This is a genomic window from Acidisoma sp. C75, from assembly GCF_054665095.1.
In genome coordinates this window covers 1-56,254 of the sequence record NZ_BAAFHD010000014.1, presented here as the reverse complement: position 1 = coordinate 56,254, position 56,254 = coordinate 1, and the positions used below count along the sequence as shown (strand labels likewise).

The 56,254-nt window shown below is 66.0% G+C and carries 50 protein-coding genes (1 of these 50 cut by a window edge); 16 read left to right on the top strand and 34 right to left on the bottom strand.

Annotated features, from left to right (window positions below; all coding sequences use genetic code 11):
- The 5 genes from ACYQ7X_RS16630 to ACYQ7X_RS16610 all read right to left on the bottom strand — a co-directional run.
- Positions 1-343 carry the start of an SDR family NAD(P)-dependent oxidoreductase gene (locus tag ACYQ7X_RS16630; RefSeq protein ID WP_459698196.1) on the bottom strand. Its footprint begins 428 nt before the window's first position, so the window shows 343 of its 771 coding nt (coding positions 1-343); it begins with the start codon at positions 341-343; the stop codon falls past the left edge of the window.
- Between the two features lie 11 nt (positions 344-354).
- The gene (locus tag ACYQ7X_RS16625) at positions 355-1,344 is read right to left on the bottom strand and encodes an ABC transporter permease (protein ID WP_459698195.1); all 990 of its coding nucleotides are present in this window, start codon (positions 1,342-1,344) and stop codon (positions 355-357) included.
- Between the two features lie 27 nt (positions 1,345-1,371).
- Positions 1,372-2,859, bottom strand: coding sequence for a sugar ABC transporter ATP-binding protein (locus ACYQ7X_RS16620; RefSeq protein ID WP_459698194.1), 1,488 nt, complete (start codon positions 2,857-2,859; stop codon positions 1,372-1,374).
- Positions 2,860-2,900: 41 nt separating this feature from the next.
- Entirely contained in the window at positions 2,901-3,917 is a 1,017-nt protein-coding gene (locus ACYQ7X_RS16615) for a sugar ABC transporter substrate-binding protein (protein WP_459698193.1), read from the bottom strand.
- A 73-nt stretch (positions 3,918-3,990) separates the two neighbouring features.
- On the bottom strand, positions 3,991-4,995 hold the full coding sequence (locus ACYQ7X_RS16610; RefSeq protein WP_459698192.1) for an SMP-30/gluconolactonase/LRE family protein: 1,005 nt from the start codon (positions 4,993-4,995) through the stop codon (positions 3,991-3,993).
- 287 nt (positions 4,996-5,282) lie between these two features.
- On the opposite strand from ACYQ7X_RS16610, the gene ACYQ7X_RS16605 reads away from it, so the two are divergent.
- The gene (locus ACYQ7X_RS16605; protein WP_459698191.1) at positions 5,283-6,056 is read left to right on the top strand and encodes a FadR/GntR family transcriptional regulator; all 774 of its coding nucleotides are present in this window, start codon (positions 5,283-5,285) and stop codon (positions 6,054-6,056) included.
- A 37-nt stretch (positions 6,057-6,093) separates the two neighbouring features.
- On the opposite strand, the gene ACYQ7X_RS16600 is transcribed toward ACYQ7X_RS16605, so the two are convergent.
- On the bottom strand, positions 6,094-6,930 hold the full coding sequence (locus ACYQ7X_RS16600; RefSeq protein WP_459698190.1) for a helix-turn-helix transcriptional regulator: 837 nt from the start codon (positions 6,928-6,930) through the stop codon (positions 6,094-6,096).
- Between the two features lie 145 nt (positions 6,931-7,075).
- Here ACYQ7X_RS16600 and ACYQ7X_RS16595 point away from each other — a divergent pair, with 145 nt between their 5' ends.
- Both ACYQ7X_RS16595 and ACYQ7X_RS16590 read left to right on the top strand, forming a co-directional pair.
- On the top strand, positions 7,076-7,963 hold the full coding sequence (locus ACYQ7X_RS16595) for an SDR family oxidoreductase (protein WP_459698189.1): 888 nt from the start codon (positions 7,076-7,078) through the stop codon (positions 7,961-7,963).
- Between the two features lie 650 nt (positions 7,964-8,613).
- Positions 8,614-10,698, top strand: coding sequence for a Hint domain-containing protein (locus ACYQ7X_RS16590; protein ID WP_459698188.1), 2,085 nt, complete (start codon positions 8,614-8,616; stop codon positions 10,696-10,698).
- 240 nt (positions 10,699-10,938) lie between these two features.
- On the opposite strand, the gene ACYQ7X_RS16585 is transcribed toward ACYQ7X_RS16590, so the two are convergent.
- On the bottom strand, positions 10,939-11,328 hold the full coding sequence (locus tag ACYQ7X_RS16585) for a YybH family protein (protein ID WP_459698187.1): 390 nt from the start codon (positions 11,326-11,328) through the stop codon (positions 10,939-10,941).
- 190 nt (positions 11,329-11,518) lie between these two features.
- On the opposite strand from ACYQ7X_RS16585, the gene ACYQ7X_RS16580 reads away from it, so the two are divergent.
- The gene (locus tag ACYQ7X_RS16580) at positions 11,519-12,127 is read left to right on the top strand and encodes a hypothetical protein (RefSeq protein WP_459698186.1); all 609 of its coding nucleotides are present in this window, start codon (positions 11,519-11,521) and stop codon (positions 12,125-12,127) included.
- Between the two features lie 38 nt (positions 12,128-12,165).
- Here ACYQ7X_RS16580 and ACYQ7X_RS16575 read toward each other — a convergent pair whose 3' ends face one another.
- Positions 12,166-12,981 carry a hypothetical protein gene (locus tag ACYQ7X_RS16575; RefSeq protein WP_459698185.1) on the bottom strand — a complete coding sequence of 272 codons (816 nt, stop codon included), beginning with the start codon at positions 12,979-12,981 and terminating at the stop codon, positions 12,166-12,168.
- A complete protein-coding gene (locus ACYQ7X_RS16570; RefSeq protein ID WP_459698184.1) occupies positions 12,978-14,090 on the bottom strand; it encodes a LysM peptidoglycan-binding domain-containing protein in 1,113 nt (370 codons plus the stop codon). Before ACYQ7X_RS16570 ends, ACYQ7X_RS16575 begins: the two co-directional genes overlap by 4 nt.
- 116 nt (positions 14,091-14,206) lie before the next feature.
- Here ACYQ7X_RS16570 and ACYQ7X_RS16565 point away from each other — a divergent pair, with 116 nt between their 5' ends.
- Positions 14,207-14,581 (top strand): hypothetical protein, encoded by a 375-nt coding sequence (locus tag ACYQ7X_RS16565; RefSeq protein WP_459698183.1) that lies wholly within the window; start codon positions 14,207-14,209, stop codon positions 14,579-14,581.
- 13 nt (positions 14,582-14,594) lie between these two features.
- On the opposite strand, the gene ACYQ7X_RS16560 is transcribed toward ACYQ7X_RS16565, so the two are convergent.
- The 17 genes from ACYQ7X_RS16560 to tssA all read right to left on the bottom strand — a co-directional run bounded on the left by ACYQ7X_RS16560 (position 14,595) and on the right by tssA (position 36,521).
- Entirely contained in the window at positions 14,595-15,311 is a 717-nt protein-coding gene (locus ACYQ7X_RS16560; RefSeq protein WP_459698182.1) for a PP2C family protein-serine/threonine phosphatase, read from the bottom strand.
- Positions 15,308-15,883: a type VI secretion system-associated protein TagF gene (tagF, locus tag ACYQ7X_RS16555; RefSeq protein ID WP_459698181.1), complete on the bottom strand. Its 576-nt coding sequence runs from the start codon at positions 15,881-15,883 to the stop codon at positions 15,308-15,310. The genes ACYQ7X_RS16560 and tagF overlap by 4 nt, the downstream gene beginning before the upstream one ends.
- A complete protein-coding gene (tssM, locus tag ACYQ7X_RS16550) occupies positions 15,865-19,416 on the bottom strand; it encodes a type VI secretion system membrane subunit TssM (RefSeq protein WP_459698180.1) in 3,552 nt (1,183 codons plus the stop codon). The genes tagF and tssM overlap by 19 nt, the downstream gene beginning before the upstream one ends.
- Positions 19,413-20,867, bottom strand: coding sequence for a type VI secretion system protein TssL, long form (gene tssL, locus ACYQ7X_RS16545; RefSeq protein ID WP_459698179.1), 1,455 nt, complete (start codon positions 20,865-20,867; stop codon positions 19,413-19,415). The genes tssM and tssL overlap by 4 nt, the downstream gene beginning before the upstream one ends.
- A gap of 2 nt (positions 20,868-20,869) precedes the next feature.
- Entirely contained in the window at positions 20,870-22,198 is a 1,329-nt protein-coding gene (tssK, locus tag ACYQ7X_RS16540; RefSeq protein WP_459698178.1) for a type VI secretion system baseplate subunit TssK, read from the bottom strand.
- Between the two features lie 27 nt (positions 22,199-22,225).
- Positions 22,226-23,530, bottom strand: coding sequence for a type VI secretion system-associated FHA domain protein TagH (gene tagH, locus ACYQ7X_RS16535; protein WP_459698177.1), 1,305 nt, complete (start codon positions 23,528-23,530; stop codon positions 22,226-22,228).
- Positions 23,524-24,087 carry a DUF6931 family protein gene (locus tag ACYQ7X_RS16530; RefSeq protein WP_459698176.1) on the bottom strand — a complete coding sequence of 188 codons (564 nt, stop codon included), beginning with the start codon at positions 24,085-24,087 and terminating at the stop codon, positions 23,524-23,526. Before ACYQ7X_RS16530 ends, tagH begins: the two co-directional genes overlap by 7 nt.
- Positions 24,088-24,155: 68 nt before the next feature.
- Complete coding sequence (locus ACYQ7X_RS16525; RefSeq protein WP_459698175.1) at positions 24,156-26,105, bottom strand: type VI secretion system Vgr family protein; 1,950 nt, start codon at positions 26,103-26,105, stop codon at positions 24,156-24,158.
- Between the two features lie 2 nt (positions 26,106-26,107).
- A complete protein-coding gene (locus tag ACYQ7X_RS16520) occupies positions 26,108-27,271 on the bottom strand; it encodes a serine/threonine-protein kinase (RefSeq protein WP_459698174.1) in 1,164 nt (387 codons plus the stop codon).
- Position 27,272: 1 nt separating this feature from the next.
- On the bottom strand, positions 27,273-28,430 hold the full coding sequence (gene tssG, locus ACYQ7X_RS16515) for a type VI secretion system baseplate subunit TssG (RefSeq protein WP_459698173.1): 1,158 nt from the start codon (positions 28,428-28,430) through the stop codon (positions 27,273-27,275).
- Between the two features lie 11 nt (positions 28,431-28,441).
- Positions 28,442-30,277, bottom strand: a complete 1,836-nt coding sequence (tssF, locus tag ACYQ7X_RS16510; protein ID WP_459698172.1) for a type VI secretion system baseplate subunit TssF — start codon at positions 30,275-30,277, stop codon at positions 28,442-28,444.
- Positions 30,274-30,789 (bottom strand): type VI secretion system baseplate subunit TssE, encoded by a 516-nt coding sequence (tssE, locus tag ACYQ7X_RS16505; RefSeq protein WP_459698171.1) that lies wholly within the window; start codon positions 30,787-30,789, stop codon positions 30,274-30,276. Before tssE ends, tssF begins: the two co-directional genes overlap by 4 nt.
- On the bottom strand, positions 30,786-31,613 hold the full coding sequence (locus tag ACYQ7X_RS16500; protein ID WP_459698170.1) for a type VI secretion system accessory protein TagJ: 828 nt from the start codon (positions 31,611-31,613) through the stop codon (positions 30,786-30,788). Before ACYQ7X_RS16500 ends, tssE begins: the two co-directional genes overlap by 4 nt.
- A gap of 19 nt (positions 31,614-31,632) precedes the next feature.
- Positions 31,633-33,081: a type VI secretion system contractile sheath large subunit gene (gene tssC, locus ACYQ7X_RS16495; RefSeq protein ID WP_459698169.1), complete on the bottom strand. Its 1,449-nt coding sequence runs from the start codon at positions 33,079-33,081 to the stop codon at positions 31,633-31,635.
- A 93-nt stretch (positions 33,082-33,174) separates the two neighbouring features.
- Positions 33,175-34,662 (bottom strand): type VI secretion system contractile sheath large subunit, encoded by a 1,488-nt coding sequence (gene tssC, locus ACYQ7X_RS16490; protein ID WP_459698168.1) that lies wholly within the window; start codon positions 34,660-34,662, stop codon positions 33,175-33,177.
- A 3-nt stretch (positions 34,663-34,665) separates the two neighbouring features.
- A complete protein-coding gene (gene tssB / locus ACYQ7X_RS16485) occupies positions 34,666-35,172 on the bottom strand; it encodes a type VI secretion system contractile sheath small subunit (RefSeq protein WP_459698167.1) in 507 nt (168 codons plus the stop codon).
- A 242-nt stretch (positions 35,173-35,414) separates the two neighbouring features.
- Entirely contained in the window at positions 35,415-36,521 is a 1,107-nt protein-coding gene (gene tssA, locus ACYQ7X_RS16480; protein WP_459698166.1) for a type VI secretion system protein TssA, read from the bottom strand.
- Between the two features lie 322 nt (positions 36,522-36,843).
- On the opposite strand from tssA, the gene ACYQ7X_RS16475 reads away from it, so the two are divergent.
- The 3 genes from ACYQ7X_RS16475 (at position 36,844) to ACYQ7X_RS16465 (ending at position 40,008) form a co-directional block, all read left to right on the top strand.
- Entirely contained in the window at positions 36,844-37,320 is a 477-nt protein-coding gene (locus tag ACYQ7X_RS16475; RefSeq protein ID WP_459698165.1) for an Hcp family type VI secretion system effector, read from the top strand.
- Positions 37,321-37,499: 179 nt separating this feature from the next.
- The gene (locus tag ACYQ7X_RS16470) at positions 37,500-38,633 is read left to right on the top strand and encodes a hypothetical protein (protein WP_459698164.1); all 1,134 of its coding nucleotides are present in this window, start codon (positions 37,500-37,502) and stop codon (positions 38,631-38,633) included.
- A 223-nt stretch (positions 38,634-38,856) separates the two neighbouring features.
- Positions 38,857-40,008, top strand: coding sequence for a GGDEF domain-containing protein (locus ACYQ7X_RS16465; protein WP_459698163.1), 1,152 nt, complete (start codon positions 38,857-38,859; stop codon positions 40,006-40,008).
- Between the two features lie 200 nt (positions 40,009-40,208).
- Here ACYQ7X_RS16465 and ACYQ7X_RS16460 read toward each other — a convergent pair whose 3' ends face one another.
- The 4 genes from ACYQ7X_RS16460 to ACYQ7X_RS16445 form a co-directional block, all read right to left on the bottom strand.
- Entirely contained in the window at positions 40,209-42,722 is a 2,514-nt protein-coding gene (locus ACYQ7X_RS16460) for a tetratricopeptide repeat protein (protein ID WP_459698162.1), read from the bottom strand.
- Between the two features lie 252 nt (positions 42,723-42,974).
- A complete protein-coding gene (cysD, locus tag ACYQ7X_RS16455; RefSeq protein ID WP_459698161.1) occupies positions 42,975-43,985 on the bottom strand; it encodes a sulfate adenylyltransferase subunit CysD in 1,011 nt (336 codons plus the stop codon).
- Positions 43,928-46,348, bottom strand: a complete 2,421-nt coding sequence (locus ACYQ7X_RS16450; protein WP_459698160.1) for a YbcC family protein — start codon at positions 46,346-46,348, stop codon at positions 43,928-43,930. The genes cysD and ACYQ7X_RS16450 overlap by 58 nt, the downstream gene beginning before the upstream one ends.
- 19 nt (positions 46,349-46,367) lie before the next feature.
- On the bottom strand, positions 46,368-47,927 hold the full coding sequence (locus tag ACYQ7X_RS16445; protein ID WP_459698159.1) for a proton-conducting transporter transmembrane domain-containing protein: 1,560 nt from the start codon (positions 47,925-47,927) through the stop codon (positions 46,368-46,370).
- Between the two features lie 108 nt (positions 47,928-48,035).
- Between ACYQ7X_RS16445 and ACYQ7X_RS16440 the strand changes: the two genes are divergently transcribed.
- Complete coding sequence (locus tag ACYQ7X_RS16440; RefSeq protein ID WP_459698158.1) at positions 48,036-49,001, top strand: LysR family transcriptional regulator; 966 nt, start codon at positions 48,036-48,038, stop codon at positions 48,999-49,001.
- A gap of 181 nt (positions 49,002-49,182) precedes the next feature.
- On the opposite strand, the gene ACYQ7X_RS16435 is transcribed toward ACYQ7X_RS16440, so the two are convergent.
- Positions 49,183-49,854, bottom strand: a complete 672-nt coding sequence (locus ACYQ7X_RS16435) for a DsbA family protein (protein WP_459698157.1) — start codon at positions 49,852-49,854, stop codon at positions 49,183-49,185.
- A gap of 91 nt (positions 49,855-49,945) precedes the next feature.
- Here ACYQ7X_RS16435 and ACYQ7X_RS16430 point away from each other — a divergent pair, with 91 nt between their 5' ends.
- Genes ACYQ7X_RS16430 through ACYQ7X_RS16410 form a run of 5 tightly spaced genes read left to right on the top strand, consistent with a single transcriptional unit; the run spans position 49,946 to position 52,709 of the window.
- Entirely contained in the window at positions 49,946-50,563 is a 618-nt protein-coding gene (locus ACYQ7X_RS16430; protein WP_459698156.1) for a TetR/AcrR family transcriptional regulator, read from the top strand.
- Positions 50,560-51,267, top strand: a complete 708-nt coding sequence (locus ACYQ7X_RS16425; protein ID WP_459698155.1) for a glutathione S-transferase N-terminal domain-containing protein — start codon at positions 50,560-50,562, stop codon at positions 51,265-51,267. The genes ACYQ7X_RS16430 and ACYQ7X_RS16425 overlap by 4 nt, the downstream gene beginning before the upstream one ends.
- On the top strand, positions 51,264-51,470 hold the full coding sequence (locus ACYQ7X_RS16420) for a glutathione S-transferase family protein (protein WP_459698154.1): 207 nt from the start codon (positions 51,264-51,266) through the stop codon (positions 51,468-51,470). Before ACYQ7X_RS16425 ends, ACYQ7X_RS16420 begins: the two co-directional genes overlap by 4 nt.
- A 34-nt stretch (positions 51,471-51,504) precedes the next feature.
- Entirely contained in the window at positions 51,505-52,026 is a 522-nt protein-coding gene (locus ACYQ7X_RS16415; protein WP_459698153.1) for a redoxin domain-containing protein, read from the top strand.
- Positions 52,023-52,709, top strand: a complete 687-nt coding sequence (locus ACYQ7X_RS16410) for a haloacid dehalogenase type II (protein ID WP_459698152.1) — start codon at positions 52,023-52,025, stop codon at positions 52,707-52,709. Before ACYQ7X_RS16415 ends, ACYQ7X_RS16410 begins: the two co-directional genes overlap by 4 nt.
- Positions 52,710-52,778: 69 nt before the next feature.
- On the opposite strand, the gene ACYQ7X_RS16405 is transcribed toward ACYQ7X_RS16410, so the two are convergent.
- The 3 genes from ACYQ7X_RS16405 to ACYQ7X_RS16395 all read right to left on the bottom strand — a co-directional run bounded on the left by ACYQ7X_RS16405 (position 52,779) and on the right by ACYQ7X_RS16395 (position 54,753).
- Positions 52,779-53,165, bottom strand: a complete 387-nt coding sequence (locus ACYQ7X_RS16405) for a nuclear transport factor 2 family protein (protein ID WP_459698151.1) — start codon at positions 53,163-53,165, stop codon at positions 52,779-52,781.
- Positions 53,166-53,256: 91 nt separating this feature from the next.
- Positions 53,257-54,117 (bottom strand): alpha/beta fold hydrolase, encoded by an 861-nt coding sequence (locus ACYQ7X_RS16400; protein ID WP_459698150.1) that lies wholly within the window; start codon positions 54,115-54,117, stop codon positions 53,257-53,259.
- 87 nt (positions 54,118-54,204) lie between these two features.
- Positions 54,205-54,753 carry a carboxymuconolactone decarboxylase family protein gene (locus ACYQ7X_RS16395; protein ID WP_459698149.1) on the bottom strand — a complete coding sequence of 183 codons (549 nt, stop codon included), beginning with the start codon at positions 54,751-54,753 and terminating at the stop codon, positions 54,205-54,207.
- 116 nt (positions 54,754-54,869) lie between these two features.
- On the opposite strand from ACYQ7X_RS16395, the gene ACYQ7X_RS16390 reads away from it, so the two are divergent.
- Entirely contained in the window at positions 54,870-55,820 is a 951-nt protein-coding gene (locus tag ACYQ7X_RS16390; protein ID WP_459698148.1) for a LysR substrate-binding domain-containing protein, read from the top strand.
- A gap of 217 nt (positions 55,821-56,037) precedes the next feature.
- Positions 56,038-56,254 (top strand): helix-turn-helix domain-containing protein (locus ACYQ7X_RS16385; protein ID WP_459698147.1); only part of this gene is annotated, 217 nt, incomplete at its 3' end.

Genomic DNA, 56,254 nt, shown 5'->3' with positions numbered 1-56,254 from the left:
AATCCTCGGCGGTCGCGCTCATCAGATCCTTCTCGGGGATGATGCCGGCATTGGCGACGGCGACATCGATGCGGCCATAGGCGGAGACGGCCGCCATCACCATCGCTTCGGAATCCGCAGCCTTGGCGACATCGCCCGCTGCGACCACCACCTCGCCCCCGGCCTTGCGGATGATGCCGGCGAGGCTCTCCAGCGGCTCGGCCGTGATATCGTTGATGACGAGGCGCGCCCCTTCGCCCGCGAAGAGCAGCGCGGTCGCGCGGCCAATGCCGCTCGCGGCCCCCGTGATGAGGACGGACTTGCCCTTCATGCGGCCGAGGCCGGGTTCGATCGTCTCGCTCATGGCATGCTTCCTTATCCGGTCTTGCGGCGTTTTTGGTTGAGGCTGTCGATCAGCACGGCGCCGAAGATCACCGCGCCCTGGATGAACTGCACCCAGAAGGGCTGCACGTTCTTCAGCGTCAACCCGTTATTGATGAGGCCGATGATGAGCACGCCGAGCAGCGTGCCGAGCATGCTGCCCTTGCCGCCGAAGAGCGAGGCGCCGCCGATGACGACGGCGGCGATGGCGTTGAGTTCGAGCCCGACGGCGGCGATCGGCTGCGCGCTATCGAGCCGGCCGGCGAGGATGACGCCGCCGAGGCCCGCGAGCGCGCCTGAGATGACATAGACGATGGCGAGCGTGCGGTTGACGGGAATGCCGGCGAGCCTTGCCGCTTCCCGGTTGCCGCCGACGGCATAGACCTCCGCCCCGAAGACGGTGCGCGAGAGCACGAGGCCGGCGACGAGGAAGACCAGCAGCGTAATCAGCGCCGCCACCGGAAAGGGCCCGAGATTGCCGCCGCCGATATTGTCGAAGGCATCGGGGAAGGAGAAGAGGGTATTGCCGTTCGTCACGATGAAGGCGAGGCCGCGTGCCATGGCGAGCACGGCGAGGCTGACGATGAAGGGGCTCATATTGAGCATGGTGACGGCGAAGGCGATGAAGCCGCCGGAGAGCGCGCCGATGCCGATGCCCATGACGATGCCGGCGCCTGTGCCCCAATGGGCGTTCAGCACGAGGCCCGCCATGACCCCGGTGAAGGCGACGACGGAGCCCACCGAAAGATCGATCCCGCCGGTCACGATGACGAAGGTCTCCCCCACCGCGACGATGCCGATGAGCGAGCTTGCCAGCAGGATGGAGAGCAGATTGGCCGAGGTGAGGAAAGTGGGTGTGGTAATGGCGAGGTAGAGCGAGATGAGCACGAAACCCACGATGATGGTGAGTTCGTTCAGCGCGCGGCCGATGGAGGCGAGGCCGAAGCTGCGGCGTGGAGGGGTGGAGGATTGGGCGGAGGACATCGGGAGCCTTCTTCTCTGCGGGCAGCGTCAGCCGAGTGCCGCGAGCTGCATGATGCGTTCCTGGCTGAACTCGGCGCGCGGCACGGCGCCTGCGAGGCGGCCGGCGCGCATGACGAGAATACGGTCGCAGAGGCCGAGCAGCTCGATCATGTCGGAGGAGACGACGAGCACGGCGCTGCCGGCCTCGGCCAGCTGGTTGATGAGGCGATAGACCTCCACCTTGGCGCCGACATCGATGCCGCGCGTCGGCTCATCGAGCAGGAAGATGCGGGGATGGGTGGTGAGCGCCCGGCCGAGCACGACCTTCTGCTGGTTGCCGCCCGAGAGGGAGCGGACGGTCTGGCGGATATGCGGCGTGCGGATGCGCAGCTCCCGCACGGTATGATCCGCCAGCCGATCCATCCGCCGGGGGGCCAGGATGGTGCCGAGCCAGGAGAGCTTGCCGAGGGTGGAGAGCGCCAGATTGGTGCGGACGGGGAAGGCGAGGATGAGCCCCTCGCCCTTGCGATCCTCCGGCACGAGCGCGAGACCGGCGGCGATCGCCTGGCGCGGGGCACGGATCGCCGCCTCCCGCCCTGCGATCCGCACTCGCCCGGCGGAGCGGTGCAGCGCGCCGTAGAGGGTTTTCAGCACCTCCGTGCGGCCGGCGCCGATGAGCCCGCCAAGGCCCACCACCTCGCCCGCGCGGACGGAGAAGGAGACATCGCGGAAAGCGCCAGGGGAGGCGAGATTTTCGACCTCGAGCAGAACCTCGCCCAAGCCCGCCTGGCGCGGCGGGAACAGCGCATCGATCGGGCGGTTGACCATGGCCTGGATGAGGCTTTCTTCCGTCCAATCGGCGACCGCGCGGGTTTCGATCGCCGCCCCATCGCGCAGCACCGTCACCCGGTCGCAGATCTCGAACACCTCTTCGAGATGATGGCTGATGAAGACGAGACCGACGCCGGCGGCGCGCAGATTGCGCATGGTGGCGAAGAGGATCTGCTGCTCGGTCGTCGTGAGCGTCGCGGTCGGCTCGTCGAGCACGATGACGCGGGCGGCGCGGGAGAGGGCACGCGCGATTTCGACCAGCTGCTGCTGCGCGATGCCGAGATCGCGCACACGCCGCTGGGGCGGCACGGCCAGGCCGACGCGGGCGAGCAGCTCCCGCGCGCGGCGGTTCAGCTCCGCCCGGCGGACGCGGCCGAAGAGCCCGCGCGGCAGATTGCCGAGGAAGATATTCTCGGCGATCGTCCGCTCCGGCACCAGGCTCAGCTCCTGATGGATGACGATGATGCCGGCATCGAGGGAATCGCGCGGGCTTTGCGGCGCGAAACGCTGCCCGCCAAGGGTGAGCGTGCCGCTATCGGGCGGGAAGACGCCGGCGAGCACCTTCATGAGCGTCGATTTTCCGGCGCCGTTCTCGCCCACGATGCCGAGCACCTCGCCTCCATCGAGCGCGATGCTGACATCGGCGAGCGCCTTCACGCCGGGAAATCCTTTGGAGATAGACTGCATCTCCAAGAGCCGCGCCATAGATCACTCCTGCGCCGAAGGCCGCTCGCTCGCGGTGGGTGCTACTTGCTGACCTCATCGCCCCAGAGGCCATAGGCTTTCACTTGGGGGCTGTCGATATTGGCCTTGGTGATGAGGATATGCGGCCAGTATTCATGCGCGGGCACGAGGTTTTTCTTGCCGGTGAGATAATCCTCGACATAGGCGACCGATTGCTTCGCCATCGTCAGCGGGTTCTGGGAAAGCGTCGCATCCATCTGGCCTTTGCGGATGGCGGCCAAGCCCTGCTCCGTTCCGTCGATGCCGATGATGATGATGTGCTTCGGATTGCCGATCGGGTAGAAGCGGTCCGCCTGGCGGATGGCGCGCATCGCGCCCACGGCGTTGTCATCATTGGCGTTGAAGATCGCGTCGATATTCTTGTGCGCGGCGAGCAGCTGGGTGGTGATGTTGAAGCCCTTCGAGGCATCGAAATCGGCAGCCTGGCGCGCGATCAGCTTGAGGCCCGGGTTGCTCTTCTGCAGGGCCGAAAACTCCTGGCTGAAGCCCTGCTCGCGCTCATCCCCCGCCGTGGTGCCGAGAAGTCCCTCAAGGTCGATGACATTGCCGCGGATGGTGCCGTAGCGCGCCTTGAGCTGGGAGGCGATGAAATCCGCCGCCTCCTTGCCGAGCTCGACATTATTCGTCTCGAGGAAGTTGACCTGGCAGCTGCCGCAGGCGGCGCCACGATCGAGCGTGAAGACCGGGATGCCCTTCTTGTTCGCTTCCTTCACCACCGGCACGATGGAGTTGGCGTTGATCGGGTTGAGGATCAGCGCCGAGACATGCTGGTTGATGAGATCGGTGACCTGATTGGTCTGGGTATTCGCATCGCCATTGGCGCTGGTATTGATGAGCTTGAGGTTGGGATGCGCGGCGATGCCTTCCTGCACCCCCTTCGTCATGCCCTGGAAGAAGGGATTGGCAAGCGTCGCGACGCTCAGCCCGACGACGTATTGCGCGGCATGGCCGGGCACCGCGGCCAGCGCAATGGCACCCGCGGCAAGGCCCGCCGCCAGCGTCTTCTTCAGTGTCTTCACGAGATTTCCTCCGATTGTTGTTATTATCGGCAAGGCGCGCGGGCGCGCCCGGCAGGGGAGAGGGGCGCGTCTCCTATCGCCAGGCGGCTCCCACGGTATTGAGATAGAGCGCATAGACAGAGGTGCTGGCGGCCATGAAGAGGCGATGGCCCTTCTTGCCGCCGAAGCAGAGATTGGCGCAGGTTTCCGGCAGATGGATCTTACCGATGAGATCGCCGTCGGCTGCATAGCAGCGCACGCCGTCCTCCGCCGGATCGGCCCAGCCCATGCTGCACCAGATATTGCCCTCCGCATCCACGCGCAGGCCATCGGTGAAGCCCGGCGCGAAATCTTCGGCAAAGACGCGGCCGTGCGAAAGCTTGCCCTGGGCGACATCGAAAACGCGGATATGCGCCGGGCCGCCATGGGTGATGCCGCTATCGACGATGTAGAGCTTCGTCTCGTCCGGCGAGAAGGCGAGGCCGTTCGGGCGCACGAAATCATCGGCGACGATGCGCGCCGCGCCGCTCTGCGGGTCGAGGCGATAGACCCGTGCGGGCAACTCCGCCGCGGCCTTGTGGCCCTCGTAAGGCCCGTCGATGCCGTAGCCCGGATCGGTGAGCCAGATGGCGCCATCCGAGGCGACGACGAGATCGTTCGGCGCGTTGAGCGGCTTGCCCTCGAAGCGGTCGATCAGCACGGTGATGCGACCGTCGAACTCCGTCCGCGTCACGCGGCGGCTATCATGCTCGCAACTGACCAGCCGGCCCTCGCGATCGACCGTATTGCCATTGGCGAAATTGCTGCCCTCGCGAAAGACGCTGACATGGCCATCATCTTCGAGCCAGCGCATCATGCGGTTGTTCGGGATGTCGCTCCAGACGAGATAGCCGCCGGCAGGAAAATAGGCCGGGCCTTCCGCCCAGCGAAAGCCGGTGGCGATCCGCTCGATCCCGGCATTGCCCTGGCGTGCGGTGAAGCGCTTGTCGAGCGGCTCGACGCGCGGATCAGGGTAGCGGGTGTTTTCGAGCGGGCCGAGCGGCAGGCGCCGATAGGCGCCGAAGCCCTGACCCTCGGCCGATCCGGGCTGCCCTAGCATGCGCGGCGGCCCCGCGCGCTGGCGGAGCAGATGAGATTGCAACCGAACAAGACGCCTGCCCCTCCCCCGGCTTTTGACGATCCGTGCTTGATCTTGCCCCGCTCTGCGTCGGGTAAAACCTGTATGACAGCTTTGCGCGCTTCCCACCGCGACGCAAGCCCCAATTTGCGGCGCATCGCACGGGCGATCGCGCCGCTGCCGGGGCGGAGTTTGCTATGGTGCTTTGCGGCTCAATGGCCGAGACTTTGGCCCAAGGCGCCCGCACCGACGAGGACCGAGCACACGCCATGGCTGCCGAGACCCGGACCGACCAATTGACCGAGGCGCTGCGCGCGCGCATCAGCCGCGGCATCTTTCCCGTGGGCTCGAAATTACCGTCCGAACAGGCGCTCGCCCTGAAATTCCAGGTCAGCCGCACCGTGGTGCGCGAAGCGGTGACGCGGCTGAAGGCCGATGGTCTGGTAGAGACGCGCAAGGGCGCCGCCGCCCGCGTGCGTGCCCCGGCGGCGGAGCCGGAGGGGCGGCTCATCATGCCCGGCTCGATCGAGGCGCTGCTCGGCTTCCTCGAAGTGCGTCGGGCGATCGAGGCGGAAGTGGCGGCGCTGGCGGCGGAGCGGCGGACCGCCGCGCAATGCGTCGAGATCGAACAGGCTCTCTGCGCCATCGAGGAGGCGCAGGCGCGATCGCTGACCGGCGTTGCCGAGGACCTGGCCTTTCATCTGGCGATCGGGCGTGCCACCGCCAATGCCTATTGGAGCCAGTTCATCGGTCTTTTCGCCGAGCCGATGCGCGCCGCCATCCGGCTGACGCGGGCGAACGAGGCCCGCCGGCAGGATTTCACCCTCGCCGTGCAGGAGGAGCATCGCCTGATCTACCGCGCGATTGCCGAACAGGATGCCGAGGCCGCGCGCATGGCTGCGCACCGGCATGTGGAAAACGCGGCGACCCGCGTGCTGCTGGCCGACCGTGCCTTCTGGCAGCAGGAAGGTTCGACCCTGGCGCAAGGCTGGGCGCAATCGGCCTTCCGCCATCGGGAGAATGGCGGCGCGCCACGCGGCTGAAGAAGCCTGCCTCGGCCGATTGCGGCTGGCGGCGCGCCTACCCCCCGGCGGGCGGCGAATGCCCGATCTTCTCGGCATCCTCAGGTGTCGCCGGATTGTAGATCACCATCGTCAGATCCGTCAGGCCATCCACCGCGAAGGCGGAATATTCGAAGGCGATCGGCCCGAGCTGCGGATGACGCATATACTTGACCCCTTCATGGGCACTCGGTTGCGGCGCGTTTTCATGCCAGATGGCGCGAAACTCCGGGCTTTGCGCGCAGAGCTCATCGACGAGCGGGGCGATCGCCGCAGCCGCGCCGGCGCGCGCGGCCTCGGCGCGAAAGGTGCCGAGGACGAACCGCGCCACGCTTGGCCAATCATACTGGGCGGCGCGGGCACGCGGATCGAGAAAGAGAAAGCGGAGGATGTTGCGCTGCTCAGGCGCGAGGGCCGCGTAATCCAGCAGCATGATGGTCGCGGCCTTGTTCCAGGCGACGACGTCCCACAGCGCGGTTCTGATGATCGCCGGCACCGGATCGAGCGAATCAAGCACGCGCTGCAGGCGCGGGGTGATGGCCTCGCGCAAGCGGAAGCGCACCTCGGGCAGGCGGCCGAGTGCGAGCAGGTAGAGGTGCTCGCGCTCCGTCTCGCTCAGCAGCAGGGCGCGGGCGATCCGATCCAGCACATCGGCCGAGGGCGCGCCACCGCGCCCCTGTTCCAGCCAGGTGTACCAGGTGGGGCTGATATTGGCGCGCTGCGCCACCTCCTCGCGACGCAGGCCGGGGGTGCGGCGCCGGCCGGGCGCGAAGCCGAGCGCCACCGGGTCGAGCTTCATGCGCCGATCGCGCAGATAGGTGGCGAGCCCTTGGCTCGTGCGCAGCGGGGCGTTCATCCTGTTACCGCCTATACCATGATATCCTCACTACTTTACCATCATAGGCGATCGCACCAAGCTTGTCTGCGACGAGGATGGGTGGGCAGAGGGCCCTGAGGCTCCGCGCAGCGCCCACCCCCTCTCTTAACAGGAGACCAGCCAGATGCGGATTTTTGTAACCGGGGCGACCGGCAATATCGGCTCCTATCTCGTGCCCGAACTGATTGCCGCGGGCCATCAGGTGATCGGGCTTTATCGCTCGGAAGAGAAGGCGCGCGCGCTCGCGGCGGCGGGCGCCGAGCCCTATCGCGGCTCGATCGCCGAGCCCGAGAGCCTGCGCGCGGGTGCCGCGCGGTCCGACGGGGTGATCCATCTCGCCTTCAACCATGATTTTACCCGCTACCTGCAAAGCTGCGACGAGGACCGGCGCGTGATCGCGATGCTGGCGGAGGTGCTCGCCGGCACCGACCGTCCGCTCCTCGTGACCTCGGGCACCGGCATCGCCCAGATGTCTCCCGGGGAGCCGGCGCGGGAGGACAACCCAGCGCTCAGCGCCGATCTGCATCCGCGCGCCGCATCCGAGGAAGCCGCGCGGGAGGCGGCGGCGCGGGGCGTGAATGTTTCCATCATGCGCTTGCCGCAAGTGCATGACAGGCGCAGCCAAGGCCTGGTCTCCTACGCCATCCCGCTGTTTCGCGAGAAGGGGGTGTGCGCCTATCTCGACCAGGGGAACCAGCGCTGGGCCGCGGGCCATATGCGCGATGTCGCGCGCCTCTATCGCCTGGCGGTGGAGCGGGCGGAGCCCGGTGCGCATTATCATGCCGTCGGCGAAGAGGGCGTGCCGATACGCGCCATCGCCGAGGCGATCGGCCAGCGCCTCGGCCTGCCCGTGCAATCCATCCCGGCGGCGGAAGCGGAATCGTTCTTCGGTTGGCTCGCCATGTTCGCGGCGCTCGACATGCCGGCATCGAGTGCGCAGACGCGGGCGAAGCTCGGCTGGGAGCCGACTGGCCCGACGCTGCTCGACGATCTCGCGCAGTTGGAACTCTGAGCGGAGATGCGGCGGGGCGGTCCGCAGCGTTTCGTTTCCATGACCGTTCGCAGAAGGATGGCGCGGGCGGGTGTTGCCTGGATGGGATCGGCGCCGCGCCGCGCCGAGGCCAGGCGCGGGCTTACCTCCTCGACCTCTTGTTATTTGCGCGCGCATCTTCTCCTGCCGGACGCGCCATCCGACTGGGGGGGCTGCCCGAGCCGGGGCGGCCTTCTCGCCCGGTTCGGGCCGGCACGTGACGCTGCCCGCATCCTCCCCGGATCAACATAGCCTCATCAATCATCGGTGCGTCTCGTTGTGTCACAAACGGTTGACACATCTCTTAACGAATCGCTAATGTGTGGCCAACGCGAGAGACCGCGGTCGCTGCCATGTTCGTAACTATCTGGATAATAATCCGAATCGACGTTGCGCTGGGTCTGGTGGCGGCTGCTTGACGTGTGCGTCCGTCAGCGCCCCGAATGCCGGGTGACTGAGCTTATATAGTGTCTTGTCATCCGGTGGCCGGAAAAGCGTGGCTTGGTCCGGCGTCCGGGGATCGTTCCGGTATGCGTAACGACGTGCCCATCCTGCGAGTTTCTGCGGTGAGATCCCCGGCCATCCGGTGGTGGATGCGCCCTGTTCATGTTGATCTTCGGGAGGCGTGAGTTATGAGTGAAACCGTCGTTGGCAGTGGCCAGACATCGAGCGGATTGGTCGTCACCTCCGGCAACGTGGTGGTGGTATCCGGCGGCACCACGATCAATGCGACCGTGACCAGCGGCGGGCAGGAGTTCGTCTATTCCGGCGGCACGGCGATCGGCACCAACGATGGCGGCTATCAGGATGTCGAATCGGGCGGCCTGGTCAGCGCGACGACCATCCAGGCGGATGCCGTGCTGATCGGCGGCGGGGGCAGCGCCACCGGAACGGTGGTGGAGAGTGCCGGGCTGATGCAGATCGGCGGCACCGGGGTGATCGACGGCGCGACGGTTTCGAGCGGCGGCGTCGCCTGGGTCTATAACAGCGCAACGATCAGCGGGGCGACGATCAGCGGCGTCGAGATCCTGGGCGGGACGACCTCTTCGACGCAGTTCGGCACCCAGGCGGTTTCCGGCGGGCGGGCGGTGAACAATGTCGTCGGCTCGGCGGGAGCCGAATATGTCGGCACCGGCGCGACGACGACGGGCACGATCCTGAACAGCGGCGGCACCCAGCAAGTCGGCGGTTCGACGAGCTGGATCTATCACTACGACACTGCCTCCGGGTTCACGATGTCCACAAATCTCAGTGGTGGCATCGCTTCCAACACGCTCGTCAATAGCGGCGGTGACCAGATCGTATCCTCCGGCGGCACCGCGACCGGGACGACCGTCTATGGTGAGCAGCAGGTCGTGCTGGGTGGTGTTGCCTCCGCCACCACGATCGAAGCGGGTGGGGCGCTCCTCGCCGGCAGCAGCACCGTCAGCGGCACGGTGGTGATGGGCCGGGGCCTGGAACAGCTGGGCGTGGCGGCTGTGGATAGCGGCGCCACCGTCTCCGCTGGCGGCACCCAATGGGTCTATAATACCGCCGCGACGACGGGGACCACGCTGAACGGTGGCATCCAGGTTATCGGCGGTGTCACCTCATCGCCGAACTTCGGCACTCAGGCGACGAGCGGCGGGACGGCGACGGCCACCATCGTCAACTCCGGCGGCGCCGAATATGTCGGCACCGATGGCACGGCGAGCGATACGCTCGTCACCAGCGGCGGCACGCAGCAGGTCGGCGGTTCGGTCGAGTGGAACTATTATTACCAGGTCTCGGCCGGCGTCTCCGGCTCGACGATGTCCACCAATCTCAGCGGCGGCGTCGTCTCCGGCACCATCCTGGCTAGCGGTGGCACCGAGATCGTCTCCTCCGGCGGCACGGCGAGCGGCACGACGGTCAGTAGCGGTGGCTTGCTGGAAGTGGCTTCAGGGGGCGCCATTATCGACACCCACCTGCTGAGCGGCGGCACGATCAATCTCGGCTATGCCACCTATTCAGCGGGCGCGAGCGCGGCGCTGAATTCGGCGACCGATGTCCTCACCGTCACAGATGGCGGCAAGACCTACACGCTTCAGATGGCCGGCAGCTACACGGGCGGGTTTGAGGTGACAAGCGCCAGCAACGGCACCGCGGACATCATCCTCTGTTTCTATCCCGGGACGAGGCTTGCCGGCGCGGAGGGTGAGATCGCGGTTGAGGATATCGCGGCCGGGACGTTGCTCAAGACGCTCTCGGGCTGCCTGCTGCCGGTGCGTTGGCTTGGCAAGTCCGAGGTTTCCACGCGCTTCGGCGATCCCTTGCGCAAGTTGCCGATCCGCATCAAGGCGGGGGCGCTCGCGGCCGGCGTGCCGGCGCGCGATCTGCTGGTCTCGCCGGACCATGCGGTCTTCGTGGAGGGGGTGCTGGTGCAGGCGGCGGCGCTCGTCAATCACACGACCATCCTGCGCGAACGCGACGTCCCCGAATGCTTCACCTATTACCACGTCGAGCTTGCGACCCACGAACTGCTGCTGGCGGAAAACTGCCCGGCCGAAAGCTTCGTCGATAACGTCGGCCGGATGCATTTTTCGAACTGGGCGGAGCGCGAGGCGCTCGGGGATGCGGCGCCGATCGAGGAGATGGCCTATCCGCGCGTCAAATCCGCCCGCCAGCTGCCGGCCTTCCTCCGCCGCCGGCTGGAGGAGCGGGCGGCGGGGCTGCGCGGCGCGGCTGCAGCGGCCTGAATGCCCCGCCCGGCTGCCTCCTCGGCAGGAGGCCGTCGGGCTACGCCGGTCTTTTCGCAGGCGCGTCGCAAGGCCCCGCCGATACGCGCGCTTTCACGCGGAAGTGAAGCGGGCTTCGCCCGATGATCGGCCAAGGGCAGACCCCCGCGAGCGGGTGGCGCCTCGTGCATCTGGATATCACGGGGCAGATTGGCAGGAGGATGAGGTAGGCGGGCAGTTCTCCGGGGCTGACCGCGCGGCCTATTCCGGCCCGAGCACGAGCGGGCCAAGCGAATTGTCGATGATCGCCTTCCAGCCACCCGTCGGTTGCTTGCGAAAGACGGTGGTGGCAACGAAGTGCCGCGGGGAGGGGGCGCGCCCTCCTGGCTTGGCCGCCAGGGTCCAGCGGGAGAGAAACAGCGCCACCCCATCCGCCTCGATCACATGATGTTTGACTTGTCGTGCGGATGCGCCCGCGGCGATGACCTCGGTGAAGAACCGCCTCAATTCCTCGTGCCCGCGGGCGAGTTCGCCGGGAGCCATGACAACGACGGCAGGCGCCTCGTAGAATTCCAGAACCGCCTCGATATTGCCCTCGTTGAAGGCACGGTCTATGAGTTCGACTGCGTGCTCCGGGCTTGTGGCGATCATCTCACTTTCCTGAGTTGAGGTGCGCCACTGTAGAGTGGGATCGGAGAAGCGGTAAAGTGGGCGGTATCGTTTCAGCCGCGTGACAGGCGCGCTATTTTTCCATCGGCCGTAGCGCCTTCTGGTGATGACGCAGCGGCCCAGGCACAAGCTTCGCCCAGGTGAAGCGCGTGCGAGGGAGAGTATCGAGAGAATGACCACGCCAGCTACGCTGCGCCTGCTGCGCTTCAACGACGCCGGACACCCGGCCCTCATCAGCCGTCATCTGCTGGCGGGCGCAGTGAGGCCAGAGGACTGCCCCTGGGTGAAGGTCGGCCGCCTGTTCCTCTCCGTCACCATTACCGGGCAGACCTCCTGGCTGCCGCTGATCAGCCGGCTCTACCCCGAGGGTATGCGCCGCTATACCGTCTTTACCGGCCGGCACGGCAATATCCCCAATTTCGTCGATCATTCCGGCCGCGCCGTGGGCATTTTCGACGCGCAGCACCTGGCGGAGGACGAGGAGGTGCGCGCGCAGGCGCTTGCCGAATTCTCCGATATCACGATCGATCTGGTCGATTCGGCGAGCGCGCCGCGCTTGCAGACGCAATGGCTGCGCCGCGAGACGACGGAGGCCATCCGCCGCGGCCATGCCGTGATCTACGCCTGGTGCTACGGGCTGTTCACGATGTGCGAGGCGCCCGGCGATCTCGAAAGGCCGCGCTTCCGGCACGCGATGCAGAGTCATCAATCATACCTCACCGATAGGACGGTTGCCGAACTGGTGCAGGACTACTGGTCCTGGGTGCCGCGTCCGATCTAGGTCCGATCCGGCTGAGGTGGCGTGATCTGGGGGCGGTGCTACGGGGCTTGCCCCGCCGCGGCCAGGAGCTCGGAGGACCGGAGCCGATCGCCAAGCGCGGGCGAGAGGCGGCGGTAGAGCGCCATGACCATCGCAGCCTTGCCGCGCATGGCGGGATAGGCCTGCAAGAGCTGCGCGAAGCCGGCCGGATGGCCGAAGATCCGCTCCGCATAGGCCTGGAAATCATTGTCGATGCCGGTCATGCCGAGCGCCGAGACGAAGCCTTTCGCGTGCAGCGCCGCATTGCCGGCGCGGCTGTGAGGATGCCGCAACTCGGCATGATAGCTTGCGGTATCGCCGTAGGTGAAACCCTGCGGATTGAAGGCGTCCCAGGCGGCACGGTCCAGCGGCATCTTGATCAGCACGAGGGCGGCGATCTCATCATGGATCGAATCCACGTCGAAAGCCTCGTTCGCATCGGCCTGGACGCAGTTGAGGGCGATGAGCCCAGGCGTGTGGAAGGCGCCGCCGCGGATGTTCCAGGCGCTCAGATCGTCTGCCAGGGCGAGCCTGCCGACGAGGGATGAGACGAAGGCGGCGGGATAGGCGACGAAGGCCGTCTTCACCGCCTGAAGGCAGGCGGTTTCATTCTCCGGTGAGAGATCCCGCATCTTGACCGGCCGATCAGGCGTGGCGACGAGCGGCACGATGCGTTGGGTGAGATCGTGCTCGATCACCCTCACATGGTAGCGCGCCAGGATCTCGGCACGCAGCGCGGCGGCCGAGCGCCCGGACTCCGCCGCCCAGGCTGCCGCGGGGGCGATAAGGGCCAGGGTCAGGGCGAGGGTGAAACGCGAGAGACGCATCGCCGTCATTGCGCCATCGCGCGGCGAACCATCTCGCCCGCCAGGCCAAGGCTTGCCGGATCGACCTCGCTATCCGCCCCCCAGGTGACGACATTGCTCGCCAGCGTGGCGGCGGTGAGGATGGCGGCACCGGCCAGGAGAATGCTCGGCCGATCCCACCAGGGATGGGAGGAGCCGGCATCGGGCGCGCTGATCGTGCCATGCGCAGGCGCGCCGGAACTGGCGAGCGCCGGCCTGCTGCGCAAGGGCGGCGCGATCGTCTCGAAGTTGTTGGCGGGCGCGGTATCCGGCCCGCGCGGCCGGGGCAACTTCGGCCTGATATCCAGCGTGACGGTGATGTTTTCGGCAAGATAGAGGAAGGTCGGCCGCAGGCGGCCCTCGATCTTGGGTGAGGTGAACTTGGCGCGGATGGTCGGCATCGGGTTCGTCGGATCAAGCACATAGCCGATCGCCGTCATGCTGGGCGGCATGCCGACGGCGTTCACGGTCATCAAATTCTCGTATGTCACGCGGTTGGTCGCCCGATCCCAGCTGACCTTGCCACTGTTGACGAGTTGACCGAGCGCCGTATCCGTCTGGTGCTTGGCGGCAAGTTCCGCGCCCTTGCTGGTGAGGGCCAGGATATCGATCTGCCGATCCTGCCAGATATAGAGGGATCCCTTGTATTTTACCTCGAATTCGAGTTCCGGCGTCTCGCCTTTGATGGTCGGCAGCAGGTCGAGATCGTATCTGAAGGCGAAGCTGTTGACATGCGTGCGCCCCCGCGCGCGCGGGGTGACAAGGGAGGCAGAAGGCCGCTTGGCAGGCTCGGCGGCATGCGCGATCGCCGATGCAGCAGGCGCGGTCTCGGGGCTGATGGCAGGATGCGTCACCTGTGCCGGATGGCGGTAGCCGCGTGGTTTGCGCTGATGCGGCCGATGATGAGAACCGCGCGGCGGCAGATAGATGCGCTGGCCGATGCGCAGCCGGTTTGGATCGCTCAACGCAGGCGGCTTGCCGAAGCGCGGCCGCGTATTATAGGCGAAGAGCGCGGGCCAGAGCGCGGCGTGACCGTAATGCCGGCGCGCGATGGCGGAGAGCGTATCGCCTGGCTTGACGGTATAGGTCTCTATGCCCATTGACAGTGCCCTCCGGGGAAAGATGATGCTGGGCTCTGGGAGCATCGTCGCATGACGCAGAGGCTATAACGCGTCATGCAATGCGGCTCGCTCACATCTTGGCGAGGCGCCTGCAGATGATCACCCAAACGGGCCTGTTCTGCGCGGCCGCCGCGTTGATCGCGGCGCTTTACAGCCATGCGACGATGCGTCTCGCGGTGTGGCTGAAACGAAAGTTTCATCTGCCGAGGATGGGGCTTGCCATGCTGCCGATCGCCGGGCTGACGATCGGCCTGCTGTACCTCGCATTCCTGCTGCTGCAATCCTTCTACGCGCGTGCTGTTGGCAGCATCGGCAGCGCCACGTTTCTCGGCCTCATCATCGGGCGCTTCGTGCCGGCTCCCGGCTTGCGCGGTTCGGGCCTGGGCTTCGGCGGCGATAGCAGCTTCGCCGATGAGAGTGGGGAGGCGGGCGACGAGGGCAGCGACGACGATGGTGATGGCGGGCATTGAGCGTTTTCCTCCCTCACTCGGTGAGGACGACGATCGCGGTCACATTATCCCGCGCGCGATGGCGCAGCGCTTCGTCGATCAGCCGTTGCGCGGCGTTGCCGCCCTGTTCTAGGCAGCGGCGGATGAGAGCGTCATCCAAGGCACGCGTCAGCCCATCGCTACAGAGCAGAAAGCGGTCATAGGGCAGGAGCTGGCCGATCCGCTTGTCGAGCCTCAACCGCAGGGTGCCGGCGCCGATCGCCCGGGTCACCATCTGCATGCTGCGGTGGCGCTCAGCGTCGGGCGGATCGAGAAGGCCGGCGTCGATCATTTCCTGGCCGACGCTGTGATCCTGCGTCAAGCGCCGCAGAATGCCGTCGCGCAGCAGATAGAGCCGCGAATCCCCGGCCCAGAGGCAGGCGAAATAGCGCCGGTCGAGCAAGAGCGCCACGACGGTTGCGGCCTGGCTGCGCCCGTCGGCTTCGCGTTCCATATCCGCCAGCAGGCGATCGTGCAGATCACTGAGATGACGGCGCAGGAGGGCCAAGCGTTCACCCGCATCGGCGCCGCGCGTGAGCGTTGCGGCGCTGGCGACGACGCGGGCCGCCGCGATGGCGCCGTTGCGGTGGCCGCCAGCGCCATCCGCGACGAGGTAGAGGCCGATCTCCGGCCGGCAGAGCACGGCATCCTCATTCTCCCGCCGCAGGGTGCCGGCATGGGATGCGGCGAAGTGGCGGCTCATGCCGCTCATGCGCCGACCATCCGCAGGAAATGCGCTTCGTCCGGCAGGGTGTCGCTGTCGAAGCTGCGGCTTGGAGCGGGCGGGCAGGGCAGGCTCCACCAGCGGCCCGCCCTCACCATCGCTGCCGGCGGCAGCGCCCCGCGCCGAAGTTCGGCGGCGAGCCGGTCGGGCGGCCAGCCATCGCCGATCGCGGCACGGCAGAGGTCTTCGAGATGCGCATGCAGCGCCGCGGCCTGATCCGGCGCATCGCCTGGCGGGTCAACCAGGCCCTCCACCGCAAGCACGAGTGGAAAACGCCGCCCGACGCGATCATGGCTCGGCCCAAGCACGCCGTGCAGCTGAAGCGGCCCGCAGGCTCCCGCCGGCAAGGCGAAATGCCAGGCCGGCATCACAGCCCAGGCCTCTGCCCAGCCCTCCCCGAACTGCGCTTGGGCTCCGACCATCAACCGGCAGATCCACTGATCGAGTGTCGCGACCGTTGCCGCCGAGAGGCCGCGGCCGACGAAATCGCCCCGCGCGGGGAGTTTGCCGTAGAAGCCCGGCTGCGCTGCGGCCTGCGCCTTCATTGCACCGAGGGGCATTTGAAGCTTTGCAAGACATGCCAGTAGAGCGGCGTATAGGCGGAATCGGTGGTGATGGCGAAGGTCGCCTGCCGCTTGGCGCCGCCATGGAAGATGGCGAAATATTTGTTCGGTCCGTTGCCGCGCTCCATCTCCGCCATCGCCATGAGCCGAAAGAGCGCCCAGGCACCGGCTGTACTCGGGATCGGCCGTGCCGGCGGGGGCGTGAAGGTGATGCTGTCATGGTCGAGACTGTCTTGTGGCCAGGTGATGTCTGTCGCCTCGCTCCCCGTCGGCGTCCAGGAGATCGCGTTGGTGCCGAGTGAGAGGACAACCTGCTTCGATGTCGGGTCGATCGAGACCGGGGTGATGCTGAAATGCATCTGCAACACATCGCCGCCCGAGGGGAAGAACAGCCGGCGGATAACCGCCGCCTGCTGGAAGGGCAGGAGCTGAGCATCAGTGACCGGCGGGGCGACGCCGCCGACGGGCCGCACGTGCCAGGTGGCGCCGGAACTGTCCACATAGGAGGCAAGCTGCGTCTTGAAATAGCTGTCGAACACGCCGCCCGGTGCGAAGAGCCGGGCGAAGCTTGAAAGCGGCGTGTCCGAGCGGGCACGCGGATCGAAGGGATAATGCCCGTCCACCACCTCGTGGCAGAGCTTGGCCGGCCCATCCATGCTGGTGAAGGCGCTGGCTGCCGCCTGATGCGCGTCATCGGTGAGCGTCGCTTCCCCGAAGGCGGCGATCTGCTGAAGCCAATGCGCCACGGGCTGCGGTTGGCGCGCGGCTTCGGCCTGCAGAAGCTGGGCCGGGTCCTGGCTGTTCTGAAGAACGGCGGGCGCGCTGCTGGCATTGGGCAGTGTCGCAAGCTCGGCTTGCAACTGGTTCAGCAGATGGAAGACGGCGGTGATCGGCGCGGCATTGCCGTCCGGCCCGGTGAACTCCACCAAGGGCCGATAATAGGCGTCGATCTCGGCACCGGGCAGCGACGTCGCCGCTTGCGCGGCGGGAAGGAAGATGCCGCTCAGCTGTCGGGCGGTCGCGTCCGCCTTGGCATGCGCGCCCTCGCTGCGTGCCGCGGCCTGTGCCGCTGCCTCGGCCGGCATCAACTGATGCACGATCGAGACCAGCAGGTTGCGCATGGGCGATTGCGGCGAGGCCAGAACATAGAGTTTCTGGATGGCATCAACCTGGTTCTGGAAGGGCGAGAGGCCGAGATCGTTCAGCATCGCATCCCAGCGCCGCTCGTAATCCTTGGCGTAGAGGGCGATGACCTGCTGTTCGATGGCGGCGGGGCTTTCCGTCTGCGCGGGCTCGGCTGGGTTGCTCGCTGCCGGGCCGAGCACCCAGCTTTCATCGGCGATCTGCCGGGCGGTGGGCGCGAGCGCCGGGAGCAGGATCTCCCTGAAGCCCCGCGCGGTGAAGAAGCCGGCAATGCTTTGGGTGAGCGGCGCGCCGGAGGTTCGCCGGAAGAGCCCAGCCCCTGCCGCGCCGCCGAGGGCGGTGGCCGGGCTCCAGGGTGAGACATCGGGCGGCGCCGCGCTTGGGCGGATGCGGCTATAGGCCCGCTCGGCCGGGGACATGCGGCTGAAGGCGCTGCGCGCCAGCGCGACCAGCGTGCCATCGAGCGGCACGCTCGGCAGCGGGCTTGCAAGCAGGGCGGCCAGGTGGCGCGCCAGCGCATCCCGCACCGGCGCCATATCCGCGCCCGGATAGCGGGTGGACCAATCAAGCTGCATCCAATCCGCCACCAGCTTGGGATCGAGCGGCCCGGCATTGCCGAGCATCAGATAGATGCGGGTTGCCTCGTAGAGAAAGACCGGCTGGTTGAGGTGGCTGCGCATCTGCGCCTCGAGGCGGCGCAGCAGGCGCGGCAGGAAGACCTCGTCGAGCGCATGCTGATAGGCGAGGCGGCCGGTCTCCACCGCTTTGGCGCCCTGGCCAAGGCCGAAGAAGCCGGCAAACGCGCCCCCGCGCGGGACGCCGAGTTGCTGCAAGCGCGCGGCGGCATCCAGCACCGGCAGGATGCCCGGCAGATCGTCATCCTTAACGGGATCGAGCGGCACGCGCGCCAGCGTATCGCGATAGGTGGCGAGCGCCACCTCGTCCCGCGTGATTGCCGCGCTGTTCGCGGCCTCGGCCCGCCAGAGCAGCAGCAGCGCCGCGAGGGTCGCCGCGCCGATGGCGGAGAAGCCGCCCCAGCGGCGGAGGCGACGGCGGCGCGCGGCGGCGGGATCGGAGGAGACCAGCATCGCCTCGCCGAGGATCACCTCGCGCAGCGTGCGGGCGAGGAAATAGGCGCGCCCCGCGACGGGCCGCAGATCCGGCGCGCGCTTCTGATCGACCTCGAAGGTGCGCGCGAGCAGGCCGGTCAAGCGATCGATCGGGGTGCCTTCCTGCGTGCCGGAGGTGAAATAGACCCCGCGCAGCAGCGGCGCCGGATCGAGCCGCGTATCGGCGAAGGCGGCCAGGAGAAACGCCGCGAGCGGCGCTTCCAGGCTCGCCATCTGGAGGGGGAAGCTCGCGATCGCGACCCGCCGATCCGGGCTGCGTTCGGCTTGCAGCCGCTCGAACAGGCGTGACTCCAGCCGCTTGACGAGGAGCCGGAACTCCGCCTGGAAGGCTTCGACGCCGCGGGCAAGAGCGAAGGTCGTGCCCCATACCTGCTGCCGCGCCTGCTGGTCGAGATCATCGAAGAACTCGGTAAAGCCGGCGATGCGATCCGCCTTGCTGAAGATCGCATAGACTGGCAGGCGCATGCGCAGCCGGTCCGACACCTCCTTGATCCGGCTGCGGATGGCAAGCGCATGGCTCAGCCTTTCGCCGGCCGGCAAGGTGCCGACATCGGCGAGGGAGATGACGACGAGGATGCCGTTGAGCGGCTGCCGCGGGCGGGTGCGGCGGAGCAGATCGAGAAAGGCGAGCCAGCCCGCGCGATCGACCGCGCGATCGGAATCCTGCGTCGTGTAGCGGCCGGCCGTGTCGATCAGCACCGCCTCGTCGGCGAACCACCAGTCGCACAGGCGGGTGCCGCCGACGCCGGCGAGCGCGGCCGGGGCCATGCCGCCTTGCCCATCCGGCTGCGCGAGGGGGAAATGCAGGCCGCAATGGCTGAGCGCGGTGGTTTTGCCTGCCCCGGGCGGCCCGATCATCAGGAACCAGGGCTGTTCGTAGAGATAGCCGCGCCGGCGGCGGGCCTTGCGCAGAAGGGCAAGCGAACTGCGCAGCCGCTCGCGCAGCCGGGCCGCTTCCTCGCTCGCCTCCGCCCGCGCGGCGCGCCGCGAGCCGTGGCCTGGCCCCTCCGGATCGGTCTCGGTGGCGCCGGCGGCGAGCGCCCGGTCCCGCCGGCGGCGGCGCCAGGTCAGGGCGCCATTCACGCCCGCCCAGAGCAGGAGGAAGAGCAGGATCAGCCCGGCGCGCGGCAGCGGTTCGCGCAGCACCGGGCTCAGCGGCCCGAGATACCAGACGAGCGCACTCGCGATAGCGATGCCGGTGAGGCTGGTGCCCCAGCGGCCGATGAGCAGGGGGAGAAGATCGGCGAGCACGTTCATGGCACTGCCCCCGGCCCGTGCAGAACGACTTCGATGCGGCGGTTCTCCGCCCGCCCCGCCGGTGTGTCGTTCGAGGCGATCGGATCGGCATCCGCCCGGCCCTCGGCCGAGACCGGCACATGCGGGCCGGCGGCGGCGGCGATGATGCGCGCCGCCGCTTCCGCCCGTGCGGCCGAAAGCTCGAAGTTGGAGGGGAAGCGGATGGTGTGGATGGGCTGATTATCGGTGTAGCCGAGCACTTGCGCCGAGCCCGCGCGGGTGGCGAGCGCGGCGCCGATCCGCTGCAAGAGCGGCAGGTATTGCGCCTCCACGGTGGCGCTGCCCGAGGCGAACATGCCGCGATTGTTGATCCGGATGATGGGCACCGTATCGGTGCCGACGATACGGATGAGGCCCCGCTGCACCTCGGGCGCGAGGAAGCCGCGCAGGAGGGCGATGGGGCTTTGCGGCGGCGGCGGCAGGGTCGGCACCGGTGCGGGCGGCTGCGGCCGCGTGATCATGGGCATATGGCCGGGCGGCAGGCTGAGCCCGGCGGCGAAGAGCCGGTCCGACTGCCCGGCCAGATCGAAGGCGACCCAGGCATAGGCGAGGCTGACGAGGCCGAGGCCGAGGAGCGCGCCGACCCAGAGGGGCAGGGAGAACCGCCGGGGTGCATAGGGCGCGGCAACCCCCTGCCAGTGCGGCGAGAGCCCGGGTTCGACCGGCGGATGGTTGCGCTTGATGAGGACGTAGGTTTCCTCCCGCACGCGATCGAGCTCCGCCGGGCCGCGTGGCGAAAGCCGGTAGCGGCCCTGCATGCCCAGCGACATGCAGAGGTACATCAGTTCCAGCACCGCCAGGAAGCGACCCGGGTTTTGCCGGATCTGGGCCAGGAGATCGAAGAAGCGTTCACCCGATCGTACTTCCTGATGGAAGGTCGAGACGAGGGAGGCATCGGCCCAGGCGCCATGGCTGCCCCAGGGCGTTGCCTGCACCACATCGTCAAGGCTGGCGCAGAGCGCGTAATGGGCCGGGCGCAGCTGGTCCATCGGTAGATTTTGCGCGCGCAAGCTCCGCTCGAAACGGCGCAGCTCCTGCACCGCGTGCTCACGCAGCAGCCGCGCATCGGGCACGGTGAAGGCGTTCCGCAGCCGGCCGAGCAGGCTGAGGCAGCCAGCCGCCGCCGCAATGATCGGCGAGGCCGTGCCATGCGGCAGATCGGCGAAGTGCATGCCGGGTTCCGCCGCGGCGACAGATGCCGTCGCGCCCGGTTCCGGAAGGGCTGGGGCGGCGAAAGGCGACGCGAGCGGGGGCAGCGGGGCATCGTGGAGCCCGCCTTGCCCCCCAGGCGGTGGCGCGGCAGGCGCTCCGGCCGCCATCTCGCGCGGCGGGCTGCGCCGCCCCGGCAAGGGGCGGATGATGGTACGGTCATTATCATCCGCTTCGGCGAAGGGATTGTCGTCCATGGCCATGGTCAACTCCGTATCGCCCAAAGTTCCACGGTAAGGCCGGGATAATCACCCGAGACATGGACCGCGAAGCCGCCGGAAGCCTGCATCTGCTGCCAATGCGGGGCGTTGCGGTCGAGCTCGAAATAGGAGGCGCCGGCGTAGAAGGGCATCTGCCGCGGGGCGACCGGCAGGGCGCGGAGCCCGATGCCGGGCAGCGCCACGTTGACCAGCTCGCGGATATGCTCCACGGCGCCCACTTTGGCGGTGGCGGGAAAGAGCCGGCGGAGCGATTCCGTAGGCATTTCCGCCTGCACGGCGAGGATGAAATTCGCCGTAGCCAGCAGGCTGCGATCGGTGATCGGGGCGACGCGCACGCCGTGGCGACGTTCCTGCAGCGGAAGCATGATGGCCGTCTGTTCGAGCACGGCTGAAAGCGAGCGCCGGATATCGGCGACGACCGGCGCGAAGGAACGCTGAAGATCCTCATGCCGGTAGGGCGGATAGCTGCCGGGCCGGCGCCGAGGGTCGGTAAAGGTTGCAAGCTCACCCGCCATCTGCAGGAGCTGACGGTAGAGATCCTCCGGATGGATGTTGCCGGCATCGGCGTTATGCGCCATGACGACCTGCCAGCCGTTGACCGCCTGGAGCAGCAGGAAATCCGCGATCTCGGCACTGCCTTTATGGCCGGGCGCGGTGAGCCGCGCGGCCACGGCTTCGCCGCGCTGGTTCAGCATCCCGGCAAGTTCGACGCAGAGCGCCGCGAGCGGGGCCACGGCCGAGCAGACGAGGGCAGGCGCCATCCAGCGGGGATCGAGGATGACCCGGCGATCGGGCGTCACTTCGGTGATGCGCGCCAGAGGCAGGCCGAGATAGCCCTCGCGATCCTCGCTCTCCAGCATGTAGCGGAGTGCCAGGCGGCCGAGCTGGAGTTCCGCCGGCTGCGGCGCGCCCGACTGGGTATCGTACGCCTCGAAGCCGAGCGCCCGGTAGCGACCCTCATCCCGCGCCGGGCTCATGATCTCCTGCATGCCGGGCCGACGCACGGGAACAGCGAGATAGACGCGCTCGTTGCGCACCGCTTCCCCGATTTCGAGCGGCGGCGGCAGATCCGCCTCCCCCGGGATCGCGAAGGGGGTGCCATCCTCGAAGAGGCCGCTTGCCGATTCGAGGGCGAAGCGGCCGGCATTGAGCAGATCCCGCGCGATGGCGAGCGTCGTGACGCCCCAAGGATGGGTGCGCAAGCTGGTGATGCTCGCCCGCAGCTGCGCCTCCGCCCAGCGATCCTGCTGCTGGAAGTGCTGGGCGCGCAGGAACATGCCTTCCCGCCAGGCGACCCGGTTGGTCCAGCTCATGCCGCCTCGCCACGCCGGGTTGGACGATCAATCACGACGATCCTCCTTCGTCATTTGGTTGCTCTGATGACTGTCCTGCGCCTCGGCCATCGAACGCTCATAGGCGCGGGCGAAAGCCTTGCCGAAGACGCTGTCGAAATCATCGCTGAGGGCCGCCAGGATCTGGTGATGGTGGGTTTCGAAGCTGGACCAGGCGCGTGCCCGGCGGAGCGCCGGCAGGCCGCCCCGGCCGCCGGCGGCTGCCATCAGACGATCCGGATCGTATTGCGCAAGCAGATCGCGCACCGCGTCCCGCATCGCGGTCATCATGGCGACCTCGTGCAGGCGCGTATCGAGCAGCGCCTCGGCAACCGCCGCCTCCGCCGCGACATCGCTGCGCCGCCCGATATTGAGCATGGCCGCCAGCGCGTCCTCGTCATTGGCGGCGAATTTGAGCGGATTGTTGCCGCTGGGGCGGATCATCGTCTGCTCGATCCGGAATTCTCCCTTGATCGAGGCGCGCGCGATCATGATGCGGCGCAGGCCATGCACCATGGCGCGGAAGGCGGCGCCGAGTTCCTCCAGAGTCTCGGAAGGGCCATTGACCAGGAGGCCCGCCGATTGCGGATCGAGCCCGGCGCCACGCAGGAAGGCGGCCATCGCCGCTTCGGCAGCCGTGATGCCCTCGGCTGCGGGCGGCACGGGCGCGGGCCGCTCCGGCGTGGCCGGCTGAGGCGCGGCGGGGGGCGGATCCTCGGCATCCCAATCCTGCGGCAGCAGGTCGGCGGAACTGGATGGCGGCCGGTATGCCGCATCGAGGAAGCCGTCATCCGCGATGACGGGATCGGCGGTGATCTCATCCGAGAGGCTGGCGAGCGGGTTGTAGTGATCGACGAGCGCGACCGCCGGGCCCACCGTGAGCGCCAGCGGGTCCGGCAATAGCGGCGCGAAGGGATCACCAGGCAGCCGATCTTCGGGATAGGCGGCAGCATCGGCAGGGGCGCCTTCGCCCAAACCGCTCGCAGCGAGCAGCGGGACCTCGCCCTGGCGCAGCGACACCTCGATCTCATAGGAGCCGAGAAGGATGCGGTCCCCATCGCGCAGGCCGCGCGGCTTGGCGCCGATCGGCTCGATCTCATGGTTGAGGTAGCAGCCATTGGTGCTGCTATCGAGGATTTGCCAGCCGCCGGCCCGCAGGCTCAGCAGGCAATGACGCTTGGAGAGAAAGCGATCAGGGTCCGGCAGCACCCAATCATTGCGCGGATCGCGCCCGATGGTGAATTCGCCCCCCATCACCTGCCGCGTTTCGGGGGCGACGCCATCGGGGCTGCGCAAGATCGACAAGGTCAGCATGGCGCCTTCCCCCCGGGGGTGACGAGGTGGCCGGTGCCGCCGCGATCGATGTCATGCGCGCTGGCGAGGAAGCGGTGCAGCCGCTCGGCGCGTTCCGCGGGCGGGCCACAAAGGCTTGAAAGATGGACGGAGCGGCCGATGCTTTCCGCGAGGCGTGTCGCCGCGGCATCCTCACGCAAGGCGAGCGTCCTGGCAGCGCCGGACCAAAAGGCCGCCAGCGCGGCCAGCGCCTCGGGCGATGCGAACCGCGCATGGTGGGCAGCGGCATAGGCGCGCGCGCGATGCGGGCCGTCCGGCATGCGCACCCAAGCCTCCGCCGCGGCGGCCGCCGCCTCATCCCAAACCGGCCTTTCCTCGCTGCGCGCATGCCCGGCGCAGCGGCAAGCCCACCACACGGCTTCGCGTGCGGGCAGGGCATGAGCTGCGACCAGCAGGGCTTGTTCCGCGAGCCTCGCCTGCTCCAACCGCCGCAGCAACAGCGCCGTCTCCGGCCGGTCGGCGAGCAAGGGGGCGCGGATATCCTGGTTGAGCGCACGGCTGAGCCAGGCGAGCGGCATCGGCCGCAACTTGCCGCGAGGCGGAGGCAGAGGCGGCGCTGCCGGCCGCTGCGCGGAGACTTGCAGGCTCATGCGCCCTCGGTGGGCGCGGCCACCGCCGTTTGCATCAAGGCATCCTCCACGGCTACCTCTTCCGGGCTCGGCACGACCGCGGTGCTCGCAAAAATGTCGGGCGCATTCATCAGGATCATGCCGGCCGTCGTCGTCGCGATGCTGCCAGCCGTCTCGCTGATGATGTCGGCGCTCGCGGCAAGCGCCGCCACGGCATTCAGGCCGATCATCATCCCGTTGATCTTGATGCCGGCCGGGGCCAGCGTGATTGTGTTTTCGCCGACGCGGAGCGTGAGCGCCGTCGTCGCCTGGAGCGCAATCGCGCCGGTCTCGCTCGTGAGGCTCGCATTGCCGGTGACGGTCACCCGCTCGTTCCTGCCGATGCTGACCGTGCGATCACGGCCGACGGCGAGGCTCTGGTCCTGCTCGACCTCCGTCGTCATCTGCTTCTGGGCGTGCATGTAGAAAAGCTCGCAGCCCTTGCGATCATCGAAGGAGAGTTCGGAGAAATCCTGTGTCGTCCCGCGCAGGGTGGAGCGGCTGCGGAAGCCCTGGCGGGTCTGTTCCGCCGGGATCGGAAAGACGGGGCGCATGGCCTGATTGTAGAAGCTGCCGACGACGACCGGAGAATCCGGATCGCCGTTCATGAAGGAGACCGCAACCTCGGTGCCGACACGCGGCAGATGCTGCCAGCCCCAGCTATTCCCCGACCATGGCTGCATGACGCGCGCCCAGATCGCCATGGCCGCGACGGTATCCTTGCGATGATCGAACATCAGCCGTACCTTGATGCGGCCGAGCGAATCGGCATGGATTTCCTCGCCCTCATTACCGAGGACGATCGCGGAGAAGATGCCGGCCATGACCGGCCGGGTGTTGCGCGACGGCTCCCGCCACGGCGTCTGCTGCAGGAAGGCGACGAAGGAATTCTCGTAATGCGGCTTCTCGCCGCCGCCGATCCAGCTCTCGTCCAGCGCTTCATGGGTGACGGAACGCAGCGCGTAATCGATCCCTTCCGCATCGGTGAAGGGATCGCGCGCCAGGGTGAAGCGGTAGCCGGGGCAGAACTCCTGATCATAGCCATGGCCTTCGCGGAGCGCGGCCCCGGCTTCCGCCGATTCGACGGCGAAGCGGGCGCGATCCGCCGCCGTCTGGTTGGCTTGCGTCAGCGCAGGCCAGTTGAACACGCGGCGTGTGGCGGCGCCAGCCATGGCGGACGTCGTCGTCTGATGGCCATAGACCGGCGCATCCGGCCGCGTGGGATCATAATCCTGCAGCACCACCGCGCCATGCGCCGTTCCCTGCGCTTCGCTCCACTGGTCGAAGACATCGACATTGTTGCCGGCATGGATCACCCAGTGCGGCGGGTGGGAGACGGGCTTGAAGGACTGATTCTGATCCGTGATGACCAGGGTATGATCGGTCTTGCTATGCTCGAAATAGTAGAACCAGCCATTTTCCCGCATCAGCCGTTCAGCGAAGGCGAGGCCGGTTTCGTTATATTGCGTCGTGTATTCCCGCACCGGATTGTCGCCATAGAGGCGAAAGACGACCGGGCTTACGCCATGCTCGGCGAACAGGGCCTGCAAAGTCTCTTGCACGGTCTGGTTCTGAAAGATCCGGCAATCTTCAGATTGGCTGAGGAACCATAGGCGCGGCCGAATCTCCAGCCGATACATCCAGCGCGAGCGTTGCGCCATGCCGACGGCGCGCATGCTCTGGACGATGCCGTTGAAGTAGCGATCTGCATGCGGCTGCTTGCGGATGGTGAGGCAGACGCTTTGATACACGAGTTCGCTCGGTGCGATCGCCCGCTCTGTCGAAACCACGGTGAGCGACGCGGCGAAGGGGCGGCTCAGACACTCTTCCGCATGCAGGGCAACGCCATGCAGCGTTCCCTCCTGGATGGGCAAGGTATCGTCGCCGAGCGGGGAGGTGAGCAGAAGGAGCGGTTGCAGGGCGGCCATGGTCACTCTTTCTCCCGCGGGCGGAGCGCGCCGGTGGCCGGCAGCAGGGTGCGAGGCGCGGCCCACCGCCGCCACTGGGCGCCGATCCGGTCAAACCGCGCGAGCAGGGAGCGGCGGGGCTTTGCAGGCTCGCCGGCCGCGGATGCGGCAGCCCAGGCGGGCTCGGGGAGTGGCGCCGCCGATGCGGCCGCCCACGCTTCCGGCGAAGCCTCAGGCAAGGGCCGCAGGCGGACCGTCTCCTCGCGCTCATCCGCCGCGCAAAAGCCTGCCGCCTCGTAGGCGAAGCGGGTGAAGCCCTCCGCGCCGAACCTTGTGAGCAGACCGGCGGCGGCATCGTCCGTGATCGGGATCTCCCGCAGCGCGGAGGCGAAGCTTTGCGCATCCGGGAAACGCGCGGCCGGCGACTTGGCGAGAGCTTGATCGATCAGTGCCGCGAGCCCCGACGGCAGGTCTGCGCGCAGCACGGCGAGCGCGTGGTGCGGCTGGTTGATGAGCTTGAAGACGGTATCGGTATAGCTGAGGCCCTGGAACGGCCGCTCCAGCGTGATGAGTTCGTAGAGCACCGCACCCAGCGAGAAGAGGTCGCTCCGCGGATCGACCGGATCGCCGCGGCATTGCTCGGGGGACATGTAGTTCGGCGTTCCGATGAGCAGGGAGATGCCGGCGGGATCCTGCTCCCGCGGGCGGGAGATGCCGAAATCGGCGATCTTCAGCCGCGCCGCGCCGGTCAGCAGGAGATTGGCGGGCTTGATATCGCAATGGACGATGCCGACCGCGTGGATATGCGCCAGGGCATCGAGCGCGAGGAGCGCGATATGCCGGATCTCAGCGAGGCAGAGCCTCCGCCCGGCCGCCAGGATACGGCTCAAGGGCAGGCCATCGACATATTCGAGCACCAGATGCGGCAAGCCCTCGGCGAGGTTGAATTCGTGGAGGGTGACGATGCCGGGATGGGCGCAAAGCGCCGCCATCCGCGCCTCGTCATGAAAGCGTGCGCGATAGCTTGCCTGCTCCACCCCGGAGATGAGCTCAGCCCGGATGACCTTGATGGCGACGAAGCGGCCGAGATGCGGATCACGCGCTTTATAGACGACGCCCATGGCGCCCCGCCCGAGCAGGGAGAGCACCTCGAAACGGCCGATACGATCGGGCAAGCGCGCGTCCATCTTAGCGCCCGTTTCGCTCGATGAAATCCGCCTCGAACACGGCTTCCTCCGCATCCGCCTGGCGCGGCGCGTGGCTTGGCGCCCAACTGTCCCAGCCGAGCCGGCCCGCTTTACCACTCAAGGCGAGCGGAGGAACCGCATCGCGCGCCAGGATCGGGTTGATCGCGAAGGCGATTTCGAAGCCGAGGAAGCTGCGCACGAGGGCGACGAGGCGGGTCAGCAGCGGGCTCGTCGGCGTGAGCGCGCGGAAGGCGGCGAGATCGAGCGGCCCGATCTTGAGCACGATCCGCGATTGCACGCTCCAGGCCCGCGCGCCGGCAGCGGCATCGACGCCGAGCCGATTGAAGGAGGGGCTGGCCTGCCCCTGGGGTGGCGTTACCGGCAAGGCGGATTGCTCATCGGGATGGACCGGCAGCCACATGCCGGCGAATTGCTCGACCGAGACCGGCAGGCCGAGCCAATCGCCGACGATCGCTTGCAGCCGCGCCGCGGAACGCGGATAGGTGGAGAAATGACCGGCGAAATAGGCGAGCGTGTCCGGCTCGACCTGCGATTGCCGCACCATATCCGGGCTGCCATAGCCGCAGAGCGCCATCAGCAGGTTGCGGACCGGATCTTCGATCTCGGCATCGGGCGGTTTGCCGATGCGGGCCTGGGCGGCGGCGCGATGGCTACGGTATTTGATGCCGGCAGCCGCGAAGAGGCCGATCGGCCGCTGCGCCAGGAGATCGAGAAAGGCGGCGAAGGCGGGTGCCCGCTGGCGTTGCTGGCGGACCACGAGTTCGGAATAGGGCCGCGGCAAAACGCCTGAAGGGCCGGCCAGCCCGATCGGGGCGACCGTCGCGGCAAATCCCCCGGCCTGCTGCCGCAGCGCCAGAATGTCGGCTGCCGGAAAGGCGAGGCCCACCGGCGCATGGAACCGCACGGCGCGCGCCGGATCGGGCTCGGCCGCCGCGAGCATGAGGAGCATGACCGCGGCATCGAAGGAGAAGCGTTGCGGCTCTTCAAGCAACTGCTCGCGAAGTGACGTCCGCCGCCGCGCCTGCCCGCGGGCTTGCATGATCGGCGCCGCCTCGCCGGCTGAGGCGGCCCGCGCGGGCAGATCGCGGACGAGATGCGCCGCCTCTGCCGCGTGGAGCGCGCCGGCCCCATCTCCCATCACCCCCCCTGTCATAACAGGAGCCGCGCACCGGCGCGCGGCGGGAAGCGCGCGACCGCGCCGCTGCGGCCTTCCAGCATGACAGTGCAACGCACGAAGGAATTGACCGTCGTGTGGAGCGCGAGCACGCGTTCCAGCACGCTCGTCATGAGGAACAGCCCCGAGGAGGACCAGCTTCTGGGATCGCAGGTGAGCGTGACGTCCAGCCCACGGCAGAAGGCGGCGGGCTGCGCGCCGGGTACCCGGGCGGTGCCGAGCGCGGAGGAGACCGAGACGAGCCCGGCGATGGCGCTGCGCGTCGCCTCGCTGTCATAAGGATCGTAGAGTCGCAGCATCGCCCGGAGATTTTCGGCGCCCAGCGTGCCGCCGACGACCGAGAGGTGGCTGAGCGAGAGGTGGGAGATGAGCTTCCAGGCACGCCCATCATGCAGGGGCTGGCGCAGCGATGGCGTGGGCGCGGTAAGGCAGCGGAGCGAAGCGACCGCGCCCATGCCTTCCGAAAGATGCAGTGCCGGCTGATCCTCGCCGAAGGGCAGCCGCGAGGGCAGGTCGCGATTGCTGCAGAGGGCATCGACCGACAGGACCTGATCCGCCGGGCGATCGAGCGAGAGGGCCGGATCCATCGGCGCGAGATAGACCTGCGTGCCGCCGAGCGAGGCGGGGGCGGCACGGCGGATGAGCGTATAGAAGCCGGCTTGCGTATCGGCCGACGATTCCGCCTGAAAATCATGGGGCGCGTGGCGGTAGAAGGGGAGCCAGGGCCGGGTGGACCCATCACCATTCAACTCGCGGACCTGCTCGATGCTCCAGACCTCAAGGCTGCGCGTCCGCCGATGATCGGCCGCGACGAGATATTCGGTCTGCTGATGGGTGAGCGGGATCGGTTCGCAGCGCTGGGGAAAGAGGTTGATGATCGGCACGCAGCCGAGCGCCATTCCCTCGGGGCGCAGCGTGCGCTCCAACTCCGCCGCCGTCCGGTCCAGATAGACGAAAACTTCGAGCTTGCCGCTGGTGTGGATCAGGCTGCGCGCCTCGATCCCGACCAGATCGACGAACAGGAACTTCTCCGGCATCGCGAAATATTCCGTGAGCAAGCGAAAGCCCGAGAAGGAACGCGGCGACCAGGGATAGAGGGCCTCCTCATCCGCAAAGCCCGCCGGCCGCAGCGCCGAGGGCGGCAGGAGCGTTGGATTGGGATCGTTCGGCCCCTCCGCAAGTGCGAGGCTGAGCGCGTGGTTGCAGAGAAGCTCGTAGAGCGCGACCGCGCGATCCGCCGGCCCCGTCAGATGCAGGCGCAACTGGTCCACCGCGAGATCGGCGAAGCTCGCTCCCGGGTCCAGCGTGCGGAGGATGAAGCGGAGACTGGCCTTGGCACCGCGCGCTTGCGGGTTGATCGGCGCCGCCAGCGGCAAGCCGCTCAGCCGCAAACCCTCCACCCGGATGGGCCATAGCGTGGCATCAGCCGTGGTCGTGAACCGGCACGGCTCGCCCTCGATCGGATCCGTCTCGATCGCGGTGCCGCGTGGCACCGCAATCGGCACCCGCACATCCGGCTGGCAGGCGAATTGAGCGATCGCCGCCGCGGGCAGGGGCGCGAGGTAATTCGGATAGAGCAGCCCAAGCAGCGCGTCGGTCAACTCGGGATACTCGTCGTCAAGCCGGCGATGCACGCGGCCGGCGAGAAAGGCCGCACCTTCGAGCAAGCGGCCGACATGCGGATCATCAACCGCATCCTGGCCGATCCGCAGCCGGCCGGCGGCCTTTGGATGCGCCTCGGCGAAGTCGCTCGCCAACTGCCGCAGGGCGGCGAGTTCACGGTCGTAATAGGGGAGCAGATCCTTGCTCATGCGCGGTTGCCCACGCTCAATTGCAGGGCTGCCGCCGAGGTCGTCGCGTCCACGATCGTATCGAAGGCGATCGGCGCCATGACCGGCTCCACCAGAAGCATCGCCTCGATCCGAAAGACCAGCAGGGCGCGGAGGCGATCGGGCTCGCCCGCCAGGCGTACCCGGACCTGCGCCAGCCGTGGTTCGAGGCGGCGGATGGTCGCCTCGACATCGCGCAGCAGGACTGCTTGCTGCTGACCCTGGCTCAAAGCCTCTGCCGTCAGGCCGCTCAGGCCGTAGAAGAAGCCGGATTGCTTCAGATGCTTCAGATGCGCCGGCACGCTGCGCCAAGGCGGCTGGGCATTGAGCAGCGCCTCGAGATTGCGCAGAACCGAGTGGCGGAGCTGGCTCAAAGGATCAGCCACGGTCTGCGGGGCTTCCTCCTCCAGCAGCCGATCGAGGATGGACGCCCGCACATCCCTCACCGGGCCTGGCAGACCGCTCTGCCGCGCCTGTCTGATCGTCCCGGTCATAGAAACACCAGTGTGCCGACTTCACGGATGGCCGTGCCCTCATCGCCGATGAGCCAGACGCGCTGCCCGCAGCCGCGAACCACGGCCTGCCCGGCCCATTCGGTCTTTGCGCCGACCGCGAGAGGTCCGTCCGGCGTCGCGGGGGCGAGGGGATAGAGGCACGGCACGTAGATATCGCCACTGAGCCCTGATCTTGTCTTGAGGGTGCATTGCCGCCAGTAGAGATCACGCAACCGCTTTGGCCGATGAAACCGCGCTTCGGCGATTTCGGTGAAGGAAACCCAGACATAGCGGCCGGCCGGGGTGAGCGCTTCGAGATAGCCCGCCATGAGATCGTCGGCATCGCGCAGATCGGCAAAGGGTTTGCCATCGTGCAGCCCAGCGCAGGCCGGCCGGGCGGCTTCCGCTGCCTGTAGGGTGGCAACCGTTTCCTGCGGACGGCCCGCCGCGAAGGCCAGCAGCGCCTTGAGCGCTTCGGCGAGGTGCGGCGGCGGATCGGCGAGGAACTCCGGCACGCGCTGTTCCACCCAGGTCTGACGGCGGAGCAGTTCGGCCCGGAGGAGGCGGCGAAACAGGATCGCGCCCGGCGCGACCGAAGCATCCGCCGCCGCCAGCGCCGCCAGGCTCTCATCCGCCTGTGCCGCCTCGCCGGCGAAGAGCAGAAGTTCGGCCAGGAGCAGCCGCAGCCCCGCATCCTCAGGCGCCTGCCGTAGGACGGCGATCGCCTCATCCAACCGCCCAGCCTGGAAGAGAATGAGCGCCGACCGGCCAGGCGCGCCGCCCTGCGGCGGCGTTGGTGGGAAGAGCGCGGGCCCCGGCGCCATCATCGCCTCCGTGTGATCATCAGTGCACCAAACCCGCGCCGGGGAGGACGAATTCGGTTGCCAGTTGGAACGTGGTCTCCACATCGTCGAGCTGGTAGCAGGGCTGGAGATGAACGGTGCAGGCGAAGGTGCCCGGCCGCGCCGCATGGGCCGCGACACGCACCTTGCTGGAGGCAAGCGGATAGCGGGCACGGCTTTCAGCATCGCCACGGTTGTTGCCGTTGGTGTAGCCGGCGAGCCATCGCTGCAGCCGGCGCTCGATCTCTTCCGCTGTCAGGAAGGAGCCGATCATCTCCCGGCCCATCACCTTGATGTAATGGGCGAAGCGGGAGACGCAGAGCATCGAGTTGATCTGCGCGGACAGGCGCGCATTGCCCACCATGGCCCTGGCATCCTCGGGCACCGCATCGCCTGGCGCGGAGTGCAGGCTGCGCACCGAAGCGAAGAACGCCTCGCCGCCCTGCGGCAGGTGAGCGATGGGCATGAGCCCGCCTTCGATCAGCAGTTGCTCCTGGCTTTCGGTCAGCGCGAGATCGAGTGAGGGACGCGACCAGCCGGCGCCCCGATCGGTCGTGTAGCTTTCACGGGGCAGATCGGGAACGAGGCCGCCACCCAGCCGGTCCTTGTCCACACCGCGGATATCGGCGGGCCAGCCGAATTGCTCCTGCGCCCGGATGACGACAGAGGCGAAAGCATAGCCGCCCAGGCACCAGACGCGATCGCGCGGCGTGCCGGCGCTTTCCGCATAATGCCACCGGTCGCGCAGGCTATCAGGTGTCCAGAGCGGGCGGGCGAGAACGCGCGGCATGGTGAGGCAGAGGAAGCGCATGTCGCTCCGCGCTGTAAGCGCCTGCCAGCGCCGATGCTCCGTATCCCGCAAAGGTGCCGCCGGATCGAGCGAGAGCGCCAGTTCATCGAAATGATCCACGCCCAGGAGATGGGGGGAGGCCGCGATGACGACGGGCAACAAGGCCGCCGCGGCGAGCGCCGCGAGCGAGGAGAGGGCGGCGATATCATCCGGTGGTGCATGATCAACTACGGAGGCGCGCCGCTGGTGACTGACCTCCTCGTCGATCACCAACAGTCCGAAGGGCTCCCCACCGGCGCGGCCGAATTCATCCTCGTAGATCTTCCGAAAAAGCACACTCTGATCGAATTCGGGCGCGCGGTCAAGATCCCGGCAGATTTCTGCCCAGCCGGCATCGAGGATGCGCGTCTTCACCTGGCCGCGCGCATCGATCCCGCTGACCAGCCATTCAAGACCACGCCAGCTGCCTTCGAGACGCTGCAGCCGCGGATGATGGAGGACAGAGTCAAGCTGGGCCGCGATCATCTGATCGAGCGCCACGATGTCACGCTCAATCAGGGCCGGCGCGGAGCGCGGATCTCCGGCAATCCGCCGAGCACCGAGCCATGTGGCGAGCCCCTCTACCCCGCCCGCGATGAACCGCGCCAGCCTCTCGCCCATTGCACCATCATCCGGTTGCAGAAAGGCGCCTGTCAGCATCATATCCCGCAGAGGAGGAGAATTCTCGGAAGCGGCCGAAACCATCCGCCTGTGCTAGGCCTTTTCCGGAATGCGTGCGACCATGCGGAGGCTCGTCGTCAACTCCTCCATCTGAAGCCAGGGTCGCATATAGGCGATCGCGCGGTAGGCGCCGGGGCGCCCGGCGATCTGATGCACCTCGACGCGGGCTTCCCGGAGCGGGAATTTCGCCTTGCTCTCGGGGCCGGCCAGATCGTTGGTGTTGACATAGTTCTTGATCCAGCGGTTCAGCCAGATTTCGCAATCCTCGGCCTCCATGAAGGAGCCGATCTTGTCCCGCGCCATGACCTTGAGGTAATGGGCGAAGCGGCTGGTCGCCATGATATAGGGCAGGCGGGTTGAGATCCGCGCATTCGCGGTCGCATCCGGCCGATCATACTCCTTCGGCTTCTGCACGGTCTGCGCGCCGAAAAAAACCGCATAATCGTGGTTCTTGTAATGGCAGAGGGGAAGAAAGCCGAGATTCGAGAGCTCGTATTCGCGCCGGTCGGTGATGCCGATTTCAGTGGGGCATTTGGCGTCCATATCCCCATCATCCGACTGGAAGATATGGGTCGGAAGATCATCGACCTTGCCGCCGCCCTCCGCTCCACGAATAGCGGTGCAGAAACCATTGCGGGCGAAAGCCTCAGTAAGCTTGGCGCCCATCACGAAAGCCGCGTTCATCCAGCAATAGGCATCATGGCTCATCGCGAGCGGCGCCTCATGCGCATCGACCGGTGCTTCCTCATAGGCGAACTCATCGATCGGCTTCGTCTTCGCGCCATAGGGAAGGCGCGCGACGACGCGCGGCATGACGAGCGAGACGAACCGGCTGTCCTCGCTATCGCGGAAGCCGCGCCACTTCTGATACTCGACGGTATCGAAGATCTTCGCGAGATCGCGCGGCTTGCTCAGCTCAGACCAGCTGTCGAAGCCGAACATGCTGGCGCTGGCGGCCGAGATGAAAGGCGCGAAGGCTGCTGCGCTGACATTAGAGATAAGGCGGAGCGTCTCGATCTCGTCCGGATGATTGCCCCATTCATAATCACCGATGAGGGCGCCATAGGGTTCGCCGCCCGGCGTGCCGAACTCGCTTTCGTAAATCTTACGGAAGAGAAGGCTCTGGTCGAACTCGACGACCCTGGTAAGATCGCGGTTCAGCTCGCGCTTCGAGGCATTGAGTACGCGGATCTTCAACACTGATCCCGTCTCGCTGTTCTGCACCAGATAATGCAGGCCACGCCAGCTTCCCTCAAGCTTGAGGAAGCGGGGATCATGAATAATCTCGTTCAGCTGCTCGGACAGCTTGTGATCGATCTTGGCGATGGCGCGCTCAAGCGTGCGATTGAGGTTCCGATCGAAATTGACCGTCCCCGCCTGCGCTTGCTCGACGAGCGCCCGCACCAGATCCTGCGCCCGATCAGGCTCGGTCTGCCGGGTGGCAGAGACAACCTGCTGCAGGAGATCGCCCTCATGGCTGGCCCCGCCAGCACCCTCGATCTTCGCTTGCGACTGATCCATGTGCTACAGCTCCTCCCGGCCGGAAAGCTCCGCAGAGACCGCGTGCATCTGCCGATCATCCTTGAGGATCGATTCGAGCAGATGTTCAAGCTCTTCCGACCTGTCTGCTTTGCTCATGAGATCGCGCAGCTTGTTCCTGGTTTCTAGCAGCGCCTTCAGCGCCGGAATCTGGGCAAGAACGCGCCCCGGTTCGAAATCTTCGATCGCGTTGAAGCTCAGACTGACGGCAATCTCGGTACCATTGTCGGCGAGCTTGTTGGGAACGACAAGATTAAGGCCCGGGCTCAAGCGGCCCATCACTTCGTTGAAATTGTCACGGTCGATCTGAATGAACTTGCGCTCGGCAAGTGGCCGCAAGGGCTGCGTCGAGTCGCCTGAGAAATCGCCGAGAACACCGACGACAAAGGGAAGTTCGCGCAGAACCTGAGCGCCCTCCGTCTCAACCTCATAGGTGATGTGAACGCGCGGACGCCTCACGCGGCTAAGCTTTTCGTGGATGCTTGCGCTCATTATCGCCCCTTCTTGCAGGCAGCTAGGCGGCTGCCTTTCAGACTCGTGGAGTTGTGTACGCATTAAAGCGGAAAAAAATGCTCTTTCAAACAGCAATCTCTCCAGTGCTATCGGGGTGATCAATCATTGATCGGTCGGATGCCGGAAAAAATGCCGAATCTACAAGGCCTCATGAAGAAAGCTTGAGGATGCGTGGCAGTTCAATGACAACGAAAATGTTAACTCAGCGCGCCCTCAGTTGGTCAATCGAGCGAGGCTCGGATGCCGAGCTGCAGCAAGATCATGCCGCGCTGCCCACCTTCCGGCACCACCTCCTTCAGAAGATCAAGGAAGGAGAGCCGCCCGCGCCGCACCGCCTCATCGAGCGCGTAAGCGAGCGGTGAGTGCGGCTCATATCGGCGGAAGTAATCGGCGACGAGGAGAAGGGTGCGTAACATCTCCTCGCGCTCGGGGCGCGCGTGATGAGGCGCGTCCACGCGCTCGCCCTCGGCTGACATCGCTTGCGCCGCGGGCGGTATGAACGCGGCCTCGGCCGCAAGCTTCGCCTCGCCTGTCGGTTCGGGCGCGAGCCGCTCAGCAATACGGGCGATCTTGTCGAGGACGGAGGCAACGCGGCTAGAGGGCGGCGCATCCCTGCCGAGCCGCGCCTCGAGTGCCGCGGCAAGTTCTTGCCAGCGAGCGAGCGCGGCTCTCGCCTGACGTCCCGTTTCCTGAAGGGCCGCAGCGCCGGCAAGCCGCGCTTCGGCATCCAGTTCCGCGAGAAGAGGCCCTGTCCCCATCTTGCGCTTCTTGCGAGCGGCCTCGCCGATGCTCTCTGCCTCCTCGGCCTGTTCGTAGGCCCAAAGCGTCACCGGCGTGCGGTCGGCGCCGTGGAATAAGACAACCATACGGAGCGGCTGCAGGAGCGTGCCGTCGCCGCTGATGCCATTCAGCCCCGCGATCGGAGCGGCGCGAGGATCTCCTTCCTCATCGTCGCCATGAGGGAACAGGCCCGAACTCCAGAATTGCGACACAAGCCCGAGCATCACCTCCGCCGCGAAGCGCAAACCATTGAGACCGTGCAGACGCACGCAAGCCTCCGCAAGCCAGGCGGAAACCTCCAGATCCTTGCCGAGATCCGCGAGTATCACACGCGCGTTTGTCTCGACAAGCTTCCACTGTACCTGCGCGAGGCTGATCGCGCCTTCATAGTCCATCTGTCGTTCGGTTGCGCGCGCGTCAGCCCGTGCATCACGCAAGCGTGAATAAAACGATGAAGGCGAGCGATCTCCTCGCGGATCAACGCCGACCGGCGATCCTGCGGCGAAGGGCAACAGCAGGCTAGATGCTTGAAATTCAGCACGCTCCATAACGATGCTCTTCTCGAAAAGGGCGGGTTCGCGATGTCATGCAATGGAATTGTAACTAGTTGACAGCGCCTATCCATTGATAGTTGGAGAGAGTGCAGCAGGCCAGAGAAAGTTGCCATGAAGATTGACGAATCTACGGAGTGTTGGTCGAGTGGTGTAGGGTAGAGCCGAGGCTTGCGGACCGTTCTCGTGACCGTGGGTTTGCGAGCCGGGGTTCGGTTCGGGCTGTGAGTCGGCTATTCGTCACGTGATTCAGAGGTGGCCCAAACCGCTCGGCGCGGGTCAAACGAGGGTTTGGAACAGAGGCGAAGCGAGAGGCATTATGGCGATTTACATGAAGTTTCCCGGCTGCAACGGCGACGTGACGGAATCGGGCCACACGAACTGGATCGAGCTGACCGGCTTTCAGTGGGGCGTGGGGCGGGGCATTTCCAGCGATGTCGGCTCCTCCGCCGAGCGTGAATCGACCGCGCCGCAGATTGACGAGGTGACTGTCAACAAGGATAACGACATTTCGACCGGCGCGCTGATGACACAAGCCCTTTCCGGCCACGGCGCCACCGTGCAGATCGACTTCACGCGCACCTATAAGGAACAGCAGGAGGTCTATCTCACGCTTATTCTCACGAATACGATCATCAGCCACTACTCCCATCAGTCGCGCGGGGACCGGCCGAGCGAGACGCTGTCGCTCAATTTTACCAAGGTGCAGTTCACCACGCACCAGATGTCTCCGGACGGCACCCAGGGTAGCCCTGATCATGTGATCTATGACCTGTCCACCGCGCAGACGTCTTGAGGCAGGACGCGCCGCTGGCGGTTCTCGGGTTTGCTGCGCGCCGCGAGCCTCGCGCGATGCCAGGACGTGGCGTGAGTGGTGTCCGGCAGGGGTTCCAAAGCTTTTCTCCGCGGTTGCAGCCGCGCGGCGCTTCCGCACGTTCCCGCAGCCCGGGAAGCAAGCTCAAGGACGATGTCGCCATGGAGCCGCACAAGTTCGATTTCGTGAAAGGGCATGTCAGACCGCGGCGCTTCCGCCTCGGCTATATGCCGGATAAGGCAGCGCAGCAGACCGCCCTGACCGCGGCAGGCCAGGCTGACATCGATATCTATGAGCTTTTGGCGGAGGCGCTGACAGCCGGCATGGCCGCCTCCGGCTACGGGATCGAGCATGCCTACAAGGCGATCAGTTCCATCCCCAAGATCGCGCTGGACGGGCTCAAGGCCGATGACATGACGCGCGTCAACGACGTGCGCAAAACCTCAAGCAAGCGCAACCCGCTTCTGCCGGTGAGCGATCGCCCAAGCCCGATCACCCACGCCTATCTTGTCTCTCGGCGGCTCAAGAAGATCGGCGGCAATGTGCTTCAGGGGGTCAGCAGCGCGATGAGCGCGGCGCCGTTACCAACCGCCGCGAACATACCCGGCACGATCTATCACGCTCACGCCTTGGCGTTGACCGGCATCCACGCCGCCCGGATCGAGTATATCGCGCGGCGCTATGCCCAGGCTTCCTACAGCAACGCGGCATTGGTGCGGGATTGGTGCGCGCTCATCCGTACCACGAAGGCGATCAAGGCGAGCCTGCGCGTCACCCAACTTGCGGGGTCGGTCATCCCGCTCGCCTCGATCCCGACCGCGATCGCCGCAGCGGTGGCTAAAATGGGCATCAAGCTGACGATCACGGGCGCGTGCTACGCGGCGGCGGCGCACCTCCAGTATATCGCCTGGTCTGAGCAGGGTCTGCTACCGTGGGCCCGCCACAGCCAGCCGGCGCGGCGCGGCGAGACGGAAGCGCCTTGGGCGAGCCGCCCGGGCCGCCCGGCCCCGACCGGCCGCTTTCCGCGCGAGACCTTTATCCCTTCGCTTCGCACTATCCCCGAACTCCCACCGCCTGGGGTGGGGATGAGCGGCAGGGCAGGCCAGTTTCTACGCTCGGCCGGGGATGTCGTGGGCTCCGGGGGCGGCGTCGGCAGCGGTCCGGCGACGGAGATTATCTGGGAGCTCTTCACCAAGCGGGGCGCGACGCGGCTTCTCGGGAAGTACGATGTCCAGGCGCTCATCGAGGAGCCTGCCGGCTGGATGGCGATTGCCGATAAATTGCTGCTGATATGACAGTTGCCCTCTTACCCGGCCGGCCGTCCGGGAGGGTGATGAGCCGCTAGAAGGGGCTGACGGCAAAACGGCGCGTCTGTTTCGGTGCCTGTGAGCGCGGTAGCGTCGCGCTGGCCGCGCCGGGGAAACTATGCTTAAGGGCGGTATTCTCTTACCGAGACGTACCCCTTTGCCTCTAGACCCGTACACAATCATCGCCTATACGGCTTGTGTGCTCGCCTTGATGAGCTTGCTTTTCCTCGTTTTCTGGATCAACGGCAGACGATCGCACCATCTTCTTTGGTTTGTTCTCCCCCTTGCCGCAGCGACCATCGGTGCCGGTTTCCTGGCGAGACCATCACTTCTGCCAGGACTGCTTCCGCTTCAACTGGGCGCCTGGCTCATTCTCATCGCCTATGGGCTGACATGGCAGGCTTCGCGCGCGCTCTACAGTCGTTCGCTGGTGTTTGCCTGCGTCCTCGTGCCGTCAACACTGTGGCTGATATTCTCACTCTGGATCTTCGCGCCGTATCGCCTGACCGAGATGAGCGCTCTCATTCGCGGTATAATCATTGCCGCTTTCGAGGCCTTGGCCGCACGGGAGTTTTGGCTGGGGCGTGCTGAGCGACTGCCGGCACGCGCCGCACTCTTTTGGATCTTCACCGCCTACGCCGCCTATGCCGCCGGGAAGGTCTGCCTCACCGCCTATCTGCCGATGCCACTCGGCGGCCGCCCGAGCAAGGCTTGGGCAATCATTGTAGATAATGCGAGCGTTGTCGCCCAGGTCTTGCTGACTGGTGCCTTCGTCATCGCGTTGCTGCAGGAGCGCGTTGCCTCCAAATACTACCGGATGACGCTGGACGACCCTCTGACCGGTGTCGCCAACCGTCGCGCTTTCGAGCAATTTGCCGAGTCCCGGGCATCCTGGGATAGCAGCGGGCGGCTCAGCATCATGGTCCTGGATATCGATCGTTTCAAATCAATTAACGACAGCTTCGGGCACGGGATCGGCGATGAGGTGATCAAGTTACTGGCCAGAAGTGCGACCGATATCATCGGTTCGCGTGGCACCGTCTTTCGTATGGGCGGTGAGGAATTCGCGTGTCTTCTGCCAGGGATCGCTGCTGATGCCGGTTATGCCATTGCGGAGCAAGTGCGCATCGGGTTCAAGGCGCGGGCCGCTGCGGTTGCGGCCTGCGCGGTACGTGGGACGGTCAGCATCGGCGTCGCCGAGTCAAGGCACCAGCAGGAGGCGCTGACCGCCATCCTCCAGCGAGCGGATGAAGCGCTCTACCAAGCCAAGAGGGACGGCCGCGACCGCTCGCGCATAGCGCGTGACCCTTCCCGCCGGCGAGCGGCACTATCGCCTGCCACCGAGCCAAGACGCGAGGCCTAAAGCGCGATAATGGGGCCGAAGCGGGAAATGCCGAGGCCGAGGGCGATGATCGGTCGCCGGAGAAACGGGAGCAAGCCGATCAAGACCACCGTCGCGATAAGATTTCAGCGACTGATCGATCGCATGTAGCGCCACCGCAGTATGTATGAGCGACCGCGCGGCGGGAGAGACACGCGCGGCCGCATGCCGGGCAAGTGTGTTCAAGCAACCGCCTCTGCTTCCGCCACCGCCACAGCCTGGGGTGCCGGCTTCTCGGCGGCGGGCGCGCTCCAATGGCCGCCGGATCGCTTATAGCCTGGCGAGCAGTTCATGGAGACCGCGGCGAACATCTGCCGCCGGTCTTGAACGACGATCCCTTGCGGGATCCATCGCTCCGGCGAACCCGTCTCAGCGATGAAGTGGGTGAAGGCCCGGCTCAGCGCACCGGGGCCGGAGACGAACCACACGGTCTCTCCCGATCCGGCGTTGATGTCGTTCACGACAGACTGTAGCGCACGCTGGATTACGGGATGTCCGGGCATCGCCGCGATGAAGTTGTTGCATACTGTTCCATGATCTTCCTGATAGAGGACAAGCTGGGCATGGGCAGGAATGATCCTTTGCAGAGGCGCCGTGCAGCGATCATCGGCGTCTACATAGACCCCGCCTTCGGCACAAAGCCAGGCGAGCCGGAACAGATCGGCCTTCTGCGCGGCCTCTTTCGCGCGGTGAAAAGCCCAGGAGACCGGTTCAGGAAATCGCTGAGCGATGAAGGCCGCTGCGGATCGCAGGTCGAACCGGTGGTAGCGATATTCGGGATTGATGTTCGGCCAACTCGCCATGAGCCAAGCGACGTCGGGCGGTGGTTCCTGCTTGTCCCAGAATTGGATGATCTGGCGGGGAGTCTGACTGGCAGCTGCGCCCGCCTCTGAATCGGGCAACGCGAATGCGCCGCTCTGGCGCAAAGCCAGTAGGAGCCCAGCGCTGACAGGGGTACTGTTCGGATGGTGGGAAGCGAGCGCGGCGAGCGGCGCGACCCGCTCGGCCGGTGGCAGGGCGCTGAGCCGGCGGAGATGCTCGAGAAGATCCCGATCCGTGCTGTAGTCGTTGATCAGCTCACCATAATGGGTCTGCGATATATTGAGCGTGCGGCCACGCAAGCGAGTGACATGCCCGTGGATCTGCTGGAAGCGGGTCAGTTCGCTCCGCGCGCCGCTCACATCGAGCAGAAGGATTTTCATGCGTGTAAGATCATACCGAGGCCAAGGATCCTGGGGGTTGAGAGCGACAGCCGCCTCATAATGACACTGCGCCTCGTCCGAGCGCCAACGCAGCTCGGCAAAACTTCCCCGCATCCGCGCCACGACGGCTTGTTCCTCAATCGTTGCCGCCGGGATGCGCGCAAGCGATGATAGAGCATCATCGTCAAGGCTGACCAGATTTTCGCACTGGAAAAGCTCGACTGCGAGCCAGAAGGCGTGGGGCAACGCGTTTAGGAAGGTGCGCCCGAGCTGTACGGCCCCGCGATAGTCCCCGAAATGGCGGAGAATCGTTAGCCATTTGAGAGCGATATTGGCATCGGGGCCGAAGTGCTCAGCAAGGGTCGAGACGCTTTCGAGCGCCTCGCTGATATTGCCAAGTGCCCAGAGGGCATCGATCTTTCCCAAATGAAGCCAAAGATTGTCGGGGTGCTGTTCGATAGCCGATTCATAGATCGCGTATGCTTCATCTACGTCATACAGCGTTAGGGCGCGCTCCGCCCGCATGAGTGCGACTTCGACGTTCTGGGGATCAAGGCTGTAAGCCTTGTCGAGCATGGCTTCGCTTTCCGTGAACCGGAGAGCGACCGTCAACTCTCGCGCGATTTCCACCAACAGGGCGGCGTTTCCAGGGTCCAGAGCTGAGGCTCTTTCGAACATGACACGTGCCGCATCACGGTCACCGCGCGCGCGTGCGGTGTAGGCGAGGCCAAGCGGCGCATGAAACGTATCCGGTGCCAGGGTGAGGACTCGCCTGTACGCGGCCTCTGCCGCCTCGAACTCCCCCAAGGAGCGAAGTTCGGCAGCGAGTTCTAGATTGGCCCAGAGATGATCGGGATCCGCGTCACGCGCCGCGGTGAAGTGCAGGAGAGCTTCGCGCGCCGCACCACGCGCCCGGGCGCACTGGCCAAGGCCAAGGCGGCAATAGACATTCTCAGGCGCAAGGTCGAGCAGCTTGGTGAACACCTCTTCAGCCTCAGAAAGTCTTCGTAACTCGCGAAGTTCCGTGCCCAGCTCGATCAAGGCCCAAACATTATCCGGTTCGACCGCCACAGCCGCCGTGAAGTGCGCCACTGCCACTTCGCGCTGCCCTAGCAGGCGGGCAGCTTTGCCAAGCCCCAGATGCCCGAAAGCGCTATCCGACGCCAGCGAGAGCACGGCTTGGTAGAGCTGCTGCGCCTTTGCCACTTCATGCAGGGCAAGAGCATCATCCGCGAGGCGGATGAGTGGCCAAGGATTGTCCGGCAGCGCAAGGGCGGCAGCCTGGAGATAGGCCTGTGCGACCGATCGAGCCCCCTGACGATGTGCCGCTTCGGCCGCTCCCAGATAAGCCTTCAGAGCGGATCCGAAGAGCACGATCGTCCGAGCAAACGCCGCTTCGGCTTCGGCGTATCGGCCTGAGTTGAGCAGTTGCTCTGCGTGACTGATCTCAGTTTGTGGGTCAACGCCATGGGTCATCTCAAAAAGCAAGGCCATGCATGCTCCGCTGCGGCAACCGGTTCGGACTACGGCATGGCTGGCCGAGGATGCGTAGCAGCGGGAGGTTCGCGGACAAAAGCGCGAGACATAGCCGATGACAACCCATCCTCAAGGCAAGGCCAGACGCCTATGGCGGAAAGGCTATGGTCGGGCTAGAGGTTGGTCAAGAAAAAATAAACGCAAAATTAATATGATTGTCAGTGAGATGGCCGCGCCTGTTCTGGTAGGAAGGATCCTCCGCCGGCATCATCAGAAATAGCCGTCGCGCTTTTTCTGCTCGAGCGAGCCGCCACCCTCCCCATCACTGATGCGCCCTTGGCGCTCTGAGGACGATACCCGCAGGGTTTCATCGACAACGGCCGGCAGATCGGCGGCTTCGGATTCGACCGCGCCGGTCACCGGCCAGCAGCCAAGGGTTCGGAAGCGCACGGTTTTGGTCTGGATTTCGTCGCCGGGTTGGAACCGCATGCGGCTCTCCTCATCGACCACGATGAAGGCTCCCCCGCGTTGCACGACCGGTCGGGGCGCGGCGTAATAAAGCGGCGCAAGCTGGATATTGTTGAGCAGCGCATAGACCCAGATATCCGTCTCCGTCCAGTTGGAGAGCGGAAATACGCGCGCGGTTTGGTCCTTGCCCAGGCGGGTGTTGTAGAGCCGCCAGAGTTCCGGCCGCTGCTGGCGCGGATCCCATGAATGGCCAGCGCCACGCACCGACACAATTCGTTCCTTGGCTCGCGACTTTTCCTCATCGCGCCGGGCGCCGCCAAAGATGATGTCGTAGCCGCCAGCGTCGAGCGCGGTCTTGAGGGGCTCTGTCCGCATGACCAGGGTATAGTGATCACCATGGTCAAAAGGATTGATGCCCGCCGCGCGGCCTTTTTCATTCGCGTAGGCGATGAGCTTGAGTCCATGCTTGGCCGCGAAGTCGTCGCGAAACGCGATCAGTGACCTGAACTCCCAGGTCGAGTCGACGTGCAGCAACGGGAACGGCGGTTTGGAAGGGTAGAAGGCTCTCAGCGCCAGGTGTGCCATGACGGTCGAGTCCTTGCCCGCAGAGAACAGCATGACCGGGTTGCGGGCTTCCGCGACCGCCTCGCGCAGGATGTGGATAGATTCCGATTCCAGCTGGGGCAGGTGAGAGCTGGCGAGTTTTACAGCTGAGCTTTCCATTCCAGGTCTCGAATTCCTCAAAGAGGCACCGCTCAGACCGCCATCTTCAGAGGGACCGCCGGGTCCGCCCCCGCGCTCATCGCGGTCCATTGAAGATCTCCCGCGTAGCGCCAGGCCATCCGGCCGGTCTCATCGAGAGCGAAAAGATGCAGCCAGCGATTGTCGAACAGCACGCGAACACCCTCATTCCGCTTGAGGATTTCGGTCATCGCTTCACGCGGCGCTTCGATGCAGACGGACAGGCGAAGCGGCTCGTGGACGTAGCGCTCCCCGTCATGGACCGATTGCCAGGGAAGACCGGCCCGCATCATGCCGCCGTTCCCCTCAACGACGCCGATGCCGCCGGTGACGTTGTGCAGGAGCTTGTTGCCGGCACCGAATACGCCGGGCGCCACGGTGGATCCGTAATACTGCAGGCTGATCCAGCTCGCGACGACAACGGGCGCGGTCAGGATCAACTCCAGAACACCAAAGTCCCTGTCGATCTTCCAGTCATAATCGTGCAGGAAGGCGCGGCCTTCGAGGGTCTTGCCCGCCGTGCGCCGGCGCGGCGCGGCGATGAACGCCTTGCAGCCCGCCAGCGCCCATTCCGGCCGCACCTCGGCCCAGTCGCGGCTGCGCCCCGTGAGACTGCCCTCTCCTGTCGCCCTCGGCAGGCGCAGAGCCCGTTCACCCCTTGAGATGACCCCGGCCGCTTCAAGCCAAACCTTCGCCTGGTGGATATCTGACTGATGGGCGGCGGAGGGATGATCGTCCGGATAGAGCGTCACCGCGTCGGTCGTTGTGTCATGCAACGCGCCGAGGAAAAGGGTATCGGCCGGAATCTCGATCCCCTGCGAAAGCAGGCCAGCGCGCACCTCTGGCTCGTTCAACAGCGCCGCTAGCAGCCGGGCATTGACCTCGCCGGAATAGCCGCCGCAGGCCCCGCAATGGAGGGCGCTGGCATGGGGGTTGTTGACGACGTTTGCGCCGTGTCCAGCGAGCAGAACGAGCTTTGCGAAATTGGTCGTCAACGACATGGCCCGTAGCACCGCCTCAGCTGCCTTGGTCCTCGTTGCAAGATCAAGAGCGGGATCAAGACGGGGCGGGGGATCGTTCGGCGCGCGAGCGGCGTGGAGCCCCAGCGCATCGCTCACGAGCTTGCTGGCATAGACCGGTCCGGTCGCCTCGACGAAGGCAAAGGACGATACGGCCGCGAGCTTGAAGCGACCCCAGGCCCGCTTCGCGCGCGCCTTGAACCGCGCCGACTGGTCCGCCTCGGCGTCTGTTGGACCGCCAGAACGGCTGGCTAGGCGCGGGTTCAGGAGCACCGGCAAACGCAGTTCCTGCACGTCGGATGCGAAGCGGCGATGTGAGACTGCCAGGCCGAAGAAGCCTGCGAAGCCCAGAGTCTGGATATCCGGGTTTACGGATTCCAGCGCCCGACGAAACACCTCGGAGCGGACGTCGATGCAGAAGGCAGCCTGGAGCGCGGGTCGGCCATCCGTCGCCGCCGTCCCCCGCGCCGCAAGCGTTTCGCCCAGCAGCCGTTGCGCGGCGCGTTCCGAGGCCTCCTGCAGAATGGAGTCCACGACATGGTCGGCGGTTGGCGTGACCGGGGTCGCGTGCAAGGCTAGGACAGTCTTCCAGCGGTCGCCGATCTGCTCCCCATAGCGGCCGAACAAAGCCGCCTCCCAGGTCAGCCGGATCGCCAGAAAGTCCGTCAGGGTCGCATCCGCGCCGCCGCCGAGTTCCGCCTGCCAGAGCAGATAGCGCGCGTATTGCGCCCAGCCGCCCAGCGTCAGCAGCATCTGGTGGAAGTAAGTTTCCAGTGCCTCGGCTGGGATCGCGATCCGCTGCACCACGCTGGCAACAGCGTCCGGCGCGGCTTCTGGCGCCTCCGAGACATGCGTCGCAAAGCCAGGAAGGCCGACAATCTCGGGCGTAAGATCATGGGTCGCGACGGCGCGCCAGGCAGCGTAGGCGCCTCTACCGCGAGGCGCGGCCCAAAGTGCCTGGCCCTCGTCGAAATACCCGGCCGCCCAGGCCCCGAAGCGCTCCGCGATCAATCCTGGCCAGTCGATCCCCGAGGCTTCGGCGGCGAGATCGGCGATCGTCGGCAGCGGGCTGGCTGCGGGTTTCGTAACATGTGAAGGGGATTTCAGAGCCGCGAGGTTCGCCGGGCGAAGCGCTACCGGCGCGTTTGCGAGGGCCTCGGACAGATCGGCATCGGTGATGATGCCGCTGGAGATCCGCTCCAAATACCAGCTGCGCGCCATCGTGACCTGGGCGCCTGCCACCCGTTCCAGACGCGCGCCGACCGTGGCCAGGCTTTGATCGGCCTGGCCCAGGAATGGATTGACCGCGACGCTCGACGCCAATGGCCAGACCGGAGGGATCGCCCGGGCGGCGCGATCGGCGGCGGCGTCGGGCTTCAGCGCATCCCGGCGGCTTGAAGTCAGGAAATGGGTCATTGTTTTTCCTCCGAGCTGATCAGGTTGCATTGCGCAGCCGCCAGCCACGCAGCAGCCGGTCAAAGACCGCGTTAGCGTAGAAGCCATTAGAAAGATGCACGCGCAGCACCGCGGCAGCGGGGTGATAGGCCCAGAGCGGGAACATCGCCTGGACGATTGCCACGAGGCCGAAACTGATCACCGCGAGCACAATCAACGCCCACTGAAGAGGACCAGGGGCCGGCGGGGCCGGCAAAACGCCAGAGGTCAACCAGCCAGCGAAGACCTGAAGGGCAAAGTAGCTGCTGGAGGTGATGACGGCGTAGATGATGGTCCGCTGGGTCAAGGCTCTTGGAGCGGCATCCGCAAGGCCCTGCGCCAGTAGGTAGGCGACGCCGAAGATCAAAATGGCGCCCAGCGCGATGGCCTGCGGCGACTTGTGCTGGAAACCGAAGCCGAACCCGACAACGGCGTAGATCGCCAGCGCCAGGAGAAAGGCGCGTCCGACCGCGCTGGCCTTGGGAATGGCCACCGGACCGGGCCTGCGATTGGCGGCGATGAGATCCACCGCGCCGCCGGAGGCCAGGAAGGAATGGGCCTTGTAGAGCGAATGGGCGACGATATGCAGCAAGGCCAGCGGGAAGAGCCCGAGCCCGCACTCCACGATCATGAAACCCATCTGAGCAACCGTCGACCAGGCGAGCGACGTCTTCACCGCAGGCTGCGTCAGCATCACCAACCCGCCGAAGAGTGCGGTGAATCCCCCAATCATGACGAGGACTGCCAGAACGCCAGGGGCCTGCAACATCAGATCGGCAAAGCGGATCAGCAGAAAGCCGCCTGCATTGATGACGCCCGCGTGGAGCAGCGCGGAGACTGGCGTCGGGGTTTCCATCACCTCGGTCAGCCAGCCGTGCATCGGAAACTGCGCGGACTTCAGGAGTGCGGCGGCGGCCAGGAAGCCCGCCGCGGCGATCGCCAGGCCGCCGCCGCTTCCGGCGCGGGCGGCGCTCAGGATCGCTGCGATGTCGGTCGTGCCATAGGCGAGCGTCAGGAGTCCCGCTGCGGAGATCAGCGCTAGGTCGCCGAGGCGGGCGGTGACGACTTTCTTCGCCGCCGCGCGCCGCGCCGCGATCCGGTCCGGATAGAACAGCAGAAGCCGATGCAGAAAGAGGCTCGTCGCGACCCAGGCCAGAATGAGCTGGACGAGGTTGCCCGACAGCACCAGGAGAAGCACCGAGGCCAGCGTCATGCAGAGCCAGCCGGTGAACGCACCCTGCCGCGCCTCTCCGTCGAGATATGTCGCGGTGTACCGCACCACAACCCATCCGATGAACGAGACCAAGAGGAACATCACGACGCTGACGGCGTCGAGCCGAATCGACAGGCCGACACCTTGCAGCCCAATCAGCCGGCTGTCCGCTGGCCCGTGCAGAATGAGCAATCCCGCTGAGAGCGCCGCCACCACTGTGGCGACAAGCGCAGAGGCTTCAGCCAGCCGAGGAAGGATGCGAGGTCTGCGGCCAGGGTTCACGAAACCAACAGAGGCGCTCATCAAAAGCGCCAAGGGGGCGGCAAATGGCAGGAGATCGATTGGCAAAGGTTTTTCCCTTCAACGCACCACGCGTGTCCGTGAAAGAGGTAGCCGAGGCGACAATCGGATAAAATTTCATTGTTTTCGCCATATCGTTCTGTTTTATAGAACGATATGGCGAACCTGAACTTCAATCATCTCCGCTATTTCTGGGCGGTCGCGCATGAGGGGAGCCTCACGCGAGCGGCCGAGCGGCTGAATCTGTCGCAGTCGGCGTTATCGGTGCAGATCCAGAAACTTGAACAGCAGATGGGGCACCCGCTGTTCGAACGGGTCGGCAAGCGGCTCGTCCTGACCGAGGCAGGTCAAATCTCGCTGGATTATGCGGACACCGTTTTTCGGGCCGGCGATGAGCTGATGAGTACCCTCGAAGGCCGGCCTCTGGCCAGTCGTCAGGTCCTGAGGGTCGGCGCACTCACGACGCTGTCGCGCAACTTCCAGCTTGAGTTCCTCCGCCCCTTGGTCGGCCGCGCGGATGTGGAACTGATCGTGCGTTCCGGCACGACACGAGACCTGCTCGCCCGGCTCGAAGCGCATGCCATCGACGTCGTTCTTTCCAATAGCGCCGCCCAACGAGACGCCCGCGCGCCCTTTCGCAATCACCTGCTCAACCAGCAGCCCGTCAGCCTGGTCGGCCGGCCTCGGCTCGACAAGCCTCCATTCCGCTTTCCGGAGGATCTTCGCAGCGAGCCAATCCTGCTCCCGAGCCTCGACAGCGACATTCGGGTCGGCTTCGACCGGCTGCTGGATCTGGCGGGCATCCGGCCCATCATCCTGGCCGAAGTTGACGACATGGCGATGCTTCGCCTGCTGGCGCGCGAGCGTGAAGGCGTGACCCTGGTCCCACCGATCGTCGTGCGCGACGAACTGAAGTCCGGGGTGCTGGTCGAGCACTGCCGGATCCCGCAGCTCACGGAAAGCTTCTACGCCATCATTCGGAACCGCCGTTTCCCCAACCAGCTTCTTGACGACCTGCTGACCAGATATGCGCAGCCGGCGGCATCTCTTTCTGGCCTATGTGCCCGCGCCGCTGACGCCGAACCCGCCGCTCGAACCCGGGCGATTGATGCAGGTCCATGAGCGCGCCATAGCCGCGGTCGGGCGCCACCCGATAATGCGGGGCGCAAAGGCCTCGATGACGAAGGCGAGGTAAACGAAGCCCTGCCACCAGGCGACATCGGCGAAAGCGGAAACCCACACCCGCCTTCAGGTCTAGGAGCTTGATGAGCGCTTCCGTCGCTAGGTCGATGCGATGTCACGGTCAGCCACAGGCCTGGCCGGATTGAGCGGAGGACATTGCCGCGGCCTCGCCAAGCCATTGTTCGAGCGCCGGGAGGATGCGCGCGCCGGGCTGGAATCCGTGGGTGACGAGCGCATACTGATCGTCGTCACCTTCGCCCGCGATCAAGGTGGGAAATCCCCGGATGCCGGCCGACTGCGCGATCGCGAAGTCGCCGCGCGTTTCTTCCACGGCCGCTTCGCTGTCGAACTCGCTGCGGAAGGCGGTTTCGTCCACGCCAAACTCTGCGGCAAGGGCCGCCAAGGTGGCGGTGTCGGTCACGTCGCGGTTTTCGGCATAGAAGGCGCGGTGGATGCGGCGCAGGGCGGCGAGACCGGTGTCCATGCCGCGGCGGCGGAGCACCACAACGGCGCGGCTCGGCGGTTCGGTGTCGTAGACGAAGCGGTCGCGGTCGAAGAAGGCGAAGTCGAACGGCTGACCCGAGGCCGTGTGGACCTGTTCCCAGTGGTGACGGACGTCGGCGCGATCGTGCGCGGTCATCGCCTGCTCGGTCCAGGGGCGCAGCCCGCCCATGACCAGGCGGATCGGCAGCGCGGCGCCGAAGCGCTTCTCGATGGCCTGGATCACAGGCGTGAAGCCCCAGCACCAGGAGCACATGGGATCGGCGAAATAGACGAGGTGGGGCTGGCGCATGATCGGTCTCCTGTCGAGGCGATGGATCAGGGTTGATTTAGATTGGTCGTTCTATTATTTATGACATGCGCGCTATCCCTGAGCAAGGTCAATGTCCCGCACTCGAGCCCTTTCCGACGATACCGTCCTTGAACGCGCCGTCGGTGTGTTCTGGCAGAACGGTTATGCCGGAACATCGCTGCGCGACCTGACGCAGGCGACGGGCCTGAGTTCGGCGGCGCTGTATCATCGTTTCAACGACAAGAACGGCCTGTTCGTCGAAGCGCTGCGCCGCTACGCGGACGAGGGATTGGTGGAGCGTCTGGCTCGTCTTTCTGCCTCTGCCGATCCACTTCGCGCCATCTGCGACTTCCTCGATGAGCTGATCGCGATGTCGCTGGCGGATCCGCATCATCGCGGCTGTCTTCTGGTCAATACTGCGCTTGACGGGGCGGCGATGTCGGACGCGGCGCGCGCGCTCGTTCGTGCACGCCTCGGCGAGGTGGAGCGCTTTTTTGCCGAGCGGCTGGAGCAGGCGGTCGCGAGCGGTGACCTCGATCCGAAAGCTGATATCGCCGCGAATGCGACCGCGCTGCTTGGCACGGTGTTCGCCATCCGCGTGATGGCCCGCCTCGACCCTGACCCCAAGCGGCTGCGTGCGCTGGCGGACCGCGCCATCGCGAGCCTCCCCCGGCCGTCGCGCACCAGAAGAAGAGGACTCGGCCGATGATCGACCTGCACTACTGGACGACACCCAATGGGCACAAGGTGACGATCCTCCTCGAGGAGACGGGCCTGCCGTATCGCGTCATTCCGGTGAACATCAGCGCGGGCGACCAGTTCAAGCCGGAGTTCCTGGCGATCGCCCCGAACAATCGTATCCCGGCGATTGTCGATACCGCGCCGGCTGACGGCGGCGCCCCGGTCAGCGTCTTCGAGTCCGGCGCCATCCTGCAATATCTGGCCGAGAAGACAGGGAAGTTCCTCTCCGCCGACATGCGCGGCCGCACCGAGGTCATGCAGTGGCTGTTCTGGCAGATCGGCGGCCTCGGCCCGATGGCCGGCCAGAACCATCATTTCGTCCAATACGCACCGGAGAATCTGCCTTACGCAATCAAGCGATATGTCAACGAAACGAACCGACTCTACGGCGTGCTGAACAAGCGGCTCACCGATCGGGAGTTCGTCGCCGGCGCGTATTCCATCGCCGATATGGCAAGCTATCCCTGGATCGTGCCGCACAAGCGTCAACAGCAGAATCTCGACGACTTCCCGCATCTGAAGCGGTGGTTCGAGACGATGAAAGCCCGCCCCGCCGTTCAGCGCTCCTATGCGCTGGCAGAGAAGATCAACACCGCACCCACGGTGAGCGACCAATCCCGCGCGCTGCTGTTCGGCCAGACGGCCGCCAATCCGACGGGAGAAAACGCATGAGCGCCGAGCTGCGTCTTTTTGATCTGGCCGGCGCCGCGCCAGCCTACGCCGACCATGCTGTCTTCCGCGCCTTCCAGTGGGCGCGCATCACCAGCCCCGGCTTGCTGACGGCATCCGATGATCCGGTTTCCGCCTGGGTCGAGCGGATGCTCGACTCCTATGACGGCCTCGCCCGATCGGCGAAGCGGATGGCCAGCGCCTAGCCACCTCCCTACCGAGATTTCAGGAGAACGCCCGATGGACACGACCAGCAAGCTTCATCCCGGCCAGCCCTTCGCCCCCATCACCTTCAAGCAGCTTGATGGCGGTGACGTCACCTTCGGCGCCGTCGGCGGATGGCAGGCACTGTTCGTGATCCGCGGCCAGCATTGCCCGATCTGCAAATCCTATCTCGCGGAGATCGAGCAGCGGCGCGAGGCGCTCGCGGCTCTCGGCATCTCGGTCGCGGCCGTCTCCGCCGACAGCGAAGCGCAGACCCGCATCACTGCCGAGGCGGCGAAGGTGAACTTCCCACTCCTCTACGGCATGGACGAGACGACCATGCACCGGCTCGGCCTCTACGTGTCCGAACCGCGCTCGGCGGAGGAGACCGACCATCGCTTCCCCGAGCCGGCGCTCTTCGTCGTCAATCCCGAGGGCGTTCTGCATCTCGTGGACATCGCCAACGCGCCGTTCCTGCGGCCCGATCTCGACCGCATTGTGCGTGGGTTCGGCCTCATCATCGAGAAGGCCTACCCGATCCGGGGCACTGTGAAATGAGCCCGCTCGCCGACGTCCGCGCCTGCGTCTTCGACGCCTATGGCACCATCTTCGACTTCGCCTCCGCCGCCGCGCGCTGCGCGGAGATCCCCGAGGACAAGCGTGCCGCCCTGACCAATCTGTGGCGCGACAAGCAGCTGCAATACACGTGGCTGCGCTCGCTGCAGGGACGCTACGCGGATTTCTGGCAGGTGACGGGGGAGGCGCTGGACTTCACGCTCGACAGCCTCGGTATCGCGACGCCCGCCCTGCAGGCTCGGCTGATGGACCTTTACCTCACTTTATCGGCCTTCCCCGAGGTTCCTGACACGCTGCGCCGGCTGAAGGAGGCGGGCTTCGTCACCGCCATCCTCTCCAACGGCTCGCCCGCGATGCTGGATGCGGCGGTGCGCGGCGCCGGCCTGCAGAACCTGCTCGACGCGGTGCTCTCGGCCGATGCCGTGCAGGTCTTCAAGACCCATCCCCGCGTCTACGACTACGCCCTGCAGCAGCTCGGGGTGCGCGCGGAGCAGGTTTCGTTCCAGTCCTCCAATGCCTGGGACGCCTATGCCGCCTCCGCTTACGGGATGCGCGTGGTCTGGTGCAACCGCTACGGCCAGCGGCGCGAGCGGCTGCCGGGCGCGCCGGATCACGAGGTGAAAAGCCTGGCCGAGCTGCCGGCACTGCTGGCTCGGCCGGCCTGACCACGCCAGGCGAGAATCGCACCATGCTCGCGGAGATCGGCCCGCCGACGCGCCCGCTGCGATTGCGACTCAGGTCTGGCGCGCTTCGGCAACGGCTTGCGTATCGATATACTGGCGGAAGCGCGTGATCTTGCCGTCCTTGATAGTCCAGACGTGGGCATAGCGGGCATCTGCCTTCTTGCCCGTCGAGCCATGGACGCCAATGAAATCACCGAGCGATACGACGGTCTCGCCGTCGGTGATGAATTCCGTCGGGACGAGGGCGAAGCTCGACCACTCCGCCATCAGCGGCTTGAACAGGCCCTCGGCCACGCGCTCGGGTCCGCGACCGTCGATCTGGTAGTGCCACATCGTGATCCACTCGATGTCGGGCGCCATCAGGCCCAATGCGCCGGGAGCGTCGCCGGAGGCGAGCTTGTCGTAGAAGCTGCGAATGATATCGGTGGGCGCCTTCATTGCTGATCTCCGTCGGGGGTGGCTGCGGGGCGGGTGACCGCCCTGGCGTGGGCGGAGAAATCCGGGCGCCGGCGACGCCCGGACTGCGGCATCAGCCGATGTGCTTGGCGAGAAACTCGCGCATCGCCGCACCGATCTCGCGGGCGTGGGTCTCCAGTGCGAAGTGGCCGCTCTCGACGAAGCGGATGTCGGCTGACGGCACATCCCGCTTGAACGCCTCGGCGCCGGCCGGAATGAAGAACGGGTCGTTCCTGCCCCACACGGCCAGGACCGGGGGCTGATGACGGCGCAGATAGGCCTGGATCGTGTTGTAGAGCGCGACGTTCGACTGGTAATCGAGCAGAAGGTCGAGCTGGATCTCGTCGTTGCCCGGCCGCGCCAGATAGAAGTCGTCCAGATTGCGGCCGTCGGGCGACACTAGGTCGGCGTCGGCGACGCCGTGCGTGTACTGGAACAGCGTCGTCTGCGGCGCCAGGAAGCCGCGAAGCGCGTCGCGATTGGCCTGCGTCGGCTCCCTCCAGTAGGCCTGGACCGGCGCGAAGGCCTCCGAGACGCCCTCAAGATAGGTGTTGCCGTTCTGGGTGACGATGGCGCTGATCCGCTCGGGATGCTTCACCGCGATGCGGAAGCCGACCGGCGCGCCATAATCGAAGACATAGACAGCAAACTTGGCGAGGCCGAGGACTTCGGTGAAGCGACCGACCACCTTCGCGATGTTGTCGAAGGTGTAGGCGAACTGGTCTCGCCGCGGCTGCTCGGTCATGCCGAAGCCCGGAAGGTCGGGCGCCACGACATGGTAGCGGTCGGCTAGTTCCGGGATCAGGTCCCGGAACATGTGGCTGGCGCTCGGGAAGCCGTGCAGCAAAAGGACGACGGGGCGCGCGGGATCGCCGGCCTCGCGGTAAAAGACGTTGAGGCCATCGACATCGGCGGCTTTGAAACGGACGGACATGGCAGGTCTCCTTGGTTGACAGCGCGAGGAAGGGTGCGCTGATGCGCACGAGCGCGCCTTCGTTGGTGCGTTCGGGCCGTGACGTGATCAGGCGGCCTTGCGGGCCGCTATTCGCGGGAAGTCGATATCGGTCCGCAGGGCTTCGTTGAGCATGTTGGTGAATAGATTGATCGCGACGCTGGCGATGATCTCGACGATCTGCGCGTCGGAGTAGCCGGCTCGCTTCATCGTCTCGACGTCGGTCTCGCCGAGCTGCCCCCGTTCGCGGGCCAACCTGGCGGCGAAGTGGACAGCGGCATCCGCCTTGATGTCGTTCGACGCGCCGCTTCGGTTGGCCGTGATCTCCGCGTCATCAAGCATCGCGGCCTTGCGGACGCGGTGGGTCTGCGCCGACAGACAGTAATCGGAGCCGTTCGCCTCTGCGACCGCCAGTGCGATGCGCTCGCGGGTGAGCCGGTCGAGGCTGCCTTTGTCGAGTGCATTATAAAATCCGAGAACGGCCTCCAGAGCCGCAGGGCTGTGCGCAATGATCAGGTACATGTTTGGCACAGTGCCGAACTGGCTCTTCACACTGCCCAGGAGCGTCTGCGCTTCGGCTGGTATCTGGTTGACGGCCGGGATGGGAACTCGCGACATGACACTCCTCCGTCGGGTGAGCCGCGCTCGGCTGCTGCATCGACAGATATATCCTTCCGGAAAACGGCAGAATCCCCTAGTGTTGGAAGCCAGACTTCCGCAATATGAGAGGTAGGATGGATCGGTTTGAGGCGATGCGCACGCTGATAGCCGCGGTCGACGGCGGCAGCCTGTCTGCCGCGTCGCGAACCTTGGCAGTACCGCTACCGACGGTGAGTCGCCGGGTGTCCGATCTTGAAGCGCAGTTGGGAGCGCAATTGGTAGTCCGCACCAGCCGCAAGCTGCTGCTGACCGAGGCTGGAACGGCTTTTGTCGCCTCAGCGCGCCGGGTGCTGGAAGAGCTGGCCGAGGCGGAGCGGGCGGTGTCGGGCGAATATCGCGCGCCGCGGGGAGAATTGGTCGTAACTGCACCGATCATGTTCGGCACGATGAACGTCGCGCCGATCGTCCACGAGTTTCTCGCAGCCTATCCGGACGTTACGGTAAGGCTTGTCCTATCCGATTGGGTGATCAATCTGGTCGAATCCCACGTCGATGTTGCGGTCAGGATCGGGCACTTACCCGACAGTGCCTTGGTCGTACGCCGTGTCGGCGAGATCCAATGGGTCGTGTGCGCGAGCCCGGATTATCTCCATCGGCAGGGCGAGCCGCGCACGCCTGCGGACCTTGCGGATCATGAATGTGTCGCGTTCGAGGAGTTCCAGCGCCACCGCGAATGGCCCTTTGCCGCCACTAACGGGGTGCGGCACTTCCCCATCAAAGCTCGCTTTTCGGTCAACACGGCGGAGGGCGTCATCGGCGGTGCTGTCGCCGGTCTTGGAATTGCGCGAGTGATGTCGTATCAGGCGGCCGCGAGCGTCAGAGATGGAAACCTCATTCCCATTCTATCCGATTGGGCGCCGCCGCCGATCCCAGTCCAGTTCATACACGCATCGCACCAGCAACAGCCGCTGAAGCTTCGGGCATTTCTCGACTTCGTCTTACCACGGCTCCAGGAGCGCCTGCGCCGAATCGCGGCGCAATTCGGGCCAAGTCGCTTCCCATTGTCGGATAGCGACCGCCTGTAGCCCGTCGGCGGAGATCGATTGCCAATTTCGCAGACGGCATCGGCATGTGGGCAGCACGGCAAATTCGGCTGACTCTCTTCCAAGAGCATAGATCCTGCTGAGAGCGCCCGAAAGGGACGATGCTCAAAGCAAAAAGCGGCCCCGAAGGACCGCTCTAAATCGCTGATTTCCCTGGAGTGAGCGTTCTGAGACATAGGTGACAGGTTGTTCCGGACACATGGGTGACACCTTCTTGGCTGGCGAGCCCGCCCAGGAGGTGTCGATGCCGTGGAAAGAGTGTTCGGTTATGGACGAGCGCCTGCGTTTGATTGCCCGGCTCCTTGAAGGGGAGAGCATGAGCGATCTTTACCGGGAAGCCGGCATCTCGCGCAAAACGGGTTACAAGATCCTCGGCCGCTACAAGGAAGAGGGTGTCACGGCGCTCTCGGACCGGT

Coding starts and splice junctions, on each gene's coding strand:
- tssG (WP_459698173.1), bottom strand. CDS start 28,430: ATGGGAGATGGGGCCGGCGCGCTCCACGCGGCAGAGGCGGCGCATCTC.
- ACYQ7X_RS16465 (WP_459698163.1), top strand. CDS start 38,857: ATGAGCTTGCTTTTCCTCGTTTTCTGGATCAACGGCAGACGATCGCAC.
- tagF (WP_459698181.1), bottom strand. CDS start 15,883: ATGCCCCTCGGTGCAATGAAGGCGCAGGCCGCAGCGCAGCCGGGCTTC.
- ACYQ7X_RS16440 (WP_459698158.1), top strand. CDS start 48,036: ATGGCGAACCTGAACTTCAATCATCTCCGCTATTTCTGGGCGGTCGCG.
- ACYQ7X_RS16620 (WP_459698194.1), bottom strand. CDS start 2,859: ATGGCGCGGCTCTTGGAGATGCAGTCTATCTCCAAAGGATTTCCCGGC.
- ACYQ7X_RS16410 (WP_459698152.1), top strand. CDS start 52,023: ATGAGCCCGCTCGCCGACGTCCGCGCCTGCGTCTTCGACGCCTATGGC.
- ACYQ7X_RS16390 (WP_459698148.1), top strand. CDS start 54,870: ATGGATCGGTTTGAGGCGATGCGCACGCTGATAGCCGCGGTCGACGGC.
- ACYQ7X_RS16570 (WP_459698184.1), bottom strand. CDS start 14,090: ATGGGCATAGAGACCTATACCGTCAAGCCAGGCGATACGCTCTCCGCC.
- tagH (WP_459698177.1), bottom strand. CDS start 23,530: ATGCTGACCTTGTCGATCTTGCGCAGCCCCGATGGCGTCGCCCCCGAA.
- ACYQ7X_RS16560 (WP_459698182.1), bottom strand. CDS start 15,311: ATGAGCGGCATGAGCCGCCACTTCGCCGCATCCCATGCCGGCACCCTG.
- ACYQ7X_RS16605 (WP_459698191.1), top strand. CDS start 5,283: ATGGCTGCCGAGACCCGGACCGACCAATTGACCGAGGCGCTGCGCGCG.
- cysD (WP_459698161.1), bottom strand. CDS start 43,985: ATGGACCGCGATGAGCGCGGGGGCGGACCCGGCGGTCCCTCTGAAGAT.
- ACYQ7X_RS16450 (WP_459698160.1), bottom strand. CDS start 46,348: ATGACCCATTTCCTGACTTCAAGCCGCCGGGATGCGCTGAAGCCCGAC.
- tssM (WP_459698180.1), bottom strand. CDS start 19,416: ATGAACGTGCTCGCCGATCTTCTCCCCCTGCTCATCGGCCGCTGGGGC.
- ACYQ7X_RS16475 (WP_459698165.1), top strand. CDS start 36,844: ATGGCGATTTACATGAAGTTTCCCGGCTGCAACGGCGACGTGACGGAA.
- ACYQ7X_RS16625 (WP_459698195.1), bottom strand. CDS start 1,344: ATGTCCTCCGCCCAATCCTCCACCCCTCCACGCCGCAGCTTCGGCCTC.
- tssF (WP_459698172.1), bottom strand. CDS start 30,277: ATGAGCAAGGATCTGCTCCCCTATTACGACCGTGAACTCGCCGCCCTG.
- ACYQ7X_RS16520 (WP_459698174.1), bottom strand. CDS start 27,271: ATGGACGCGCGCTTGCCCGATCGTATCGGCCGTTTCGAGGTGCTCTCC.
- tssC (WP_459698168.1), bottom strand. CDS start 34,662: ATGGATCAGTCGCAAGCGAAGATCGAGGGTGCTGGCGGGGCCAGCCAT.
- ACYQ7X_RS16400 (WP_459698150.1), bottom strand. CDS start 54,117: ATGTCCGTCCGTTTCAAAGCCGCCGATGTCGATGGCCTCAACGTCTTT.
- ACYQ7X_RS16420 (WP_459698154.1), top strand. CDS start 51,264: ATGAGCGCCGAGCTGCGTCTTTTTGATCTGGCCGGCGCCGCGCCAGCC.
- tssL (WP_459698179.1), bottom strand. CDS start 20,867: ATGGCCATGGACGACAATCCCTTCGCCGAAGCGGATGATAATGACCGT.
- ACYQ7X_RS16435 (WP_459698157.1), bottom strand. CDS start 49,854: ATGCGCCAGCCCCACCTCGTCTATTTCGCCGATCCCATGTGCTCCTGG.
- ACYQ7X_RS16585 (WP_459698187.1), bottom strand. CDS start 11,328: ATGATCGCCACAAGCCCGGAGCACGCAGTCGAACTCATAGACCGTGCC.
- ACYQ7X_RS16595 (WP_459698189.1), top strand. CDS start 7,076: ATGCGGATTTTTGTAACCGGGGCGACCGGCAATATCGGCTCCTATCTC.
- ACYQ7X_RS16425 (WP_459698155.1), top strand. CDS start 50,560: ATGATCGACCTGCACTACTGGACGACACCCAATGGGCACAAGGTGACG.
- ACYQ7X_RS16415 (WP_459698153.1), top strand. CDS start 51,505: ATGGACACGACCAGCAAGCTTCATCCCGGCCAGCCCTTCGCCCCCATC.
- ACYQ7X_RS16575 (WP_459698185.1), bottom strand. CDS start 12,981: ATGACGGCGATGCGTCTCTCGCGTTTCACCCTCGCCCTGACCCTGGCC.
- ACYQ7X_RS16530 (WP_459698176.1), bottom strand. CDS start 24,087: ATGCCGCTCGCCTGGCTCAGCCGTGCGCTCAACCAGGATATCCGCGCC.
- ACYQ7X_RS16460 (WP_459698162.1), bottom strand. CDS start 42,722: ATGGCCTTGCTTTTTGAGATGACCCATGGCGTTGACCCACAAACTGAG.
- ACYQ7X_RS16565 (WP_459698183.1), top strand. CDS start 14,207: ATGATCACCCAAACGGGCCTGTTCTGCGCGGCCGCCGCGTTGATCGCG.
- tssB (WP_459698167.1), bottom strand. CDS start 35,172: ATGAGCGCAAGCATCCACGAAAAGCTTAGCCGCGTGAGGCGTCCGCGC.
- ACYQ7X_RS16590 (WP_459698188.1), top strand. CDS start 8,614: ATGAGTGAAACCGTCGTTGGCAGTGGCCAGACATCGAGCGGATTGGTC.
- tssA (WP_459698166.1), bottom strand. CDS start 36,521: ATGGAGCGTGCTGAATTTCAAGCATCTAGCCTGCTGTTGCCCTTCGCC.
- tssE (WP_459698171.1), bottom strand. CDS start 30,789: ATGACCGGGACGATCAGACAGGCGCGGCAGAGCGGTCTGCCAGGCCCG.
- tssK (WP_459698178.1), bottom strand. CDS start 22,198: ATGAGCTGGACCAACCGGGTCGCCTGGCGGGAAGGCATGTTCCTGCGC.
- ACYQ7X_RS16470 (WP_459698164.1), top strand. CDS start 37,500: ATGGAGCCGCACAAGTTCGATTTCGTGAAAGGGCATGTCAGACCGCGG.
- ACYQ7X_RS16395 (WP_459698149.1), bottom strand. CDS start 54,753: ATGTCGCGAGTTCCCATCCCGGCCGTCAACCAGATACCAGCCGAAGCG.
- ACYQ7X_RS16500 (WP_459698170.1), bottom strand. CDS start 31,613: ATGGCGCCGGGGCCCGCGCTCTTCCCACCAACGCCGCCGCAGGGCGGC.
- ACYQ7X_RS16525 (WP_459698175.1), bottom strand. CDS start 26,105: ATGGCCGCCCTGCAACCGCTCCTTCTGCTCACCTCCCCGCTCGGCGAC.
- ACYQ7X_RS16610 (WP_459698192.1), bottom strand. CDS start 4,995: ATGCTAGGGCAGCCCGGATCGGCCGAGGGTCAGGGCTTCGGCGCCTAT.
- tssC (WP_459698169.1), bottom strand. CDS start 33,081: ATGGGCGAGAGGCTGGCGCGGTTCATCGCGGGCGGGGTAGAGGGGCTC.
- ACYQ7X_RS16600 (WP_459698190.1), bottom strand. CDS start 6,930: ATGAACGCCCCGCTGCGCACGAGCCAAGGGCTCGCCACCTATCTGCGC.
- ACYQ7X_RS16580 (WP_459698186.1), top strand. CDS start 11,519: ATGACCACGCCAGCTACGCTGCGCCTGCTGCGCTTCAACGACGCCGGA.
- ACYQ7X_RS16405 (WP_459698151.1), bottom strand. CDS start 53,165: ATGAAGGCGCCCACCGATATCATTCGCAGCTTCTACGACAAGCTCGCC.
- ACYQ7X_RS16430 (WP_459698156.1), top strand. CDS start 49,946: ATGTCCCGCACTCGAGCCCTTTCCGACGATACCGTCCTTGAACGCGCC.